This is a genomic window from Kerstersia similis (genome assembly GCF_965139615.1).
In the GTDB taxonomy this organism is placed as follows: domain Bacteria; phylum Pseudomonadota; class Gammaproteobacteria; order Burkholderiales; family Burkholderiaceae_B; genus Kerstersia; species Kerstersia similis.
Map to the genome: position 1 here is coordinate 57,672 of NZ_CBCSIQ010000011.1, position 55,806 is coordinate 113,477.

Annotated in this window: 48 protein-coding genes, 1 tRNA gene and 1 pseudogene; 31 read left to right on the forward strand and 19 right to left on the reverse strand. The window is 62.7% G+C overall.

Annotated elements, in window-relative coordinates:
• Positions 1-36: 36 nt before the first annotated feature.
• On the reverse strand, positions 37-645 hold the full coding sequence (locus ACNA1V_RS08750; protein WP_415833212.1) for a hypothetical protein: 609 nt from the start codon (positions 643-645) through the stop codon (positions 37-39).
• A 31-nt stretch (positions 646-676) separates the two neighbouring features.
• Between ACNA1V_RS08750 and rpoN the strand changes: the two genes are divergently transcribed.
• The 4 genes from rpoN to bfr all read left to right on the forward strand — a co-directional run bounded on the left by rpoN (position 677) and on the right by bfr (position 4,661).
• A complete protein-coding gene (gene rpoN / locus ACNA1V_RS08755) occupies positions 677-2,062 on the forward strand; it encodes an RNA polymerase factor sigma-54 (RefSeq protein WP_415833258.1) in 1,386 nt (461 codons plus the stop codon).
• 23 nt (positions 2,063-2,085) lie between these two features.
• On the forward strand, positions 2,086-3,282 hold the full coding sequence (locus ACNA1V_RS08760; RefSeq protein ID WP_415833213.1) for an MFS transporter: 1,197 nt from the start codon (positions 2,086-2,088) through the stop codon (positions 3,280-3,282).
• A gap of 157 nt (positions 3,283-3,439) precedes the next feature.
• Positions 3,440-3,682: a (2Fe-2S)-binding protein gene (locus tag ACNA1V_RS08765; protein WP_415833214.1), complete on the forward strand. Its 243-nt coding sequence runs from the start codon at positions 3,440-3,442 to the stop codon at positions 3,680-3,682.
• A gap of 502 nt (positions 3,683-4,184) precedes the next feature.
• Positions 4,185-4,661, forward strand: coding sequence for a bacterioferritin (bfr, locus tag ACNA1V_RS08770; protein ID WP_415833215.1), 477 nt, complete (start codon positions 4,185-4,187; stop codon positions 4,659-4,661).
• Positions 4,662-4,803: 142 nt separating this feature from the next.
• On the opposite strand, the gene ACNA1V_RS08775 is transcribed toward bfr, so the two are convergent.
• The 6 genes from ACNA1V_RS08775 to thpR all read right to left on the reverse strand — a co-directional run bounded on the left by ACNA1V_RS08775 (position 4,804) and on the right by thpR (position 10,712).
• Positions 4,804-5,448, reverse strand: a complete 645-nt coding sequence (locus ACNA1V_RS08775) for a hypothetical protein (RefSeq protein ID WP_415833216.1) — start codon at positions 5,446-5,448, stop codon at positions 4,804-4,806.
• 39 nt (positions 5,449-5,487) lie between these two features.
• On the reverse strand, positions 5,488-7,095 hold the full coding sequence (locus ACNA1V_RS08780; protein ID WP_415833217.1) for a peptide chain release factor 3: 1,608 nt from the start codon (positions 7,093-7,095) through the stop codon (positions 5,488-5,490).
• Positions 7,096-7,164: 69 nt separating this feature from the next.
• Positions 7,165-7,749, reverse strand: coding sequence for a LysE family transporter (locus ACNA1V_RS08785; protein WP_415833259.1), 585 nt, complete (start codon positions 7,747-7,749; stop codon positions 7,165-7,167).
• A gap of 100 nt (positions 7,750-7,849) precedes the next feature.
• Positions 7,850-9,226: a DEAD/DEAH box helicase gene (locus tag ACNA1V_RS08790; protein WP_415833218.1), complete on the reverse strand. Its 1,377-nt coding sequence runs from the start codon at positions 9,224-9,226 to the stop codon at positions 7,850-7,852.
• 329 nt (positions 9,227-9,555) lie between these two features.
• A complete protein-coding gene (gene hdeA, locus ACNA1V_RS08795; RefSeq protein WP_415833219.1) occupies positions 9,556-9,864 on the reverse strand; it encodes an acid-activated periplasmic chaperone HdeA in 309 nt (102 codons plus the stop codon).
• Positions 9,865-10,082: 218 nt separating this feature from the next.
• Positions 10,083-10,712, reverse strand: a complete 630-nt coding sequence (thpR, locus tag ACNA1V_RS08800) for an RNA 2',3'-cyclic phosphodiesterase (RefSeq protein WP_415833221.1) — start codon at positions 10,710-10,712, stop codon at positions 10,083-10,085.
• 197 nt (positions 10,713-10,909) lie between these two features.
• Between thpR and ACNA1V_RS08805 the strand changes: the two genes are divergently transcribed.
• The 5 genes from ACNA1V_RS08805 to ACNA1V_RS08825 all read left to right on the forward strand — a co-directional run bounded on the left by ACNA1V_RS08805 (position 10,910) and on the right by ACNA1V_RS08825 (position 13,673).
• Positions 10,910-10,985, forward strand: a tRNA-Phe gene (locus ACNA1V_RS08805).
• A 38-nt stretch (positions 10,986-11,023) separates the two neighbouring features.
• On the forward strand, positions 11,024-11,389 hold the full coding sequence (locus ACNA1V_RS08810; protein WP_415833222.1) for a YggL 50S ribosome-binding family protein: 366 nt from the start codon (positions 11,024-11,026) through the stop codon (positions 11,387-11,389).
• 253 nt (positions 11,390-11,642) lie between these two features.
• A complete protein-coding gene (locus ACNA1V_RS08815) occupies positions 11,643-12,239 on the forward strand; it encodes a TetR/AcrR family transcriptional regulator (RefSeq protein WP_415833223.1) in 597 nt (198 codons plus the stop codon).
• Positions 12,233-13,246 (forward strand): DMT family transporter, encoded by a 1,014-nt coding sequence (locus tag ACNA1V_RS08820; RefSeq protein WP_415833224.1) that lies wholly within the window; start codon positions 12,233-12,235, stop codon positions 13,244-13,246. Before ACNA1V_RS08815 ends, ACNA1V_RS08820 begins: the two co-directional genes overlap by 7 nt.
• Positions 13,247-13,334: 88 nt before the next feature.
• Complete coding sequence (locus ACNA1V_RS08825; protein WP_415833225.1) at positions 13,335-13,673, forward strand: tRNA-binding protein; 339 nt, start codon at positions 13,335-13,337, stop codon at positions 13,671-13,673.
• 103 nt (positions 13,674-13,776) lie between these two features.
• Here the strand turns inward: ACNA1V_RS08825 and ACNA1V_RS08830 are convergent, their stop codons facing one another.
• Entirely contained in the window at positions 13,777-15,456 is a 1,680-nt protein-coding gene (locus ACNA1V_RS08830) for a 2-isopropylmalate synthase (RefSeq protein WP_415833226.1), read from the reverse strand.
• A 425-nt stretch (positions 15,457-15,881) separates the two neighbouring features.
• On the opposite strand from ACNA1V_RS08830, the gene ACNA1V_RS08835 reads away from it, so the two are divergent.
• Positions 15,882-16,655: an AraC family transcriptional regulator gene (locus tag ACNA1V_RS08835; protein ID WP_415833227.1), complete on the forward strand. Its 774-nt coding sequence runs from the start codon at positions 15,882-15,884 to the stop codon at positions 16,653-16,655.
• Between the two features lie 139 nt (positions 16,656-16,794).
• Here ACNA1V_RS08835 and tynA read toward each other — a convergent pair whose 3' ends face one another.
• The 3 genes from tynA to feaR form a co-directional block, all read right to left on the reverse strand.
• Entirely contained in the window at positions 16,795-19,119 is a 2,325-nt protein-coding gene (tynA, locus tag ACNA1V_RS08840; RefSeq protein WP_415833228.1) for a primary-amine oxidase, read from the reverse strand.
• 173 nt (positions 19,120-19,292) lie between these two features.
• Complete coding sequence (locus ACNA1V_RS08845) at positions 19,293-20,777, reverse strand: aldehyde dehydrogenase family protein (protein WP_415833229.1); 1,485 nt, start codon at positions 20,775-20,777, stop codon at positions 19,293-19,295.
• Positions 20,778-20,976: 199 nt separating this feature from the next.
• On the reverse strand, positions 20,977-21,924 hold the full coding sequence (feaR, locus tag ACNA1V_RS08850; protein WP_415833230.1) for a transcriptional regulator FeaR: 948 nt from the start codon (positions 21,922-21,924) through the stop codon (positions 20,977-20,979).
• Between the two features lie 332 nt (positions 21,925-22,256).
• Here feaR and ACNA1V_RS08855 point away from each other — a divergent pair, with 332 nt between their 5' ends.
• The 10 genes from ACNA1V_RS08855 (at position 22,257) to ACNA1V_RS08900 (ending at position 31,343) form a co-directional block, all read left to right on the forward strand.
• Positions 22,257-23,159 (forward strand): transporter, encoded by a 903-nt coding sequence (locus ACNA1V_RS08855; RefSeq protein ID WP_415833231.1) that lies wholly within the window; start codon positions 22,257-22,259, stop codon positions 23,157-23,159.
• A gap of 221 nt (positions 23,160-23,380) precedes the next feature.
• On the forward strand, positions 23,381-24,280 hold the full coding sequence (locus tag ACNA1V_RS08860; RefSeq protein WP_415833232.1) for an amino acid ABC transporter substrate-binding protein: 900 nt from the start codon (positions 23,381-23,383) through the stop codon (positions 24,278-24,280).
• A gap of 157 nt (positions 24,281-24,437) precedes the next feature.
• Entirely contained in the window at positions 24,438-25,196 is a 759-nt protein-coding gene (locus tag ACNA1V_RS08865) for an amino acid ABC transporter permease (RefSeq protein WP_415833233.1), read from the forward strand.
• Between the two features lie 2 nt (positions 25,197-25,198).
• On the forward strand, positions 25,199-25,864 hold the full coding sequence (locus tag ACNA1V_RS08870; RefSeq protein WP_415833234.1) for an amino acid ABC transporter permease: 666 nt from the start codon (positions 25,199-25,201) through the stop codon (positions 25,862-25,864).
• An 18-nt stretch (positions 25,865-25,882) separates the two neighbouring features.
• Positions 25,883-26,620: an amino acid ABC transporter ATP-binding protein gene (locus tag ACNA1V_RS08875; RefSeq protein ID WP_415833235.1), complete on the forward strand. Its 738-nt coding sequence runs from the start codon at positions 25,883-25,885 to the stop codon at positions 26,618-26,620.
• A gap of 393 nt (positions 26,621-27,013) precedes the next feature.
• Complete coding sequence (gene hemA, locus ACNA1V_RS08880; protein ID WP_415833236.1) at positions 27,014-28,291, forward strand: glutamyl-tRNA reductase; 1,278 nt, start codon at positions 27,014-27,016, stop codon at positions 28,289-28,291.
• Between the two features lie 74 nt (positions 28,292-28,365).
• A complete protein-coding gene (gene prfA, locus ACNA1V_RS08885) occupies positions 28,366-29,448 on the forward strand; it encodes a peptide chain release factor 1 (RefSeq protein ID WP_415833237.1) in 1,083 nt (360 codons plus the stop codon).
• A 56-nt stretch (positions 29,449-29,504) separates the two neighbouring features.
• Positions 29,505-30,302, forward strand: coding sequence for a peptide chain release factor N(5)-glutamine methyltransferase (gene prmC / locus ACNA1V_RS08890; RefSeq protein WP_415833260.1), 798 nt, complete (start codon positions 29,505-29,507; stop codon positions 30,300-30,302).
• 133 nt (positions 30,303-30,435) lie between these two features.
• Positions 30,436-30,762, forward strand: coding sequence for a Grx4 family monothiol glutaredoxin (gene grxD / locus ACNA1V_RS08895; RefSeq protein ID WP_415833238.1), 327 nt, complete (start codon positions 30,436-30,438; stop codon positions 30,760-30,762).
• Positions 30,759-31,343: a UbiX family flavin prenyltransferase gene (locus tag ACNA1V_RS08900; protein WP_415833239.1), complete on the forward strand. Its 585-nt coding sequence runs from the start codon at positions 30,759-30,761 to the stop codon at positions 31,341-31,343. Before grxD ends, ACNA1V_RS08900 begins: the two co-directional genes overlap by 4 nt.
• Positions 31,344-31,432: 89 nt before the next feature.
• On the opposite strand, the gene glpK is transcribed toward ACNA1V_RS08900, so the two are convergent.
• Together glpK and ACNA1V_RS08910 are read right to left on the reverse strand one after the other, a co-directional pair.
• A complete protein-coding gene (glpK, locus tag ACNA1V_RS08905; RefSeq protein WP_415833240.1) occupies positions 31,433-32,947 on the reverse strand; it encodes a glycerol kinase GlpK in 1,515 nt (504 codons plus the stop codon).
• Between the two features lie 37 nt (positions 32,948-32,984).
• On the reverse strand, positions 32,985-34,352 hold the full coding sequence (locus tag ACNA1V_RS08910) for a DHA2 family efflux MFS transporter permease subunit (RefSeq protein WP_415833261.1): 1,368 nt from the start codon (positions 34,350-34,352) through the stop codon (positions 32,985-32,987).
• Positions 34,353-34,626: 274 nt separating this feature from the next.
• On the opposite strand from ACNA1V_RS08910, the gene ACNA1V_RS08915 reads away from it, so the two are divergent.
• The 8 genes and pseudogenes from ACNA1V_RS08915 to cyoE all read left to right on the forward strand — a co-directional run bounded on the left by ACNA1V_RS08915 (position 34,627) and on the right by cyoE (position 41,771).
• Positions 34,627-34,821, forward strand: a complete 195-nt coding sequence (locus ACNA1V_RS08915; RefSeq protein ID WP_415833241.1) for a DUF3460 family protein — start codon at positions 34,627-34,629, stop codon at positions 34,819-34,821.
• Between the two features lie 6 nt (positions 34,822-34,827).
• A complete protein-coding gene (locus ACNA1V_RS08920; RefSeq protein ID WP_415833242.1) occupies positions 34,828-35,724 on the forward strand; it encodes a segregation and condensation protein A in 897 nt (298 codons plus the stop codon).
• 181 nt (positions 35,725-35,905) lie between these two features.
• Positions 35,906-36,121, forward strand: a pseudogene (locus tag ACNA1V_RS08925) (response regulator transcription factor); the annotation flags it as partial.
• Between the two features lie 750 nt (positions 36,122-36,871).
• The gene (gene cyoA, locus ACNA1V_RS08930) at positions 36,872-37,861 is read left to right on the forward strand and encodes a ubiquinol oxidase subunit II (protein WP_415833243.1); all 990 of its coding nucleotides are present in this window, start codon (positions 36,872-36,874) and stop codon (positions 37,859-37,861) included.
• Between the two features lie 63 nt (positions 37,862-37,924).
• Positions 37,925-39,901, forward strand: a complete 1,977-nt coding sequence (gene cyoB / locus ACNA1V_RS08935) for a cytochrome o ubiquinol oxidase subunit I (protein WP_415833262.1) — start codon at positions 37,925-37,927, stop codon at positions 39,899-39,901.
• A 3-nt stretch (positions 39,902-39,904) separates the two neighbouring features.
• Positions 39,905-40,540 (forward strand): cytochrome o ubiquinol oxidase subunit III, encoded by a 636-nt coding sequence (gene cyoC / locus ACNA1V_RS08940; RefSeq protein WP_415833244.1) that lies wholly within the window; start codon positions 39,905-39,907, stop codon positions 40,538-40,540.
• Complete coding sequence (gene cyoD, locus ACNA1V_RS08945) at positions 40,540-40,890, forward strand: cytochrome o ubiquinol oxidase subunit IV (protein ID WP_415833245.1); 351 nt, start codon at positions 40,540-40,542, stop codon at positions 40,888-40,890. Before cyoC ends, cyoD begins: the two co-directional genes overlap by 1 nt.
• A 23-nt stretch (positions 40,891-40,913) precedes the next feature.
• Entirely contained in the window at positions 40,914-41,771 is an 858-nt protein-coding gene (gene cyoE / locus ACNA1V_RS08950) for a heme o synthase (RefSeq protein ID WP_415833246.1), read from the forward strand.
• A gap of 139 nt (positions 41,772-41,910) precedes the next feature.
• On the opposite strand, the gene ACNA1V_RS08955 is transcribed toward cyoE, so the two are convergent.
• Together ACNA1V_RS08955 and ACNA1V_RS08960 are read right to left on the reverse strand one after the other, a co-directional pair.
• Positions 41,911-43,281 (reverse strand): MFS transporter, encoded by a 1,371-nt coding sequence (locus tag ACNA1V_RS08955; RefSeq protein ID WP_415833247.1) that lies wholly within the window; start codon positions 43,279-43,281, stop codon positions 41,911-41,913.
• Between the two features lie 165 nt (positions 43,282-43,446).
• Positions 43,447-44,238 (reverse strand): copper resistance protein NlpE N-terminal domain-containing protein, encoded by a 792-nt coding sequence (locus ACNA1V_RS08960; RefSeq protein WP_415833248.1) that lies wholly within the window; start codon positions 44,236-44,238, stop codon positions 43,447-43,449.
• 128 nt (positions 44,239-44,366) lie between these two features.
• Here ACNA1V_RS08960 and ACNA1V_RS08965 point away from each other — a divergent pair, with 128 nt between their 5' ends.
• The 3 genes from ACNA1V_RS08965 to zapD all read left to right on the forward strand — a co-directional run bounded on the left by ACNA1V_RS08965 (position 44,367) and on the right by zapD (position 46,722).
• Positions 44,367-45,113 (forward strand): prepilin peptidase, encoded by a 747-nt coding sequence (locus ACNA1V_RS08965; RefSeq protein WP_415833249.1) that lies wholly within the window; start codon positions 44,367-44,369, stop codon positions 45,111-45,113.
• A complete protein-coding gene (coaE, locus tag ACNA1V_RS08970; protein WP_415833250.1) occupies positions 45,110-45,781 on the forward strand; it encodes a dephospho-CoA kinase in 672 nt (223 codons plus the stop codon). Before ACNA1V_RS08965 ends, coaE begins: the two co-directional genes overlap by 4 nt.
• 185 nt (positions 45,782-45,966) lie before the next feature.
• Positions 45,967-46,722 (forward strand): cell division protein ZapD, encoded by a 756-nt coding sequence (gene zapD, locus ACNA1V_RS08975; RefSeq protein ID WP_415833251.1) that lies wholly within the window; start codon positions 45,967-45,969, stop codon positions 46,720-46,722.
• Positions 46,723-46,828: 106 nt separating this feature from the next.
• Here zapD and ACNA1V_RS08980 read toward each other — a convergent pair whose 3' ends face one another.
• Genes ACNA1V_RS08980 through ACNA1V_RS08995 form a run of 4 tightly spaced genes read right to left on the reverse strand, consistent with a single transcriptional unit; the run spans position 46,829 to position 55,784 of the window.
• Positions 46,829-48,331: an efflux transporter outer membrane subunit gene (locus tag ACNA1V_RS08980; RefSeq protein WP_415833252.1), complete on the reverse strand. Its 1,503-nt coding sequence runs from the start codon at positions 48,329-48,331 to the stop codon at positions 46,829-46,831.
• A 33-nt stretch (positions 48,332-48,364) separates the two neighbouring features.
• Entirely contained in the window at positions 48,365-51,442 is a 3,078-nt protein-coding gene (locus tag ACNA1V_RS08985) for an efflux RND transporter permease subunit (RefSeq protein WP_415833263.1), read from the reverse strand.
• Between the two features lie 2 nt (positions 51,443-51,444).
• A complete protein-coding gene (locus ACNA1V_RS08990) occupies positions 51,445-54,573 on the reverse strand; it encodes a multidrug efflux RND transporter permease subunit (protein ID WP_415833253.1) in 3,129 nt (1,042 codons plus the stop codon).
• 5 nt (positions 54,574-54,578) lie between these two features.
• On the reverse strand, positions 54,579-55,784 hold the full coding sequence (locus ACNA1V_RS08995; protein ID WP_415833264.1) for an MdtA/MuxA family multidrug efflux RND transporter periplasmic adaptor subunit: 1,206 nt from the start codon (positions 55,782-55,784) through the stop codon (positions 54,579-54,581).
• Positions 55,785-55,806: the final 22 nt, after the last annotated feature.

The following is a 55,806-nucleotide window of genomic DNA, read 5'->3' on the forward strand; positions in this document are numbered from 1 at the left end:
CTCCGGGCGATCGTCCCGGAGAATGCCTGGCCGAATTCATTCCGCCTGCAGGCGGGGTTCCTGACGTTGTGGTTTGAATAGCGAAGCCGTATTGGCTGGGGTGGCGGAGGCCGTGCTGGCTGCAGGTTTCAGGGCTGCAGTGAGGGCGGCATTCTGTTCCCGGGCGATATGGAATTTTTCCACGCGGCCGCTGGCCAGTTCCGTAACGGTGCGTTTCAGGTCGCCCAATGCCAGTGGCATATCCCTATCTTGCCAGACCCAATCCAATACGGAGCGACCATCGTTTGACAGGTCGTGGCAGAGGGGTGCCAATTCACCGGGCGGCACGATTTGTTCCCAATGGCGGTTGATTCTTTCCCGCGCCCAGGCGCGCAGCAGGGACAAGACGCCCAGGCTCAACAGCGCAGCCAGCGTCCACCAGACATAAGGGCCGCTGCGCATGGCCATGCCTTGGGCCTCCGTGCTGAATTTGGCCAGAAATTCATAGCGTTGCGCCAGGGCATATGACAGCCCTTGCCAGCAAAGCCATAGCCAGACCAGGGCGGCAAACAGGATTATTCCTCCATCGCGCAGCAGCGCGGGCTGCGCTTTGGTACGCAGATAATTATTCAACACTTGCAGATCATATTGGCTGGGTGCAGTCATGGCGGGTCTTATGGTGCAAAATATGGTTCCCATGATACGACCCGCGCTGGAAATTCGCCAAAGTCAGCAGTTGGTGCTGACGCCACAGTTGCAACAGGCCTTGCGCCTCTTGCAACTATCGTCGCTGGATTTGCAGCAGGAAATCGCACAGGCACTGAATGAAAACCCAGTGCTGGAGCTGGAAGCGCCCGAACAGGCGCCTGCCAGTGAGGTTGGCGAGGATATTTTTTCCGGCGCGACGGGCACCCGGCATGATGGCGATGACGATTTTTTCCCGGAAGCGGCGGCTGCGCCTTCGCTGCGCGAGTATTTGCTGGGCCAGATCAGCTGTACCCGGGCGAGCCGGCGCGATATCGCACTGATGACCGTCCTGATCGACGAACTGGATGACAACGGATATCTGGCCGCCAGTTTCGAGGAAATCCTGGCCTATCTGCCGGCGTCATTGGACATCGAGCAGGGCGAGCTGGAGGCCGCGCTGGCCTTGCTGCAGAATATGGAGCCCGCAGGGATTGCCGCAAGGAATATGACGGAATGCCTGTTGTTGCAGTTGCGCCGGCCAGATCCGACGGTCTGGCCGGAAGCACGTGACCCGGGCATCGTGGCCTTGGCGCGGCAGCTGTGCAGCAGCCATCTGGAATCCTTGGCGGCTGGACGCCTGGCCCACCTGTGTGAAGCGCTGGCATGTTCACCTGCGGACATACGCCTGGCCCATGCATTGATCCGGCGCCTGGATCCTCATCCGGGGCGTGCCTGGACCGTTCCGGTCGCGGATTATGCGGTGCCGGATGTCATCGCCTACCGTAGCGGTAAAAGCTGGCGTGTGCGCCTCAACGGGGATCTGGTGCCCCGGTTGAGCGTGAATGATGCGTATGTGCAAGCCTTGGGGCAGGAACCGCGCGGCAGCTATGAGGGTTTGCAGGCCCATGTACAGCAGGCCCGCTGGTTGATTCGCCAGGTGGCGCAGCGTTTTGAAACCTTGTTGCGGGTCGCGACCGAAATCGTGGCGCGTCAGCAGGCATTTTTTGAGTCGGGTATGGTGGCCTTGCGACCCATGGTGCTGCGCGAGATTGCAGAAGCCTTGGGCCTGCACGAGTCCACGGTCTCGCGGGCGACGGCGGGCAAATATATGGCGACCCCGCACGGCACGCTGGAACTGAAACGCTTTTTCAGCACCGGGGTGCCGGCCGCGGATGGCGAGTCGGCCTCGGCGGCCTCTATCCAGGCGATGATGCGGGAAATGCTGGAGCAGGAAGACCCGCGCAAGCCCTTGTCCGATAGCCAGTTGATGAACAAGCTGGCCGAACGGGGCGTGGAGCTGGCACGCCGTACGGTGGCGAAATACCGCGAGGGCATGCGAGTGCCGACGGCCTCGCAGCGCAAGGCCATGGCCTTGTTGCGTATGGATGATGGTTAATGCCCTGGGGCGATTGCTGACACATGGACGATTCTTCTTTTAGTTTGCGCAAGATTGCACTGGCGGCCTATGGGCCGTCCGTGCTTTTTGGCGTCGGTATCGGGGCCATCACGCCGGTCATTGCGTTGAGCGTGCGCGGTTTGGGAGCCTCCTATGCCGTGGCCGGACTGGTGGCGGCGCTGATCGGGCTGGGTTCGCTGGTGAGCAACATTCCGGCTGCGTTGCTGGTCAACCGCTATGGCGAGCGGCGTGCCATGGTGGGAGCGTCGCTGCTGAGCGCCGTTGCCATGCTGATTGCGATGGTGGCGCATACGGTATGGATGTTGGCGCTCGCAACCTTGCTGGTGGGGGCGGCAGCGTCGGTGTTTCAGCTGGCTCGGCAAAGCTATCTGGTGCAGGCAGTTCCGCTGGCGATGCGCGCCCGCGCGATGTCGGTGCTGGGTGGCACGGCCCGCATAGGGGCATTCGTGGGGCCGTTCGCTGGGGCGTGCCTGATCGCCCTGATGGATCTGCCCGGTGCCTATCTGCTGGCGCTGATCGCCATGCTGGGCGCCGGGGCGCTGGCCTACAAAGTGCCGGAGCTTGAAGTCGCCGCACCGCAGGCAAGCACCGGGGACGGCAAGATATCGCTCGCGTCGATTGCGCGTTCCCATGCCGGTGTGTTCCTGACCTTGGGTTTTGGTGTTCTGCTGATCAGTGTGCTGCGTGCCACGCGCCAGGTGGTCTTGCCTTTGTGGGCAGAACAGCTGGGCTTGGATTCAGTGGCGATTTCGGTGATCTACGGGCTGGTGGCGGCGCTCGACATGGCGGTGTTCTACCACGCGGGCAAGGTCATGGATAGGCATGGCCGTGTCTGGGTGGCGGTACCTTCCGTCATTCTGATGGGCGCCAGCCTGATGTTGATGCCGTTTGCATCCGGTGTGATTTCATTCATGGCGGCAGCTTTGATGCTGGGGTTCGGCAACGGCATCAGTTCCGGCATCATCATGACCCTGGCCGCGGATGCAGCGCCTGCGCAGGGACGCCATCATTTTCTGGGGCTATGGCGGCTGGTGTCGGATGTCGGATCGAGCGCCGGGCCGCTGCTGTTATCAGCCCTGACGGGCGCCATTTCGCTGGCGGTTGGAACGTTTGTGGTCGGCACCCTGGGCTGGGCGGCAGCGGCCGTCTTCTGGCGTTGCCTGCCGCATGGCCCAGGGCCATACCGTCGTAAAACGTAAGGCCTGGATAGCGGGTGATCAGGCCGGGGCAGGCCGATGCGCCGCGCCTGCGTGGGACTGGCCCGTGCGGCGGACGGATGGCGGCTCGGGAAAACCCCGGTACATGCCGGGGCAAATCCACTTGCATAACACAGAGACTTTCCAGATAATTAGTCTCATGTACATTTGTATTTGTAACGCTGTCACTGAGCGCCAGGTTCGCGCTTGCGTCGATTCCGGCGCCGCGACGCTCGATGATCTCCAGTATGAGCTCGGCGTGGCCAGTTGTTGTGGCCGTTGCGCCGAGAGCGCTTGCTCCTACCTACCTGGCGGCGCCTGCCACACCGTGGCGACTGTCGCGTTGCCGGTCGGCGCAGCGCCGGAGATCCTGCCGGCAGCTGCCTCGCAAGTCGCAGCCTGATCATACTCGGCGTGGTCTGCTGGCATCGTGACCTGCTTTTCCTTCAGGGTGCGGGCCCATCGGCAGTGCCGCGCAGCGCTTTCTTGTCTGATTTACACAACATCGCAGATTGGCCATTCTCATTTGGCCAGCGAGTCTCTCTGCAGCCATTCCCTTCTTTTTCGGCACTTTTTTCATGAAAATCAAAAGGTTTTCATGAAAATTGCGTCTGTCAGGCCGCGCCAGGCCTGACTTGCCCGAGCGGCATTTTGCAGTTGCAGACGCATTCTCATTTGCCAGAGCTTTCCTGTCATGGGTCGCACGACGGTTTACCAGATGCGCATCTACCATGGGCTTTTCACGGCATGGATGCTAGCCTGACCGGGTTTACAGCGGTGAACCGGGCGTTGCCGGGGCGTGCTTTCCCGCACCCTGCCTGCCGGCAAGATTGCCATCCAAGGGTTTGCATCTTTCTTCATGGCATACCGCTGCCTTCCCAGAACCATAAAAGCCGGAGCCGATCATGAAAGGCGATAGACAGGTTATCAAGTATTTGAATGCGCAACTGACCAATGAGCTGACGGCCATTAATCAGTATTTCCTGCATGCGCGCATGCTGCGCCATTGGGGCCTGAACCGTTTGGGCAAGCATGAGTACGATGTTTCCATCCACGCAATGAAGCATGCCGATAAGCTCATGGAGCGGATTTTCATGCTCGATGGCTTGCCCAATCTGCAGGATTTGCACAAGTTGCGCATTGGCGAAGATGTGCCGGAAATCCTGTCCTGTGACCTGAATCTCGAACGCGATGAGCATGCGACGCTGCTGGAGGCGATTGCCTACTGTGAGTCGGTCAAGGATTATGTGACGCGCGACCTGTTCCGCCGCATTCTGGACGATACCGAAGAACACATCGACTGGCTGGAAACGCAGATGGGTCTGGTCGAGCAGGTCAGCTTGCAAAACTATCTGCAGCACCAGATGCACGAAGAGGATTGAGCGAGTCTGGGGCGGACGCGCGGCCAGCTGTCCGGCCCAGGACTGTCTAGCCTGCCTTGCTGCCATGAAAAACGCCACGGTGCCCGTTTAAGGGCTGCCGTGGCGTTTTGCCGTTGAGGGGCAGTTGGCGTGCGCTGCGGTTTCAGCGGCGCTCCGGACAGTCGCGTGTGGTGCCCCAGGCGTTATTGGGCTCGCAGTACTTGCGACGGGCGGCCCAGGCACAGCTGGGGCGTTCGAAAAAGCCCATGGTGTCGGCACAGACCTGCAGTTCGCGACGCAATGCCGCCTGCCAGTCGCCTGTGGCACTGGAATGCGAGGCACTGGGGGCCACGACCGGCGGGTAGCCGGGATCGTCAGCCAGGGCGGCGCGCAGATCCCGGATGTCGCGGATATCGGCTGCCGGTGGCGTGTCGTCCTGCCGGGTATCGGCAGGCAGCGGAGAGGCACCGCGGGTGACGAGCTGCAGGCTTTCTGGCGTGACCTTGGCGCGGGACACCATGACATTCGGGTCATTGACCGTATCGAGCAGCGAGACCATGGGCACGTTCCACTCGGCCGGGTGCGTTTCAGGCACGCCCAGCGTGCCATCCAGACGCGGCTGTGGCGGCTGTGCCACATACGGGCGTCCGTCTGCATCCAGAACGTTGTCGGCATCCTCGCCTGTGGCATGGGGCGGAGGAGCGGTTGTCGGTGCGCGCGACACCAGCCAGTCGCCCAGCTGCATGCCGGCAAGACCGGCAGCGCCAAGCACGAGGACGATGATGATCAGGATAGATCGCCAGGACATGAACGTTGCTCGTTGTTGTTGATTTCCATACGTGCGCCGTCAGGGCGTTTTACTGAAAACGTGGCCGCCATGTTCACGCATGGCGTGGAACTGGACGTCGGGATAGAGATCCTGGGCGACCCGCAAAGCCGCTCCGGATGTGGCCAGGAAGGCCGGGGCATCGACCACATCATAGGCGATATGGGCGGCATTGGCATCCATGAATTTTTGCAGCGCACGAGGATTGTCGGAGGTAATCCAGCGTGCCATGGTGTAGCGTGAAGGCATCATGCGCGCCTCGGCGCCGTACTCGGTCTTGAGCCGGTGCATGACCACTTCGAACTGCAGCTGGCCGACCGCGCCCAGCAGCATGGCGCCACCGGCTGCAATCGGTCGAAACACCTGAATCGCACCTTCCTCGCCCAGTTGCACCAGACCGGTACGCAATTGCTTCACGCGCAGCGGGTCTTTGACTTCGACTTGCTGGAACAGCTCGGGGGCAAAGAAAGGCAGGCCGGTGAAGTGCAGGGTTTCGCCTTCGGTCAGGACGTCGCCCAGCTGCAGCACGCCATGGTTGGGAATACCGATGACGTCGCCGGCATAGGCTTCTTCCACCAGATCACGGCGTTGGGACAGGAAGGACACCACGTTGTTGGGACGGATTTCCTTGTTCGTGCGGCTGACCTTCAGGCGCATGCCGCGCGTGAATTTCCCCGAGCTGACACGGATAAAGGCGATGCGGTCGCGGTGCGCAGGATCCATATTGGCCTGGACTTTGAACACCATGCCGCTGAACTTCGGTTCATCCGGGCGGACTTCCCGTTCGACCGCATGGCGCGGTCCCGGCGGCGGCGCCAGGTCCACCAGCGTATCGAGCACTTCCTGCACGCCGAAGTTGTTGATGGCAGAACCGAACAGGACAGGCGTTTGGCGGCCGTCCAGGAAGGCCTCGCGGTCGAAGGCGGGGGCCGCTTCGCGGATGAGTTCTATCTCGCCACGGGCCTTGTCGTAATTGTCGCCAAAGCGGCTGGCGACGGCCGGGTTGTCCAGTCCTTCGATGATTTCATCATCGCTGGGCAGGCGTTCCTGCCCCGGCTGGAACACGCGCATGCGGTCGTTGCGGATGTCGAACACGCCCTTGAATTGCTTGCCCATGCCGACCGGCCAGGAGAAGGGGACGGCGTCCATCCCCAGGTGCTCTTCGATTTCGGCGAGCAGATCCAGCGGTTCCTGAACTTCGCGGTCCAGCTTGTTGATGAAGGTAATGATGGGCGTGTTGCGTGCGCGACAGACTTGCAGCAGCCGAATGGTCTGGGGTTCGATACCATTGGCAGCGTCAATCACCATCAGCGCGGCGTCAACCGCGGTTAGCACCCGGTAGGTGTCTTCGGAGAAGTCCTGGTGGCCCGGTGTGTCGAGCAGGTTGATGACGTAGTCGCGATACTCGGTCTGCATGACCGATGAAGCAACGGAAATGCCGCGCTGCTTTTCGATTTCCATCCAGTCGGACGAGGCATGCCGGGACGCCTTGCGCGCCTTCACGCTACCAGCGATCTGGATGGCGCCTGTGAACAGCAGCAGCTTTTCCGTGATGGTGGTTTTGCCGGCGTCAGGGTGGGAAATGATGGCGAAGGTGCGGCGCCGGGAAACTTCGGAGGAAATCGACATGGCGGATGACAGGTTCTGCGCTGGCGGCGCAGCCCGCAAGGACCGCGCCGCCTGCACGATGATAAGGGTTTAGTGGCGGCGGAAGCCGGCAAGCACGACGCCTGCAAGGATGAACATCCCGCCGAACGTGCGGTTCAGCCAGCGAATGTGGCGCGGGCTGCGCAAGAGGCTCAATACGCGGGTGGCTAGCAGGCTGTAGCAAGACATGGCGACCAGATCGGTGAGCGCCATGGTGCCGGCAATGGCACCGTATTGCGACAGCAGCGGGCGGCTGGCATCAAGGAATTGCGGGACGACCGCAAGCAGGAATACCGTGCCCTTGGGATTGCTGGCGTTGATGAAAAAACCCCTCATCACCAGCTCGCGTATGGAAGCGCTGGCGCGCGGTTGATTGCCCGAGGCATCGACCGGCGCTGCATCCGTACGGATCTGCTTCCATCCCAGATAGATCAGGTAGGCCACGCCCAGCCATTTCACGACGGCAAAGCCCAATTCCGAGGTGGCCAGCAGCGCGCCCAGGCCGATGCCGACGATGGCGATCTGCAGCATGATGCCGAGAATCAAACCCAGCGTGCTCCACCAGGCGCGTGCGAAGCCATAGCGCAGTCCGGAGGACATGGCGCAGATGGCACCGGCACCAGGCGAAAAGGAAATCGCCCAGGACGCGGCAAAAAAAGCTAGCCAGGTGGAGAAGGTCATGGCGGTTCAGGCGCGCGGAAAGAAAGCGGAATTGTAAGCGGTCGGCCCGTCGGGGTTAAGCTTTGCCGCCCCGGTCGTTGCCAGGCCGCCGCACGCCGGCGCTGCTGCGGTTGCCGCTGCCGCCAGGACGGGCATGGCTGGCTGCGCCCGTGCCACGCGGCCGGCTGTCGCCGGAGCGCGGTCCGGATGAATTGCGGCGCGGTGCAGGGCCGCCGCGTCCGCGTCCGAGGCTGTTGCGCAGATCACGTTCTTCACGCGGATCGGCCGGCTCGGTGACGGCTGGCGGCGTCCAGTCGGGAATGGGCAGCTGTTCGATCGGGCGGCGGATCAGCTTTTCGATGGCCTTGAGCAGCTTGATTTCTTCGGTATCGACCAGCGAAATCGCGGAACCGGCAGCACCGGCACGGCCCGTACGACCGATGCGGTGAACGTAGTCCTCCGGCACATTGGGCAATTCGAAGTTGATGACTTGCGGCAGTTGGTCGATGTCCAGGCCGCGCGCGGCGATATCCGTGGCGACGAGGACGGCGACCTGGCCGTTTTTGAAGCCGTCCAGGGCACGGGTACGGGCCGACTGGCTCTTGTTGCCATGAATGGCGGCAGCGGACAGGCCATCCTTCACCAGCTTTTCTGCGAGGCGGTTGGCGCCGTGCTTGGTGCGGGTGAAGACCAGCACCTGATGCCAGCCGTTGTTGCGGATCAGGTGGCTGACGGCATCGCGTTTGTGCGCCTGGGGAATCAGGTGCACGCTCTGGTCCACGCGTTCGGCGGTGGTGTTGCGGGCGGCGACGGAAATTTCCGCCGGGTTGGCCAGTACGCCCCGGGCCAGGGTGCGGATTTCGTCGGAGAAGGTGGCGGAAAACAGCAGGTTCTGCCGCTTGGCAGGCAGCAGCGCCAGCACTTTGCGGATGTCACGGATGAAACCCATGTCGAGCATGCGGTCGGCTTCATCGAGTACGAGGATTTCCACGCCGGACAGATCGACCGTGCGCTGCGATGCGTGATCCAGCAGGCGGCCAGGTGTGGCGACCAGGATATCCAGCGGTTTTCTCAGCGCGGTGATTTGCGGGTTGATGTTGACGCCGCCGAACATCACCATGGATTTCAGTTGCGTGTATTTGCCGTAGGTTTTCACTGATTCTTCAACCTGGGCCGTGAGTTCACGGGTCGGGGTGAGGATCAGGACGCGTGGGCGGCCAGGACGGCGGCCGCCCGCAATCGGACGTTCCAGCAGCAGGTGCAGGATGGGCAGGGTAAAGCCGGCGGTCTTGCCTGTACCAGTCTGGGCGGCCGCCATCAGGTCGCCGCCTTGCAGAACTTGCGGAATGGCTTGGGCCTGGATGGGGGTGGGCTGACTGTAACCAACGTCGGCAATGGCGCGCAGCAATGGCTCCGCGAGGCCGAGGTCGGTAAAGGAAATGGGCTGAGACAAAAGAAGCTCCGGCGCCAGCCAGTTGTTCCTGAGAGCAACTCCAATCGGGGCGGGCGCAATGAACGGGAGGGAGAAACACACATGCGGGAACTGGCGGCCAGTCAGGCCGGGGCATGGGTGGACACGGCATGCGGATTGGAACTGCGTGCACGCGTAAGCGATGATTGTAGCGGACGCAGTGAGCGGGAGTCAGAATCTATGCATCGCAGTACGGGCATGACCGGCGCTGGATGTTTATCTGACATGGGCTGAAACGACAACAGGCCCTGGGGGCAGGGCCTGTCGGGGGCGCCTGCGGGTCTCAGCCTCGCTGGCGCAGCTTGGGGGGCTTACTTGGCTACTTTGCCTTGTGCCTGGACCAGCGCATCGCGCAAGGCGATTTGCGGGTTTTCATTGCAGACCTGCAGCAGTTGCGGTTGCACCTTGGCGATACCGTCGGAATCCAGCACGGCGTCTTCAACCTTGCCATCCTGGTTCACGGCAGCAGCGAAACCGACAGCGACCGGACGGTAGCTTTCGTCCAGGGCGACGTAGTCGCTGCAAAGCCACAGGGCGACGGGTTTCTCAGCGTTGGCCTGGCTGGCGAAAGGCAGGACGGCGGCACTGGCGAGAGCGATCATGCATGCGGTTTTCTTCATTTCAGACTCCGAATAGGCGTGACTGTGAAATTCATGGGCTCCGGCACTGCAGTACCGGCAAGCGTGGAGCGCGGCTGCCGGCGATATGTCGGTCACGGCGCCTGTTGGCAGCCCGTGACGGCCATACATTTCTCTATAAGCATATGGGCATTGTCTTGAATATGGGCGATAAGGAAGCTCAAGAAATGTTTGCAAATGAAACCATGACTATAAAGTGGTTATAGCTCGTGGTGCGCCATCAGGAAATAGTGAGGTCTGGCATGGGTTTGATCTGTGTCAGGCGGCAGGGATTCGGGCTGGGACGCGGTATGGCGCAGACTGGTGTAAAGGCCGATGGCCGTAAAGCGGGCGGTTGGTGGCATGAGGATTGCGGGCTGCTGCCCAGCCACTGGCGTGGCATGCCGGGGGTAGCGGCCCAGGGTGACGTGGGGGCGAAACGGACGGGCCTCGATAGGCAGGCCGAGCTGGCGCAGGACGGCATGGGTATCGGACAGCAGTGCTTGCAGTTCGGGGGCAAAAGCGTAGCAGGCAACTTCGACGCGGGGGGCGTCGGTATTGGGCCAGGTGGCGTTGTGCTGGAATGGCAAGGGCGGGAGCTTGCGCGCCAGGTGCGGCAATGCCTGGATCAGTGACTGGCCCTGTGCCGGTGTGACGGCTCCCAGGAAGGCCAGGGTCAGATGCAGGTCGTCCGGGGCGGCAGCCTGCACCGATGCAGGCAGTGGGGCGGCTGCCAGGGCGTCGCGCGTGGCGGTATCGGGTGCCAGGGCAAGGAAGCAGCGCCGCCAGGGCGCGGCGGAATCAGGGCCGAAGGCTGTCGAGGTGTCGGTGGGAAGCGGGCTAGCAGGCATGGCAGGATCTCCAGAGGGGCTTCCGTGTGTTCCGGGCGGGAAACGGGGCGAGGAGGCGGTGCAAGAAAGCGGGGCGACATGTCAGCCGGTTCGCCAATGCAGGGCGACGGCGGGCTGGAAAGCGTTAGGACTGAAAAATATATTGGACAATCTAAAAAAAATGGTGCTAGAATGCAATTCTTGCTCAAGCAAGCGTTGGCCTGGTAGCTCAGTTGGTAGAGCAGCGGATTGAAAATCCGCGTGTCGGTGGTTCGATTCCGCCCCAGGCCACCAAAGAATTCAAAAATCCCCGTATCATCGGGGATTTTTTTATGTCTGCTTCCTATTTCTCTTCCAATGCCCCGACGGGCAAGCGGCTGCGCCGCCTCAATGCCCGCCAGCGTAAAAAGCTGCACGTGGGCGAATTCCAGCAATTCATTTTCGAAGTCCGTGCTTCATTCTCCGCGAATGACGACAGCGATGCGCTGCTGGATGCATTGATCGAAATGATCGAATCGCGCGATCTGTTCTTCGGCGGCAGTGTCGGACGAGGTGTACTGGACGGCATGGTTTCCGCATGTGCCGGCTCTCCCTCCGAGGACGACAGGCAAGCCGTGTTGCAGTGGCTGCAACAACGCGGTGATGTCACGCAGGTAACGGTGGGCGAACTGGCCGATGCCTGGTACGGCTGGCATTGATGGATTGAATGACCGGTGCGGCCAGGGCTGAACCGTTGCGGCAACCGGCCACATGGCCGGCTGCGCGGTCGGGCCGTGCCGTGCACGGTGTGCTGGCCTGTCGGCGTGGAGATTCCGGCATTGGCAGCCGCCACGGCCGGGTGTGGTACACGGCGGCATGCTGGCATAGGACGCGGGGTTTTCGGATTGCCGCGTTTTTTTTATCCAAAAGTAGCTATACTGGTCTAACTACTTTTCGCTTACAGGTGATTTCATGGCAGGCACCCGCCAGGATGGCACGGCGCGCATCAGCGCCCATGATCGGCTGCTGGGCGCAGCGGCGGTTCTGTTCTATCGCGACGGCATTGCGGGCACGGGTATAGATGCCATCGTGAAGCAGGCCGGGGTGGCGAAGAAAAGCCTCTACAACAATTTCAGCTCCAAGGCCGAGCTGGTGGCTGCCTATTTGCAGGCCCGCCACGAGGAATGGCTGGCACTGTATGCAGCGCGCTTGCAGCAGGCCAGGGCGCCGGTAGAGCAGGTGCTGGCGGTGTTCGATGCGTATGTCGATCATGCCGAGTTCGCCTATGAGCGCGGTTTCCGTGGTTGCGGCCAATGGAATGCCGCAGCAGAGCTGCCAGTGGAAGACGCCAGCCGCCAAGCGATCCGGGCTTACAAGGAAGAGGTGGAAGCCCTGCTGGCCCGACATCTCACCGCGTATCTGGCAGGCGACGCCGAACGAGCAGCGCCGCTGGCCAGGCACTTGGCCTTTCTGCTGGAAGGCGCCGTGGCGCGGGCCGGGCTGGAGGGCAATAGCCAATGCCTGCACCAGGCCCGGCAAATGGCGGCCGGTTTGCTGGAGCAATGGTGAGCACGCGCTCGCGTGAGCCGCTGGCAACCATCCCGCCGGGAGACCCGGTGACGTCGCATCCGGCGGGCCGTGCGACGCCGGGCAGGGAGTACCTGATGGGCGTGTCGGCCATTCTGTTCGCCTGCGTTCTGTGGGCGACGACAGGGGTGTCCGCCACTTTTGCGCCGGAAGTGGGGGCAGCGGCCATAGGGGCAGCGGCAATGGGCATAGGTGGCCTGCTGCAGGCGCTGATTGCGGTGCGACCCATCTTGCGCCATCTGGGCGCGCTGCGCCTGCAGTGGCATTGGCTGCTGTTGGGCGCCATGGCGGTGGCGGTTTATCCGCTGGCTTTCTACGCGTCCATGCGCCTGGCTGGTGTCACGATAGGCACGGTGGTTTCCCTGGGTTCTGCGCCCTTGCTGTCGGCAGTGATTGAAATGGTGCTGGACGGTACGCGCGTGAGCATGCGCTGGGGCTGCGGCGCCGTGTTGGGTCTCTTGGGCATGGCGCTGCTGAGTCTGGCCGAAGGCAGCGGCGCCAGTGCCGTGCTGGCGCCTGATGTCACCACTGGCGTATGGCTGGGGCTGTTGGCAGGCCTGAGCTATGCCTTGTATTCCTGGGCGGCGCGACGCCTGATGCAGCGTGGCATTCCGGCCAGGGCGGCGATGGGCGCGGTATTCGGCGGGGGCGGGCTGCTGCTGATGCCGGTGCTGTTCGCGACTGGCGCCCCATTTCTTGCGTCCTGGAACAACGCGGCCGTGGGCATCTACATGGCCCTGGTCCCCATGTTCCTGGGCTATGTATGTTTTGGCTACGGCCTGGCGCGTGTGCAGGCCAGCACGGCAACAACGGTGACTTTGCTGGAGCCGGTGTTTGCTGCAGGCCTGGCCGCCGTGGTGATCGGGGAGCGCCTGCCTGCGCTGGGTTGGCTGGGTGTTGCGCTGATTCTTGCGTGCCTGGTCTGCATTACCTGGCCAGGACGGGTAAGGGCGCGGGCGCCGGCACCGGTTTCGGTGCCGGCCGGCTGAGTGCGCCAGGGCTTCTGCGGCATGGGTGTGTTGGCAGATATGTGTTCATGGGCAGTGCCGTTTTTTCAATCTGGAGCAGAGATCAATCATGGCAACCATTTCCTGGGATGACTTCACCAAGGTCGAATTGCGCGTCGGTCGCATCATCCAGGCCGAAGTCTTCGCGCAGGCGCGCAAGCCGGCTTTCAAGCTTGTGGTGGACTTCGGGCCGGAGATCGGCCAGCGCAAGTCGAGCGCGCAGATCACGGATCTGTACACGCCGGAATCGTTGCTGGGCAAGCTGGTGGTAGCCGTTGTCAATTTTCCGCCCAAGCAGATTGGGCCATTGATGTCCGAATGCCTGGTGACGGGCTTCCACAATGAAAGTGGTGCCGTCGCGCTGTGCATGCCGGATGGAACCGTGCCCTTGGGTGCAAGGCTTTGCTGAAACCCCGGCGGTTGCCGGGGAGGCTGAGTGGCAAGGACGGAGGGCTGAGCGCGCGTGCTGCCTGATACGCTCAGCCCTGCCGGTAGGGCGCTAGGCCATTGATCTAAGCCATGACAGGCAGCGCCTGCCGTACCCGGTTGTAGGCGCTGATTACTGCCAGGACAGAGGCCGTTGCGATGTTTTCATGGATACCGACGCCGAAGCGGCTGCCAGTGACATCCGGGTGCGCCATTTCAATGATGGCGACGGATTGAGCCTGTGCGCCTGTGCCCAGGCTGCGTTGCTCATAGGCGTCTATACGCAGTAGAGCGTCGAGTGCGGCGACCGTCGCGGCAATCGGGCCGTTGCCCTGTCCGGCAATCTGCCGATGCCGGGCTTGCGCGCCGGGTAAAGCCAGCTGCAGCTGAATTTCCTGGCCGGTGGCGACATCGCGCAGGGTGTGGGCAAGGTAGCGGAAATGACCGGGCTGCCACGGCATGAGATAGGTCTGGCGGAACAGGTCCCAGATCGCTTCGCTGCTGATCTCCGTTTCGCTGCTATCGGCATGGCGTTGCACGATGGCGCTGAATTCCACTTGCATGCGGCGCGGCATGGCAATGCCGTGGTCGCGTTCCAGCAGGTAGGCAATGCCGCCCTTGCCGGATTGGCTGTTGACGCGCACGATGCTGTCGTAGGTGCGTCCCAGGTCCTTGGGGTCTATCGGCAGGTAGGGGACACGCCAGATGCTGCCAGGCTGCTGGGCCGCAAAGCCTTTGGCGATGGCATCCTGGTGCGATCCCGAGAAGGCGGTGAACACGAGGTCGCCGGCGTAGGGATGGCGTGGATGGATGGGCAGCGATGTGCATTCCTCCGCGACGCGGGCGACGGCGGCGATATCGGAGAAATCCAGGCCGGGGTGGATGCCCTGTGTGTAGAGGTTGAGCGCCAAGGTGACGATATCCACGTTGCCGCTGCGTTCACCATTGCCGAACAGGCAGCCTTCCACGCGCTGCGCGCCCGCCAGCAGGGCCTGTTCCGCGCAGGCCACGCCGGTGCCGCGGTCATTGTGCGGGTGCACCGACAGCACGATGTGTTCGCGCCGGTGCAGGCGCCGGTCCATCCATTCGATCTGGTCGGCAAAGACATTGGGCGTGGAGACTTCCACGGTGGTGGGCAGGTTGATGATCATGGGCCGGCCGGGGCCAGCGTCCCAGGCAGCGATGGCGGCGTTGCAGACGGCCAGCGATACGTCCAGCTCTGCCATGCAGAACGTTTCGGGGGAATACTGCAACACCCATTCGGTTTCCGGGTGCTGCGCGGTCAGGGTCTTCAAGAGCGCGATGTGCTTTTCCACCATGACGATGATTTCGGGCACGCTCAAGCCGAACACCAGCTCGCGCCATGCCGGGGCGATGGCGTTGTAGAAATGCACGATCACGCGCGGGGCGCCGCGCACGCTTTCCACGGTGCGGCGGATCAGGTCTTCGCGCAGTTGCGTCATGACCATGGGGGTGACGTCGGCGGGAATCTGCCGCTCGTCGATCAGGCTACGCACGATGTCGTAGTCGGTTTGCGAGGCAGCCGGAAAGCCGACTTCGATTTCCTTGAACCCCAGGCGCACCAACTCATGAAACAAGCGCAGCTTGCGCTGCCGGTTCATGGGTTCGAAGAGAGCCTGATTGCCGTCGCGCAGATCCGTGGAGAGCCAGACGGGCGCCTGCGTGATGACGCGCGAGGGCCATTGCCGGTCTGGCAGATGGATGGGCGGGAAGGCCTGATATTTGGTGTCGGGTTGCTGCAGCATGGGGAGTGTCTCCGGTCGATCCTGTGTGACTGATTCCCCTGGCCTGGCTGGGCAGGCTGCGGTGTGGTCGGGGTCAGGGGGAATCAGTGCAGGTCTGGGCGCACGCAGGCGTGCTCAGACCCCGACGCAGGGTCAGGGCTAGCAGCGAGGGGCGTAGCGACAAGAAGCCGGACATGATTTTCCTTGGGAACAGGCGGTGCGAAGACGGTATGGCGCGTCAGGAATGCCTGCGATTGAAGAAAAGTGTACGATGCACGGTCATGTCTTTCTCTATTCAAAAAGACAATCTATATATGAAAAAGGACAGTTCAGGCCCTCCTTTACATGCGCTCGCTGCCAGCGCGCGGCAGAGGGGTTCAGGGGCGTCGCCTGGCGTGATGGCGGCGCAAGGAACAGTGGCGGGCCAGCCGCCGGAGTTGTGTCTCGTGGCAGGCCTGGCGCGTCCGGCGGGCATGCAGGCTTTCATGACCGGTGTGGCGATGGATTACCCTGCTGCGCATGTCACCCCCTGGCATGCCCATGAGCGTTGCCAGCTGTTGTACGCGGTGCAGGGCGTGATGGTGGTCCAGGCGGCAACAGGCCGCTGGACTGTGCCGCCAACGACGGCGGTCTGGCTGCGCCCGGGGATCGAGCATCGCTTGCTGATGCAGGGGCCGGCCAAAGTGCGCAGCGTATTTGTGGCGGCAGACGCCGTCTGCGGGCTGCCGGAGCGTGATGGCGTGCTGCATGTGTCTGCCTTGCTGCGGGAATTGATTGCCCAGGCGGCGAACCTTGGGCTGGCGCTGTGCGCTACCCGGCGCGGATGGTTGCTGGCCGAGTTGCTGCTGGAAGAATTGCGCGGGCAGCGCGAGTTGCCGTTTCACTTGCCCTGGCCGGAAGAGACGCGTCTCGCAGATGTCTGCGAGGCGGTACTGCTGGACCCGGCGCAACCGCACAAGGCGGAGGATTGGGCCGGCAGGCTGGCCATGAGCAGCAAGACGTTCCAGCGTCACTTCAGCAAAAGCACGGGCATGGGTTTTGGCCGTTGGTGCCAGCAGGCGCGCATGATGGCAGCCCTGGATGCCTTGCTGCAGGGGCAGGCCATCCTGCAAGTGGCCTTGCAGGTCGGCTACGACAGCCAAAGCGCTTTCACGCTGGCGTTCAGGCAGACCTTTGGCGTTTCCCCCGCACGCTTCCGGGAGCGCCTGCGCAGCGACTAGGGCGCCGGGATAAAAAAATGCCCCCTAGGCCGGGCAACCGGCTGTGGGGGCGAAGTTCACGGAGATCCCTGGAGGGATGGGGGTGCCCGAGGCGCCGGTGGCGCCGGGCGGGCAATGCTGGGGGCGGCGTCAGGCCGCGTTAATGACGGTGCGGCGCGTCGTCCTTTTTGGGTTCCGGCGCCAGCAGGTCCAGCGTCGGGGTTTCATCGAAGAAGTTCCACGGCTTGAGCAGCACGTTGACCCACTCGGTCGGCATGATGGGCCATTCTTCGGCGCGCGCGACGTGCGTGGTGCCGGTCGTCAGCCACACGACGTTGTCGGTGTTGACGATGTTCTCGTCATCTGCGGTGAACTGGCCCAGGCCGGTGTCCTTGTTGGAACGGTTGGGGTACTTGCCTTCCGGGAAGAATTCGTCGGGCTTGTACTTGGTGACCCACAGTTGCTTGTCCATGAAGTGCAGGCGGTTGTAGATCCATTCGTCATCGCCGAAGTTCGCGCCCTTGGCCACCGGGTGGGTGCCGCCGGCATAGGGGATGAGCTGGTAGGAAACCGGGTTGCCCATGCGGTTGAGCTTTTCGGTATTGCTCAGCAGGCGGATCGTGCCGGGGTCGAACTTCTGCGCAGCCTGTTTTTCGTTGGTGACGGTACGGGTTTCGGTCTGCATCGTGCTGGTGCGCGGCCCGCCGCGGGTATTGGGCGCAACCACCGGGTCGATTTCGGTCAGCGTGTTGTTCTCGCCGTCCACATCCATATCGAGGCGGAAGTTGTAGATATGCTGGTGCGTGGTGCCGACGATGTTGTGGTCGATCAGCGTGCCGTAGCGGGTATCTTCCTTGGCGGTCGGGTCCTGCATGGTGCGTGCCTGCACGCCCTTGACGGCTTCGATGCCGGTGGCGCCGGCGTTGATGCCGATGGTACCGTTCTGCGAGAACACCCAGTCGAAGATGTAGTCGTAGTTGCCCACGGTGCTGATCCAGCGCACCACCAGCTCGCGGCGCTCGGCGCTCACGTTGGGCTGGCCCATTTCCTGGTGCTTGTATTCCGGGCCGGCATAGCGTTCGAATACGGCGATGGCGTTGGGGATGACGGTCGGCTCGCCGGTGTAATCCGCCAGCGTGGCGTCAAGCAGCACGGCGTTTTGCGGGACATCCTTGCCGCGCTCGATGGGCGAGGTCAATGTGCCCATGCCGTACTCGCCGGAATCCAGGTAAGCCTTGAAGTACCAGCCCACATCCGGGTCGCCGTAAGGCACGATCATGCCGCCCAGCGAGCCTTCATACATGACTTTGCGCTTGGTGCCCTTGTCGTTGTAGGTGACTGTGGACAGCATCAGGCCGACGCGGGAATCCAGGCGGAAGTGGATTTCCCAGTTCTGCCAGCGCAAGGTATTGCCTGAGATGGAGTAATTCTTGCCTTCGGGTTCCAGGATTTCCAGCGGCTTGACCGGCGGACGGCTGGTGCGGTCGCGGCCATCATAGGAACGGGCCGTCATGGGGATGGGAATGACGCCTTCGTCCTCCAGTTTGACGACGGCCTTCTTTTCCAGATCGACCACGGCGACCAGGTTTTCGATGGGGTGGGCCCAGTAGTTACCGTCGCCGACATCCAGGTAGCTGACAACCTTCAGCAGGCGGTCTTCCTGCTTGAGTTGATCTTTGCCGTCGAAATAGCCTACCGTCAATGGCGTGGCGATGGCCTTGGAAACATCGGTGATGCCACGCTTGGCCAGTGCGGCAGCGTACTCGGGGCTGTTCTCGATCGCTTTCTGTACGGTTTCGAAATCGTCCAGCAGCACCATGCCGTGCGCGCCTTCGACTTCCTTCCAGCCGTGGACTTCCTTCAGCACATAATCGACCGTGCCTTCATACAGCTTCTTGCCATCCAGGATGGTGAAGGCCGCATGGCGGTTGTAGCTGACGGGCTTGCCTTCCAGTACGAAATCCCAGACCTGATCCTTGGGCGGCGTTTTCAGCGTGATCTCGGTGAAGCGCATGCCGGGTTTGAGGTGGCCGCTTGCCTTGAGCACTTCCACGGCGGTGGTGATTTCTTCTGCCGTCAGCGGATTCAAGGGGCTGGGTGTTTCTTCGATGATGAAAGTTTTGTCCAGTCCGGATTGGAAAACATCATTGATGAATTCCTCGGAGACCATGGCTTGACCGTTCTTGATCGTCACGGGAACGCTCAGTTCCAGAGGCGTGCCATTAACCAGTACCGTGTGGGAGCCTGGCTTGGCGCGCACCATGGTGCTGTTGCGCTGGATGTCATAGACGCCCGCGTAGTTGTCCCAGCGCACGGTGGCACCGAAGTCTTTCAGCGTCTGCTCCAGCGGCACCATTTTGGCCGGTGCGCCGTGGGCCAGCGCCTGGCCCGCGGGCGCCAGCAGCGCGGCGGAACTCAGGGCCAGCGCCAGCGCCGTGCGCCGGAAAATGGATGTCTGCCGTGATGGCTTGTTCGGTGTAGTCATGGTCATTCCTCTCGTATGCTCTTTTTTTGAATCAACAGCGGGCCGGCCCGCAACCGGGCCGGTGGGCAAGGCTGTGGCGAATGCCGGCTCTCCGGCGGGCATTTCGCTATTTCGGCTCCGTGTCAGGACGGCGGCGCCTGGCTGGGCCCGGGCGCCGCACGTTCTGCAGGGGCTTAATGCGCGATGCAGACGGATTTGATTTCAGTGCAGCCTTCAACGGCATGGCGCCCGAACTCGCGGCCGATGCCGGATTGCTTGTAGCCGCCGAAGGGCATGCTCGGGTCCAGCAGAACGTGGGTATTGACCCAGACCGTACCGGCTTCGATGCGCGGGATCAGGTTCATGGCGCGGCTGATGTCGCTCGTCCAGAGGCTGGCGCCCAGGCCGTAGTGGCTGTCGTTGGCCAGTTGCACGGCTTCTTCATCGGTGTCGAAGGTCAGGACGGACAGCACCGGGCCGAAGATTTCCTCGCGGGCGACCTTCATGTCCTGTGACACGCCGGACAGAATGGTGGGCTGCACGAAGAAGCCAGGGGCCTCCACCGGTTTGCCGCCGGCGGCCAGCTTGGCGCCTTCCTGGCGGGCGGACTCGATATAGCTTTCGATGGCCTGTTGCTGGCGGCGCGATACCACCGGATTGACCTGGGCACCAGGATCCAGGCCGGGCCCCAGCGTCAAGGTGCCTACTGCTGCCGACAGTGCATTGACGAATTCGTCATGGCGCGATTTGTGCACATAGATGCGCGAGGCGGCAGCGCAGACCTGGCCCTGGTTCAGCAGGCCGCCCAGCATGACGCCTTGCACGGCCTTGCCGATGTCGGCATCGCCGAACACCATCATTGGGTTCTTGCCGCCCAGTTCCAGCGTGAAGCGCGCCATGTGTTCCACGGCCGCATGGCCGACCAGCTTGCCGGTCTGGGTGGAGCCGGTGAAGGAAACCTTGGCGATGAGCGGATGCGACACCAGCGCCTGGCCGGTCGCGCCGGCGCCGGTCACGACGTTGAAAACGCCCGGCGGCACTCCGGCTTCCAGCGCCAGCTCTGCCAGGCGCAGCGCCGACAGCGGGGTTTCCGGGGACGGCTTGATGACGACGCTGCAACCTGCGGCCAGCGCGGGCATGACTTTCCAGGCAGCGATCATCAGCGGGAAGTTCCAGGGCACGATGCCGGCCACGACACCGACCGGTTCGCGGCGGGTGTAGCCGGTATAGCGCGTGCCCGGCGGCATGGCGATGGACAGATCCAGCGATTCGCCATGCAGTTTGGTGGCCCAGCCGGCCATGTAGCGCATGAATTCCGTCGTGGCGCCGGTATCCAGCGCGCGCGACAGGTTGATGGACTTGCCCTGGTTGATGGTTTCCAGTTGCGCCAGTTCTTCCGCATGGGCTTCTACCAGTGAGGTGAAGGCCAGCAGGATGCGTTCGCGGTCCGCCGGGCGCAGGCCGCTCCAGCGGCCATCGCGCAGGGCGGTATGGGCGCTGCGCACAGCCTGATCCACGGTGTCGGCATCGCTGTCGCCAGCAGTGGCGATGGTGTCGCCGGTGGCAGGGTTGTAAACCGGCAGGGTGCGGCTGGCTGCGATCGCCTTGCCTTCGATAAAGCTGCCGTGTGGGCGGGCCAGGAATGCCTGTACGGCTGCCAGCAGTTCAACTTGCGCCATGTTTTTTGTCTCCATGAGATTTATGGTGCACACGGACTTGGGCCGGTGCTATGAGACTGATATTAGGAACAATGGCGCGGGGGGGATTTGCTGTGCCTGCCTAGTTGATGTGTCAGGCTGCCAGTATGGGGTTGGGCCTGATAGGGGCAGGATAGTCTGTCTGGGGGTTGCGGACGGCCGTCGTTCCGGCCGGATGGCCTCAATCCGCAACGAGAACGCTATCGGTATGCTGGCGTCGGTATTCGCCTGGCGACATGCCGAAGCGCGCCTTGAAGGCCGTGGAAAAATGGCTGGAATCGGAAAAGCCCCAGGTGTAGCCGACGGCTGCCAGTTTCTGCGGGCAATTGGCGCTGCGCAGTGTTTCGGCGCACAGATCCAGGCGCCGATTGCGGATGTATTGGGCCACGACCAGCCCTTGGGTGGCGAACAGCCGGTACAGGCCGCGTACCGAAATGCCGATGCTTTGGGCAATGGTTTCCGGGGTCAGCGCTTCGGCGTCGATATGGCGGTCGATAAAGTCCAGTGCTCGCTGCAAGCGGTCGTTGCCATGGTGATGCGGATCTTCGGCATTGCCGATGGCTGGCCGTAGCAGATGCACGACGGCATCCAGCGCCGCCTCGCCTTCCGTGCGGCTCAGGCCGTTGCTGGTCTGGCGCAGGGTGGCCAGGATCAGGTGGCGAGCCAGGCCGGCGGCAGACGTAGAGGCCGGTACCCGTTGCGCGCAATGGACGCGGAGCGCCCGCAGATTCCGTTCGAGGGCCTGGCGCGGCAGGATCAGGGAAATCTGGCGGCAATCCGCGATGTATTTCACGCTGAACGGGTGCGAGCCATCGACCAGCGTAATGTCGCCCGGCGATAGAACCGCTTCCTTGTCGCTTTGCGCCACGCCGCAGCGACCGCGCAATTGCAGTACGGCAAAAAACTTGCTGCTGTCGTCTTCCTGCACTTCTTCCGGGGTGCGGTAGAGATGAGTGCCATCGCTGGCTTCTACCATGCTGGCCCGGACGGCACTGCTTTCATAGGCCTTCAGGCCGCCACTGAAACCACCCGATTGCAGGTCTGCGCGAAAGCGCCCGCAGGTCTGGTTGATGGCGGTAATCCAGGCGTCGAATGCCCGGTCGGGAGCGGAATGTCTGGCAGTGGCCATGCCTGTCCAAGCCTTTGCGTGCGGCAGAGGAATCGCTGGTGCCGCAATCGGTGTGATCAGTGCCGCAGGCCGGGCCGGCCAGGCGGCAGGAGGGATGGATGTAATCAAACCATGAAGCGCGAGGGGATTCATTTAGGGTTAACCCAAGAACTTGCCTGAGGGTTAACCCGTGCGCGGGGGCAGGTCGGGCGCAGCCTGTCACGCCGAAGCATGAATGTGGCACGGTCGTTATATACCGAAAAATGAAAATTAGAGGTTAATGAATAGGTGCGCGCCGCCCTTTTGTCTGGCGCTCTTCACCCCACAACAACGAGAAAATGGAGCACCGCATCATGACTGACCACAACGCCCCACACTTTGCCTGCCGCCGTACGCCGCCCGCCTGGCGCCAGCGTCTGGCAGTAGTCATGCTGGGCCTCTCCGTCACCGGTTTGAGCGGGACGGCAGCCCTGGCCGCTGGTACGCCGGACCCCGGCGATTATGTGCCAGCGCCTGCCGGTGCCACGGTATTTGCGCTGTATGCGCAGCACATGAAGTCCGACAAGGTTTATGACGGCGGCCACAAGGTCGAGGATGGTCTGGGCTTGCGGATGGATATCGGCGTGGCGCGTCTGATGCATTACGTCGATGTCGGTGGCAAAACCATGGATTTCGAGGTCATCCTGCCTTATGCGCGCCAGCGTGTCCGTTCCATGGATTACAAGGAAAGCGGGCTGGGCAATCTGCAGCTGGGCACGACTTACTGGATGCTGGAGGACAACGAAGCGGGCCGCTATGCGGCCTGGGCGGCCTACCTGACCCTGCCGACGGGCTCGCACCGCAAGGACGGTTTTGCGATCAGCGAAGACCGTTATGCCCTGGATATTGAGGCGGCCTATCTGACGCCCTTGGGCGGGCGCTGGTCGCTGGACCTGATCGGGCAGGTCGAAGCCTATACCCATGATGACGCGACCGATGTGCACCGCCGGCCCATGGCACGCGCCTTTGCACACTTGAGCTACCACTGGTCGGAGCAGACCCGGCTGGCCTTCACCGTGCGCCAGAGCTGGGGCTCGCGTGAAACCCTGTATGGCGACAGGGTGCTGGGATCCAAGAACGACACCAACCTGATGTTGACCTGGGCGCATCAGTTCACCGATACCTTCCAGCTGCAATTGCAGTATGCCGAGGATGTCCATGTGCGCAACGGCAGCCCGTTGCGTGCCTTGCAGGCACGGACGGTATTCGTCTTCTGAGTTTCTTTTTGCCGGGCGGCGCCGGAATGTTGACTGATGCGTATTTCCGGCGCTGACAAAGGACAAGAATTGTGAGAAAAACGCAGTCTTAGTAGTTTCCTGGGTGGGAAATATTGCCGGTTCTCCTTAACAATGTTGCTAGAATGGATATACAGGCATTCATGGCTGTACCCATATGTCTATATCCGTCAGTTGATGCAGTTTTGTTTCAAGGAGATGGTATGAAGAAGCATATTCTGGCCGCAGCGATCTTCGCACTGGCAGCAAGCAGCGGTATGGCACAGGCAAGCGACACGCTGGCCAAGATTCGTGACAGCGGTGCCGTAACGCTGGGCGTGCGCGAGTCCTCCGGCCTGGGCTATACCCTGGGCAATGGCAAGTACGTCGGCTTCCACACCGAAATGGCTGAAAACATCGTCGATGATCTGCGCAAGGATCTCGGGCTCGAAAAAATCGAGATCAAGTACCAGCCCATCACTTCGCAGAATCGTATCCCGCTGATTCAGAACGGCAGCGTCGATTTCGAATGCGGCTCCACCACGAACAACCGTGCCCGCCAGAAGGATGTGGACTTCGCGAACACGACCTACGTGGAAGAAGTGCGCATGGCGACCAAGGCCAACTCCGGCATCAATTCGGTGGCTGATCTCAATGGCAAGAATGTCGCCGTGACGACGGGTACGACGTCGGTGCAGACGCTGCGCCGCAACAAGCGCGCCGAAGGCATTGATTTCAAGGAAGTCATGGGCAAGGATCACGCCGACAGCTTCCTGCTGCTGGAAACCGGCCGTGCGGATGTGTTCGTGATGGATGGCTCCATCCTGGCTGCGAATATTTCCAAGTCGCGCAATCCGGCGGATTACAAGATCGTCGGCGAAGTGCTGTCGGTCGAGCCGATCGCCTGCATGCTGCGCAAGGATGACGAAAACTTCAAGGCTGCGATCAACAAGAGCATCGAACGCCAGATTGCCGATGGCACCCTGGCCGCACTGTGGGACAAATGGTTCCTGAAGCCCACGCCGCCTGCTGGCGCAGTGGTGGGTCTGCCCCTGTCGGAAGCGACCAAGCAAGCCTGGGAGCACCCGAACGACAAGCCCATGGAAGACTACGTCATCGAGTGAGCCCCGCAGCTGCGTAGTGTGCATCGTGCATATTGATCTTTTCGAAGTACAGGCGCCCCTGCAGTTGCACTGAGGGGCGCCTTTTTGCTGCAATTTCCCATGCCCGGGCCCGGTCTGCATCCGGGTGGCGGGCAACCAAGGTTGCAAAGGGGGCAGTATGAGTTGGGATTGGCAGGTTTTCTGCCAGGACAACCTGGACCAGCGGGTGGTCGAAGGCTGTTTTGGCAAGGGGGGGGACGTTACCTACCTGGACTGGATGCTATCGGCCTGGGGCTGGACGATTTCGGTATCGCTGTCGGCATTGATCTTGTCGTTGATTTTGGGCTTTCTCGTCGGGACAATACGCACCCTGCCCAATAGCCGTGTCTGGGCCCGGCTGGGCAATGCCTGGGTGGAGCTGTTCCGCAATATCCCTTTGCTGGTGCAGATTTTCCTTTGGTACCACGTGGTGCCATCGCTGATTCCTGCCATGCGCGGGGTCTCCGGGTTCGTCCTGGTGGTCTGTGCGCTGGGCGTATTCACTTCCGCGCGGATTGCCGAGCAGGTACGCGCCGGGATCCAGTCCTTGCCGCGCGGCCAGCGCTATGCGGGCATGGCGCTGGGCTTCACGACCTTCCAGACCTACCGTTATGTGCTGCTGCCCTTGGCGTTCCGGATCATTATTCCGCCGCTGACCAGCGAGTCCATGAACATCGTGAAGAATTCTTCGGTGGCTTTCGCGGTGTCTATCGCTGAACTGACCATGTTCGCGATGCAGGCGCAGGAAGAAACCTCGCGCGGGGTCGAGATCTATCTGGGCGTGACCCTGCTGTACATCATCACGGCCTTCGCTATCAATCGTGTCATGACCTTCATCGAGACGCGTCTGACCATCCCGGGCTTCGTCGCCAGCGGCGGCAATCAGGGAGGGCACTGAGCATGACTCTCGACTTTGGCTTCTATAACTGGGCGCTGATCAGCGACTACGTCCTCAAGGGTTTCTATTTCAGCATCTGGCTGACGGTCGTCGCCACCTTGGGCGGCATTGCGCTGGGGACGGTACTGGCCCTGATGCGCTTATCCGGCAAGCGTTGGCTGGCATTGCCGGCTGCCATCTATGTCAACGGTATGCGCAGCATTCCGCTGGTGATGGTCATCCTGTGGTTCTTCTTGCTGGTGCCGCTGATTGTCGGCTTCCCGGTGGGGGCGGGCACATCGGCCGTGGTGACATTCGTTGCCTTTGAAGCGGCCTATTTCAGTGAAATCATGCGCGCCGGCATCCAGGCCATTCCTCGCGGGCAGGTGCATGCGGGGCAGGCGCTGGGCATGACCTACGGCCAGAACATCCGCATCGTGGTGCTGCCGCAGGCCCTGCGCAACATGTTGCCGGTGCTGCTGACGCAAACCATCATCCTGTTCCAGGATACTTCGCTGGTATATGCCATCGGCGCCTATGACATGCTCAAAGGCTTCGAGACGGCAGGGAAGAACTTCGGCCGACCCATCGAAGCGTATATCGCGGCGGCGGTTGCCTACTTCATTATCTGCTATGCGCTGTCTTGGCTCGTCAAGCAACTGCATCGCAAGATCGCCATCATTCGTTAGTCAGAAGGGAAGCACAAGATGATTGAAATGAAGAATGTCTCGAAATGGTATGGCGAAGTCCAGGTGCTGACCGACTGCTCGACGAAGATCGAAAAAGGCGAAGTGGTGGTGGTGGCGGGACCGTCCGGTTCAGGCAAATCCACGCTGATCAAGACCATCAATGCGCTGGAGCCGTTCCAGCAGGGTGAAATCTGGGTGGATGGCACCGCCGTGCATGATCCCAAAACCAATCTGCCCAAACTGCGCAGCCGGGTCGGGATGGTATTCCAGCATTTCGAGCTGTTTCCCCACCTGTCGGTGACGGAAAACCTGACGGTGGCGCAGATGAAAGTCCTGGGTCGCAGCAAAGCCGAAGCGCATGAGCATGGCCTGAAATACCTGGATCGTGTGGGCCTGCTGGCGCACAAGAACAAATTTCCGGGGCAGTTGTCGGGCGGCCAGCAGCAGCGCGTGGCCATTGCGCGAGCACTGAGCATGGATCCGATCGTCATGTTGTTCGACGAGCCGACATCAGCGCTGGATCCGGAAATGGTGGGCGAAGTGCTGGATGTCATGGTCGGCCTGGCGCATGACGGCATGACCATGATGTGTGTGACCCACGAAATGGGTTTTGCGCGCAAGGTCAGCAGCCGGGTCATTTTCATGGATGTCGGCGGAAAAATCCTGGAAGACTGCCCGACCGACGAGTTTTTCAGCAATCCGGACGCGCGCCAGCCGCGTACCAAGGATTTCCTGCAGAAAATCCTGGCGCATTAAGCTCACCGGGGGCGAACGGCTGCTGCATCCGTCCGCCCGTCCGCGCCTGCAGCCGTGCGGCGGCCGGTCATGGTGCATGTCCTGCCGTCGTGGGCTGCCCGGTACGGTGCGCGGGCGAGGTCTGCGTACCGTGCAGCTGTTGCCGCGAGCATGGGCCGGCGCGTTCTGGTGCTGCTGGGCGGGTGATCCGTGGCGCGCCGCATGGCGGCGACAGCGCGGCCTGGGCACCCCCGAAGCAACGGCTTCGGTACAACACTGCCACCGCCCCTTGTGGATAAGTGCGCTATAATTGCTCGGAAATATCATATAACTCAATGGCTTGCGAATGATATTCACTCTCCTGGCCGCACCAGGGCAGTCCATCCACAGGCCATTGTCCGCACTTCACTGCCCATGTCCGTCGAAGTCCTCGCACTCGGTTTGAATCACAGCACGGCACCGCTCGCGGTGCGCGAGCGTGTATCGCTGTCGGAAGAAATCATCCGGCCGGCGATTGCCTGTCTGCGCAGCGCATTTGGCAAGGGCGTTCGTGAAGCGGCCATCCTCTCCACCTGTAATCGCACCGAAATCTACTGTGCTGCCGAGCGCAGCGCCGCGGCGGAACTGCCGGCCTGGCTGGCCAGCTACCAACAGCTGGATCCGCATGAGCTGTACCCCTACCTGTACCGCCACGATGGTGATGCCGCCGTGCGGCATGCTTTCCGTGTGGCCAGCGGCCTGGACTCCATGGTGCTGGGCGAACCGCAGATTCTGGGGCAGATCAAGAACGCGGTACGGGCGGCAGGCGAGGTCGGCGGCCTGGGCGTTACGCTGAACCAGTTGTTCCAGCGCACGTTTGCCGTGGCCAAGGAAGTCCGCACGCAGACGGAAATCGGTGCGCATTCGGTTTCCATGGCGGCGGCCGCCGTGCGCCTGGCGGAACGTGTCTTTGGCGATCTTTCCCAAACCCGCATGCTGTTCATCGGTGCGGGCGAAATGATCGAACTGTGCGCCACCCACTTTGCCGCTCGCCAGCCGGCCGGCATGATGGTGGCAAACCGCACGCTTGAACGTGCGGAACATCTGGCCGGGCGCTTCTCGGCCTCGACGATGAAACTGTCCGAACTATCGAACCGCCTGGCGGAATTCGATGTGGTCGTTTCCTGTACGGCAAGCTCCCTGCCCTTGCTGGGGTTGGGGATGGTCGAGCGCGCAGTGCGCATGCGTCGTCACCGCCCGATGGTGATGGTGGATCTGGCCGTGCCGCGTGATATCGAGCAGGAAGTCGGGCGTCTGGACGACGTCTATCTGTACTCGGTCGATGATCTGGGCCGCCTGGTGCAGCATGGCAGCGATGCGCGCCGTGCCGCCGTGCTGCAGGCCGAAGCCATCATTGATGCGCGGGTACACAACTTCATGCACTGGTTGTCTTCGCGTGCGGTCGTTCCGGCCATCCGCGATCTGCATGAGGCTGCCGACGTCATGCGCCAGCAGGAATTGGATCGGGCCCGCCGTGCCCTGGCGCGCGGCGAAACGCCGGAAGCCGTGCTGGAGCAACTGGCGCACGGCCTGACCCAGAAGTATCTGCATGGCCCGATGGCGGCACTCAACCAAAGTCCGCAAGACGAGCGTGAGCAGCTCATGCACTGGCTGCCGCGCCTCTTCCCCTCTGCACGCGACCGCCGCCGTTAGCGGCGCTGCCCTTGCCATTGCTGATTGCCGGCGATATTGCATCGCCGGCCCGATCCCGTTTTTGCCTGGTTTTTATGAAAGCATCCATGCGTGCACGGCTGGAACAATTGTCCCGCCGCCTGACTGAAATCGACGCCCTGCTGGCTCAGCCGGATATTGCCAGCAACCGCGATCAGTTCCGCAAGCTCTCGCAGGAGCGAGCCGAACTGGAGCCGGTCACGACTGCCTTCAACGCCTATGTCGCGGCAGAAGACGGTCGCCTGTCGGCGCAGGAGTTGCTCTCCGACCCGGAAATGAAAGCCTTGGCGCAGCAGGAGATCCAGGAGTGCCGCGAGCGCATGGAGGCCCTGGAAGGGGAGCTGCAAGTGCTGTTGCTGCCACGCGACCCGGATGACGGCCGCAGTGTTTATCTGGAAATCCGTGCCGGGACGGGTGGGGATGAAAGCGCGCTGTTCTCCGCAGACTTGCTGCGCATGTATCTGCGCTATGCCGAATCGCGCGGCTGGCGTACCTCGTTGATCTCGACCAGCGAATCCGAACTGGGCGGCTACAAGGAAGTGATCGCGCGCATAGAAGGCGAAGGCGTGTATGGGCGCTTGAAGTTCGAGTCGGGCGCGCACCGTGTGCAGCGGGTGCCGGTCACGGAAACCCAGGGCCGGGTGCATACCTCGGCCTGCACGGTCGCCATCATGCCGGAAGCGGATGAAGCGGGCGATATTGTGATCCAGCCTTCGGATTTGCGCATCGACACCTTCCGCGCCAGCGGGGCGGGTGGTCAGCACATCAACAAGACGGATTCGGCCGTGCGTATCACTCACTTGCCGACCGGGCTGGTGGTGGAATGCCAGGACGACCGCTCGCAGCACCGCAACCGCGACAAGGCCATGCAAGTGCTGGCAGCCCGCCTCAAAGACAAGGAACAGCGTGAGCGCCAGTCCAAGGAGGCGGCGCAGCGCAAGAGCCTGGTGGGCTCGGGGGATCGTTCCGAGCGCATCCGTACCTACAACTTCCCGCAGGGCCGCATGACGGATCACCGCATCAACCTGACGCTCTATAAGCTGGGGGCCATCATGGAAGGGGATCTGGATGAATTGACCGGCGCCTTGCTGGCGGAGCATCAGGCCGAGCAGCTGGCGGCGTTGGGCGAGGATCTGTAAACATGCCGGATGTGGGCGCTACGTTTGCGGCGGCAGGCGCGAATACCATCCGTGCCATGCTGGCAGGCTGCGGCCTGCCGCGGCTGGAAGGGCGCATGCTGCTGTCCGCGCTGCTGGGGCGACCGCATGCCTGGCTGGTGGCGCATGATAGCGATACCCTGCCCATGGAGATGCTTGAGCGTTTCAACACCTTGGCGCAGCGGCGACGCGATGGCGAACCCATGGCCTACTTGCTGGGGACACGGGAATTCATGGGGCATGAGTTCCAGGTGACGCCAGCGGTGCTGATTCCGCGGCCGGATACCGAAGTGCTGGTGGAGCAGGCCTTGGCGGAGTTGCAGCGTCTGGGGCCGGGCGCGCGCGTGCTGGACATGGGGACGGGTAGTGGCGCCATTGCCATTTCGCTGGCGCTGGCCGCGCCGCAGGCGCAGGTGACGGCCAGTGATGCCAGCCCGGCAGCGCTGGCGGTGGCGCAGGATAATGCCAGACGCTTGGGCGCAACAGTGGAATTCCTGGCAGGGGACTGGTTTGCTGCTTTGCAACAAAAAGCGCGGTACGATCTGATCGTGTCCAATCCGCCATACGTGGCATCCGGTGATCCGCATCTGGAGCTGGGCGATGTTCGTTATGAACCGCGCATGGCCCTGACGGACGAGGCCGACGGCCTGGCGGATATCCGGGTCATCGCGGCTGGCGCGCCGGCCTGGTTGAATCCTGGCGGGGCCTTGTGGTTGGAACATGGGTGGGATCAGGCGCCGGCAGTCAGGGAAATCCTGTCCGGTGCCGGATTCCTCCGTGTGAATAGCCATGCAGACCTTGCGGGAATAGACCGTATTTCTGGTGGTTACCTATAATTTCCTGTTTTTTCACGCCGTGCGGTACGAGGCAATGCCGCCCTGGCCCAATGCCCGCGTTATGCCAAGGCAACAATGCCCCGTTTGAGGGTAGCCGATGGTGCCGCGTGGGGTATTTTTTAGCGAGCCTGATATGAGCGACGTCCAATCTTTTATCCGCGAAACAGTGACGGGTCATCCCGTGGTGCTGTTCATGAAGGGAACCGCACAGTTTCCGCAGTGCGGTTTTTCCGGCAAGGCCATTCAGATCCTGAAGGCCTGTGGCGTCAAGAAACTGGTGACCGTCAATGTGCTGGAAGACGCCGAGGTGCGCCAGGGCATTAAGGAATACTCCAACTGGCCGACGATTCCGCAGCTGTACGTGGCGGGTGAGTTCGTTGGTGGCTCCGACATCATGGGCGAGATGCATGCCAGCGGCGAGCTCAAGACGCTGCTCGACGAGGCAGGGGCCACGCAGTGAGCCGCACGGGGCGCCGCCGCTTGGTCATAGGCATGACGGGCGCGACGGGCGCCCTGTACACGGTGCGCCTGCTGCAATTGCTGCGGGAGGTGCCTGATGTCGAAACCCATCTGGTGATTTCCGCCAGCGGGGTGCTGAATCTCAAGCATGAACTGGATATCGGCCGCAGCGAATTGCAGGCGCTGGCTGATGTGTCCTACAACATCCGCGATGTCGGGGCGACGCTCGCCAGTGGCGCCTTTGATACAGCTGGCATGATTGTTGCACCTTGCTCCATGCGCTCGCTGGCAGCGATTGCGCATGGATTGTCAGACAATCTGATCACGCGGGCGGCGGATGTCACGCTCAAAGAGCGTCGTCGCCTGTTGCTGATGGTGCGGGAAACGCCTTTCAATCTGGCGCATCTGCGCAACATGACCGCTGTGACGGAAATGGGCGGCATCGTTTTCCCGCCGCTGCCGGCGTTCTACCACCGGCCGGCGTCCATCGAAGAAATGGTGGATCACACCGTTGCACGCATGCTGGAAATGTTCGGCATCGACGTCGGCGGACCGCAATGGCAGGGTTCGCGGGAATCCTGAACGACTGGCGGGCGCGTGCCTGGCAGGGCGTCATGGCGTCATGAACAGGTATGGCCGCTGCGCCAGGCCGGCTGTTGCCGGCCCAGGGGTCAGTCGGTGCCTGCCTGCCATTGGCGGCTGACCGCGATGGCCTGGCGCCAGCGCCGCAGCTTGGCTAGCCGTTGATCCGTATCCCAGCGGGGCTCAAAGCATTTTTCCGCCTGCCAGCGGCGGGCCACATGGCTTTGATCCTGCCAGAGGCCGCAGGCCAGCGCGGCCAGCGCCGCCGCACCCAGCGCCGTGGATTCCAGTTCCCGTGGGCGTACCACCGGGATGCCGAGGAAGTCGGCCTGCATCTGCATCAGCAGATCATTGCGCGCGGCGCCGCCATCCACACGCAGTTCAGTCAGGGCGATGCCGCTATCCTGGTGCATGGCGTCCAGCACATCGGCACTTTGCAGGGCGATGGCTTCCAGTGCCGCCCGGGCAATATGGGCGCGGGTGGTGCCGCGGGTCAGGCCGACCAGCGTACCGCGAGCATAAGGGTCCCAATAGGGAGCGCCCAGACCGGTGAAGGCCGGCACCAGGTAGGTGTCGCTGCAATCCGCAACGCTGGCGGCCAGGGCTTCGATATCGCCTGCCTGGCTGAAGAGCCCCAGGCCGTCGCGCAGCCATTGCACGGCTGCACCAGCCACGAACACACTGCCTTCCAGCATATGGCTGGTGCGGCCATCGGCCAGCGTCCAGCCGATCGTGGAAATCAGCTTCTGCGTTGAAAGCCGGGGGGCATTGCCGACGTTCATCAGCATGAAGCAACCGGTGCCATAGGTATTCTTGGCCATGCCGGGTTCCAGGCAGGCCTGCCCGAAGGTAGCGGCCTGCTGGTCGCCGGCCATTCCTCCCAGGGGAATGGCGCCGCCGAAATGTTCGGCCAGCGCACGGCCCACCAGCGCGCTGCTGGGCAACACTTCGGGCAGCAGGCTGCGCGGAATGTCCAGGCAGGCCAGCAACTCGTCGCTCCAGTCCTGCGTGTGCAGGTCGAACAGCAGGGTACGCGCTGCGTTGCTGGGGTCGGTGCGGTGCAGCGCGCCGCCGGTTAATTGCCAGGTCAGCCAGGTATCCACGGTGCCGAAAGCCAGTTCGCCACGTTCTGCGGCAGCGCGGGCGCCGGGAATGTTTTCCAGCATCCAGGCCAGTTTCACGCCGGAAAAGTAGGCGTCCAGCGGCAGGCCGGTGCGCTGGCGCAGGAAGTCCTCATGCCCCGCAGCGCGCAGGCGCTCGCAGATGGCTGCTGCGCGGCGATCCTGCCAGACGATGGCGCGCCCCAGTGGCCGGCCGGTGGCACGTTCCCACAGAATCGTGGTTTCTCGCTGGTTGGTGATGCCGATGGCGGCAATATCTGCCGCGCTCAGCCTGGCATTGCGCAGGGCCGTCCGCGCGGTGTCGAGCTGGCTGCGCCAGATTTCCATGGGATCGTGTTCGACCCAGCCGGAGTGTGGATAGAACTGGCGGATTTCCTGTTGCCCCAGCCCGCAGACCTGGCCCTCGGCATCAAAGACAATGGCGCGCGAGCTCGTCGTGCCCTGATCCAGGGCGAGCAGGTAAGAGGCTTGGGCGTGAGGCATGGCGAGTCTCCTGGCGGGAACCGGCCCGCCTTGCCGGTCAGTTGCGTTTTTCCAGTTGCGCGCCGGCATCTGCTGGCAGGCGCCGGAACGAAAGCGCGGAGGCCACGCACAGCAGGCCGATGGCGACGAACCCCGCCATGATATCGGGCTGGGCGAGGTTGGTATCGCCCCGCAGGCGCATGGAAACGTTGATGGTGGCGGCCGCCACACCGACACCCAGGCTGATGCCCAGCTGTTGGGCCATGGCGGCGAAACTGCTGGCACGGCTCATGTCGGCATGGCCGACCTCTGCATAGGTCAGGGAATTGACGCCCGTGAATTGCAGTGAGCGGAAGAAGCCCCCCAGCAGCAGGACGACGATCATGACCCAGGCCGGGGTGCTGGCGGTAAAGGCTGCACAGGCCACGATGAAGAGGCCAGTCAGCAGGGCATTGGCCGACAGCACGCGACGGAAACCGTAGCGCTTGATGAGCGGGGTGGCGACCAGTTTCATCAGCAAGGCGCCGGCTGCGCCGGCAAAGGTCACCATGCCGGCTTCCATGGCTGTCCGGCCAAAACCGACTTGCAGCAGCAGCACCAGCAGGAAGGGCGAACCGCCGACGGCAAAACGGCAGAGATTGCCGCCTAGCGTGGCGATGCGGAAGGAGGGCAGGCGCATCAGCCGCAGGTCGATGATAGGGTGAGGCGCGCGTCGCGCGTGCAGCATGTAGAGCAGCCCGCAGGCAACGCCGACGGCGACCAGCAGCAGAAGCTGCAGGGGGCTCAGGCTGCCATGGCCGATGGCATCGAAGGCGCTGACCAGCGATGCGAGGCAGATGGCGCTCAGCAGAAAGCCGAGCAGATCCAGCGGTGTGCGATCCAGTGTCGGCGCTTCCTTGATGAAATGGTGCACCAGCACCAGGCCCAGGATGCCGATCGGGATATTAATCAGGAAGATCCAGTGCCAGGACGCGTAGGTCACCAGCATGCCGCCCAGCAAGGGGCCGATGACGGGGCCGATGAGCGCAGGCATGGACAGCAGCGACATGGCGTTCACCAGCCGTGACTTGGGCACGGTACGCAGCAGGATGACCCGGCCAACGGGCACCATCATGGCCCCTGCCAACCCCTGGAGTGCCCGCGCTGCGACCAGCCAGGAAATGGACGGCGCGATGGCACAGGCCGTGGAGCTGAGCGTGAACAGCAGGATGGCGCTTTGGAAAACGCGCTTGGCGCCAAAGCGGTCGGCGGCCCAGCCGCTGATGGGGACGAAGACGGCCACAGTCAACAGATAGGTGGTGATGAGTATGTTCATCCGCACCGGCGTAGTGCCGAAGGCCTTGGCCATGGCGGGCAGCGCGATAGCGACGACCGTGGCGTCGAGCATCTGCATGAACAGCGCGCAGCCGACGATATAAGGAATCATCCTGGCTTGCAGGCTGTCCGGGCTGCGAGAGAGACGGTCGGTATCTGATGGCGTCATGGACGACATTGTAAATGGGCTGGTCTTGGGAAGTGGGGTGGCGGTTGGTAGAATCAGGGGATAGGGAAATATTGCCGCTTCAGCGGGCTGGCAGCAGGGTTTCCCGCCGTGTTGGCCGTCGCATGGCGCCTGGCTGGCCTCTGTGTGCAGAGGGCCGTGCCGGTAGCATGCGCTATGTTTGCCGATTTTTCTTGAAAAGCCCGCTGCTGGAGTCACCATGAGCAAGCCAACCTGTTACGAGTCTGAAATCACCCAGTTCCTCCACCAGTACCGCGATAAGCACCCAGGCACGGAGGAGCGCCAGCTGGAAGGCCGCGCCCGTCTGTGGGACAAGCCGCAGGATCTGGAACTGCAGGATCGCCTGCGCGCTGCACGCGTGCCCCAGCGCCCCTACGTCTATCAAAACGACTGATTCCCCATGGCTACGGCGGCGCCGCAGGACATGGACGCGCTTATGAATCCTGCACAGGATTCAACGCCTGAAGTGGTGGATCACGTGGCGTTGGCGCGGCTGTACGGCGAGCCGCTGTTTTCCATTCCCCAGGATCTCTACATCCCGCCGGAAGCGCTGGAGGTGTTCCTGGAAGCCTTCGAGGGGCCCTTGGATCTGCTGCTATATCTGATACGCAAGCAGAATTTCAATGTGCTGGATATCCCGATGGCGGAAGTCACGCGCCAGTATTTGTCCTATATCGAGCAGATACGTGCGCAGAACCTTGAACTGGCAGCCGAATACCTGTTGATGGCTGCCATGCTGATAGAAATCAAGTCGCGCATGTTGCTGCCGGTGCGCAAGGCGGATACCGACGAGGAAGTCGAAGATCCGCGCGCTGAACTGGTGCGACGCTTGCTGGAATATGAACGCATGAAGCTCGCCGCGCGCGAGTTGTCGGAACTGCCGGTGCTGGGGCGTGATTTCCAGCGAGCCCAGGCCTTTCCGGATATCAGCGTGTCGCGGGCCCTGCCCGACGTCAGTGTCGAGGATCTGCGCGCTGCCTGGGCCGATATCCTCAAGCGCGCCCAGCTCAATGCCAGCCACCAGATCACGCGCGAACAGCTATCGGTGCGGGAGCACATGACGCACATCCTGCGCCGTCTCGGCGATGTGCGCTTCATGGAGTTCACGGCGCTGTTCGTCGAACGGCTGGAGATGGGCGAGCCTGCGGCAGTCATCGTGGTGCATTTTCTTGCCATGCTGGAGCTGGCGCGCGAGTCCTTGCTGGAAATTACGCAGGCCGAGCCCTATGCGCCCATCTATGTCCGCCTGACGTATGCGCCGGCACAGAACGAAGCCGGCTTGCACGACAGCTATTGAGGCTGCCGCCACGGCCTGGGGGCTGCGGCCTGCCAGGGCCGGGCGCAGCGCCGCCCTTCCGATGATGCGCCTTGCCGCGCGGTTTGTGCCGCCTGATGGGTGGATTCCGTCCTGTCAGAACTGACAGTTACCCGCCCGCAGGGGCCGGTGACAGAATGAAGCCTCTTTCAGGGAGGTGGGCATGGCGGCATGGGGTGGCGGCAGGTGGCGACAGGAAGCAGGCCGCGAGCGGGAGCGGCAGGGCCTGACGGCAAGGGAGCGGCAGGTACTGGAATACATCGCGGCAGGACGATCGAACAAGGTTGTCGCTATCGACCTGGGTATTTCCATGCGTACCGTGGAAAAGCACCGCGCCCGGATCTTCAGCAAGCTGGGCGTGCGCAATGCCGTTGAGCTGGTGCACAGCTGGTATGGTGTACAGCCGCAGCGGGTGTCTGATGCCTTGATCGCCGGAGGCGCCCTGCGGCTGGCCGAGCCGGATGCGGTGCGGGCAGGCGTGCAGCTGGCAAGCCCGACTGCCTGCTACGGTACGAGCGCCGGGGGTTGGTCTGAGAGAAGTTGTGCACAGGTTTATCCACAGCACGAGGGGCGCGATGCCGGAGGATTGCAGCCTTGCTGCTGCCGGCTGTGCGGCAGTGTTTTGCCAGCCGGTGCAGCACCATCTGGCGCGGCTGCAGCCGGCCTTGCGCCGGTCAGGTCGTATAGCGGCAATGCGGTGTTTAACCCCGGTATGCTGACAGCAAAGAAAAAACCCTAATTAAAGTAGGGGATAACGCCAAAAACCATTGCAGAGGTACAGTTTCTTTCGATTTGTTGCTATGATGCGGGCGCCGCGACGGTGACGCGGTGCGTCGGCTATTGCCTGTCGCCAGTGTGTCGTCATCGCCGGTTTTGCTCCATCGCCACTTTTGAAGCGCCTTGCCCTGCAAGCGTTCTCCGCCCTGGTTGGCGGCCCTGAGCCGCAAGCTGTCATGGGGGCGGATAGGGACTCTGACTGGGACTTCGTTTGTGGTGGCCACAGTTTCCATATAGGTCAAGTGATGCAACGAAAGGGGCCTGCCGTCAGGGTTGTGAAATGAAACAGAGACTATTAGGTATTTTCTCAGTAGCGTTAGCTGCTGTTGTGCTCGCTGCCTGCAGCGAAGCCGTGGTGCTGAACTCCAAGGGTGAGATCGGACAGCAGCAGGCCGCCCTGATTTACCAGGCTTTTGGCTTGATGCTGATTGCGGTGATTCCCGCATTGGTGTTGACAGTGCTGTTTGCCTGGAAGTACCGCGCTTCCAACACGAAGGCGATATATCGTCCCAAGTGGTCGCACTCGACGGCGATTGAAGTGGTGGTCTGGGGCATTCCCTGTCTGATCATCGCTTTCCTTGCCTACGTTACCTACATCACTTCGCACAAGCTTGATCCGTATCGCCCGATCGAATCCGACAAGCCGACGCTGCCGATCCAGGTTGTGTCGCTGGATTGGAAGTGGATGTTCATCTACCCGGAACAGAACATCGCCACGATCAACGAGATCGCCATTCCGGTTGATCGTCCCGTGCGCTTCGACATTACTTCGGCCACGGCGATGAACGCCTTCAATATTCCGCAGCTCGGCGGCATGGTGTACGCCATGGCCGGCATGCAGACCCAGTTGCACCTGATCGCCAATGAGCCGGGTACGTACTTCGGCCAATCGACGAACTACAGCGGTGCGGGTTTCTCCGGGATGCGCTTCCAGACCTACGCCGTGTCTGACGTCGAGTTCGATCAGTGGGTGGACAAGGTGCGCCAGTCGCCTGCCGTGCTGAACGACGCCAGCTACGACCAGCTGATGGTCAAGAGCCGCAATAACAAGCCGGAGTATTTCGGTTCGGTGCAGCCTGGCATGTTCCAGCAGATCCTCGACACCTACATGGGTGGCCGCATGGATCCCGATCTGGTCGAGAAGGTCAAGGCGGAAGGTACCAGCCAGCGCCAGCATCATCACCAGCCGCGTCAGGACGCACCGGCTCCCGCCGCTGCGGAGCATGCCGCCGGTGCCGAACATGGCGCTGCGGAACAGCCCGCCGCTGGTCAGGGCGAGAATGCCGCCGTCGAAGGCGCGCAGCATGATGGCCAGGCGCATGGCGCCGCCGTCCAGCACTAGTAGGGTAGCGAGGACTCAGCAATGCTAGAAAATATCTCTCCGAATGCGATCCCCACCGATCCTATTTTCGGAAAACTCACACTCAACGCCATTCCGCATGATCCCATCGCACTGTCCGCTGCTGCGGGCGCTGCGGCGGGTATCGTCGCCCTGGTACTTCTGGTGACCTTCCTGGGCCGCTGGAAGTGGCTCTGGAAAGAGTGGTTCACCACCGTCGATCACAAGAAGATCGGCATCATGTACATCCTGGTTGCCCTGGTGATGCTGATCCGCGGTTTCGCGGACGCCATCATGATGCGCAGCCAGCTGGCAGTCGCTACCGGCGGTAACGAAGGTTATCTCCACCCCGAGCACTACGACCAGATTTTCACCGCGCACGGCGTGATCATGATTTTCTTCATGGCCATGCCCTTCATGACCGGCCTGATGAACATCATCGTGCCGCTGCAGATCGGCGCGCGCGATGTGGCCTTCCCGCTGTTGAACTCGCTCAGCTTCTGGCTGTTCGTGGTCGGCGTGGCGCTGGTCAACGTGTCGCTGGGTATCGGTGAATTCGCCACGACGGGCTGGCTGGCTTACCCGCCGCTGTCGGGGATCGAAATGAGCCCGGGGGTCGGGGTCGATTACTATATCTGGAGTCTCCAGATATCAGGCCTGGGTACCTTGCTGACCGGCGTGAACTTCATCGTCACCATCCTGAAGATGCGTGCCCCTGGCATGGACCTGATGAAGATGCCGGTGTTCACCTGGACCGTCCTGTGCTCCAGCATCCTGATCGTCGCAGCCTTCCCGGTGCTGACCGCCACCCTGGCCATGCTGTCGCTGGACCGCTACCTGGGCATGCACTTCTTCACGAACGACATGGGCGGCAACCCCATGATGTACGTGAACCTGATCTGGATCTGGGGTCACCCTGAGGTCTATATTCTGGTGCTGCCAGCCTTCGGTATCTTCTCCGAAGTGGTGTCCACGTTCTCCGGCAAGCGCTTGTTCGGCTACAAGTCGATGGTCTATGCCACGATGGCCATTGCCTTCCTGTCGTTCATCGTCTGGGTGCACCACTTCTTCACGATGGGTGCGGGGGCCAACGTCAATGCCTTCTTCGGCATCATGACGATGCTGATATCAATCCCGACAGGGGTGAAGATCTTCAACTGGGTCTTTACCATGTATGGCGGTCGTGTCCGTTTCTCGGTGCCCATCATGTGGACGCTGGGCTTCCTGATCACCTTCGCCATTGGCGGTATGACCGGCGTGCTGATGTCGGTGCCTGCTGCTGACTTCGTGGTGCACAACAGTCTGTTCCTGATCGCCCACTTCCATAACACCATCATCGGTGGCGTGGTGTTCGGCTACATCGCAGGTTTCGCGTACTGGTTCCCGAAGGCAACCGGCTTCAAGCTCAACGAGTTCTGGGGCAAGGGCGCATTCTGGGGCTGGCTGATCGGTTTCTACGTGGCCTTCATGCCGCTGTACATCCTGGGCTTCATGGGCATGACTCGCCGCATGAACACGACGGACTACGAACCGTGGGTGCCGTTCCTGTGGGTGGCGTTCGCCGGTGCCGGTATCGTGCTGCTGGGTATTGCCTGCCAGTTCATCCAGGTGATCGTCAGTATCTTCCAGCGCAAGAAGCTGGCGGATGTCAACGGCGACCCATGGGATGGCCGTACGCTGGAATGGGCGACTTCCTCGCCGCCGCCGTTCTACAACTTCGCCGTCGTGCCTTATATCGACGATCTGGAGCCGGTGGTCAAGGCCAAGGAAGACGGTACGTTCCGTCAGCGTCCTGCCAAGTACGAAGATATCCACATGCCGCGCAGCACCGGTGTGGGCCTGATCATCAGCGCCTTCCTGCTGGCCATGGGCTTCGCTCTGGTCTGGCACATCTGGTGGCTGGCCATCGTCGGCTTCGTCGGCTCCATCGTTACCTTCATCGTGCGTTCCTATGATGACGACATCGACTACTGGGTCCCTGCGGCCGAGGTCGAGCGCATCGAGAACGAGTACTATCAACGACTGAAACAGCAGGCGGCCTAAGTCATGTCTAGTGATGTCCTGAAAAACAATGCGGCGCATGGCGGTCATGACGACCATGCGCACCACGACAGTGGCGAGAACACGGTTCTGGGCTTCTGGATCTACCTGATGACGGACTTGATCATCTTCGGATGCTTGTTCGCTGTCTATGCTGTGCTGGGCCGCAGTTTCGCTGATGGCCCCACCAGCAAGGAAGTCTTCAGCGGCAACCTGGACCTGATCCTGCTCAATACCGCGTTCCTGCTGGTCAGCAGCCTGAGCTCCGGCCTGGCCATGCTGGCCCGCCACAAAGGCGGCCAGAAGGCCGTCAACGGCGTGGTGTTCTGGCTGTTCATCACCTTCCTGCTGGGTGCGGGCTTCGTTGCCATCGAACTCTATGAGTTCCGCCATCTGATCTCCGAAGGCTACGGCCCGGATCGCAGCGCCTTCCTGTCGGCGTTCTTCACGCTGGTCGGTACGCACGGTCTGCACGTGACCATCGGTCTGCTCTGGATCCTGGTTCTGATGCATCAGGTCAAGACCAAGGGTGTGACGGCGACGAACTACACGCGCTTGAGCTGCTTCAGCCTGTTCTGGCACTTCCTGGACATCGTCTGGGTCTGCGTCTTTACCTTTGTTTACCTGTTTGGAGTGCTCTGATGGCTCACGACAATCATGTCGATTCCTTCGGCGCCAGCCACGGCAATACCAAGTCGTATATCCTCGGCTTCATTCTGTCCGTCATCTTCACGGCCATTCCGTTCTGGCTGGTGATGGAGCGGGTGGCAGGCAATCACATCCTGGGTAATGGTGCCCTGCTCGCGGTTCTGGGCGTATGCGCCATCCTGCAGGTGTTGGTTCAGGTGGTTTTCTTCCTGCACCTGAGCACGTCCTCCGGGCAGCTCTGGAACTCGATGGCTTTCATTTACACGGTCATCACGCTATTCATCGTTGTTGTTGGCTCCATCTGGATCATGATCCACGTGCATGACAACATGATGGTGTATTAAGCGGGCTGATTCGAAGTCGTGTAATGCTTAAGGACTACCTGCAGGTCACGAAGCCCGGGATCATCTACGGCAATCTGGTTTCTGTCGCTGGCGGTTTCCTGCTGGCCTCGCAGGGAAAGGTGGACTGGGCTTTGTTCCTGTCCACCTTGTTGGGTGTCGCACTGGTCATTGCATCAGGCTGCGTATTCAACAACTACATCGACCAGGACATAGATGCCCGGATGACGCGTACGCGCAACCGGGCATTTGTGGTGGGGCGCATTTCCGGCCCCGCCGGCCTGGCTTACGGTACGCTGCTCGGGCTGGCCGGCCTGGCGATTCTGTATTGCCTGACCAACGTTCTGGCCTTCGTTTTCGCCCTGATAGGTTTCGTGGTGTACGTGGGCGTGTATAGCCTCTGCACCAAGCGCCGCTGGGCGTCTTCCACGATTTTCGGCAGTTTTTCCGGTGCTGCGCCGCCCGTCATCGGGTATCTGGCAGTGCGTGGCCAGCTGGATGCCGGCGCCTGGTTCCTGTTGCTGATCTTCTGCCTTTGGCAAGTGCCGCATTCCTACGCCATCGGTATTTTCCGGCATGCCGATTATCGGGTGGCGGGTGTGCCGGTGCTGCCGGTGAAACTGGGGGTGGACGCCGCGCGGCGCCATATCGTCGGTTTCGTGGTGCTGTTCCTGCTATCGGTTTTCACGTTGCCGCTGGCAGGCTATGTCGGCTGGATCTATACCGTGGCAGTCGGCGGGATGTCGCTTTACTGGTTATGGGTGAGTCTGCAAGGCTGGCGCACGAAGGACATCAATGCCTGGGCGCGACGCGTGTTCTGGATCTCCATCATCATTGTCGTGGTGCTCTGCATAGCGCTGGCGGTGGATTACCAGCCGGTATGAGCGCCATGAAGGCGCGCCAGAAGTAGAAAACGCTGCTGCCCGGCCGGGCAGCAGCGTTTTTTCATAGTGCTTCCAAAAGGGGGCAAGCCCGGGTTTGCGTCTGGACACGGCCAGCCCGCAGGGGCTTGGCCAGGGGTCTTTATTCGCCTGCCAGATCCCCGAGGGCGGCGGCGGCATCGGCACGCTGGAACTGGCCGCGTTCCGTCTTGAGATAGACCACGCATTCGCCGGCAGCCAGCATGACTTCCTGCACGCCGGGCACGGCCTGCAGGCGCGCTTGCAGCGCCGGGAGGTCTGCCTCTGCCAGCGGCTGCTGCAGACGTAGCGTGGCGGCGGAAACCCGTGGCGGTTCTTTCATGCCCAGCATGAGCAGCCACCATAGAATGCCCAGGCCTGCGGTCATCATGAAAATGGCTTCCAACCCGTAGCTTTGGGCCAGGCGGCCGCCCAGGATGGCGCCCAGGGACGTTCCCAGGAATTGGCAGGTAGAGTAGGCGCCCATGGCCGTGCCTTTGGCGCCCGCAGGCGCCAGTTTGCTCAGCAGGGAAGGCAGCATGGCTTCCAGCAGGTTGAAACCGATGAAGAAACTCCACAGCAGCGCAATGACGCCATAGTGGCTGTGCAATTGCCCCATGGCTGCCGTGCTTACGGTGGTCAGCGCGATAGCCAGCAACATGATGGCGCGCACCTTGTTGCGCCGCTCGGCCAGGGTCATCAGCGGAATCAATGCCAGGATGGAGAGCATGATCACCAGCAGATAGATCCAGCCGTGGCGTGCGGCGGGCGTGCCGCTTTGTTCCAGCAGGGTGGGGACGCCCATGAAGACGGCCATCAGGGTGAAATGCAGGACAAAGACGGAAAGATTCAGGCGCAGCAGCTCCGGCCGGGCCAGGGTGCTGCCAAGCATGCCGAAATCCATGGAGACGTCGCGGTGCCGAACGGCCTGCGGGGCATCCGGGACAATGCGCCACAAGGCGAACAGGCTCAGCAGAGCCAGCCCAGCCGTGAACCAGAAAACGCCGGAAAGCCCATGATTGGCGGCAATGATGGGCGAAACCGTCATGGCAATCCCGAAAGACAGGGCGACCGATAGGCCGATCAGCGCCATGGCTGGCGTGCGCACGGATTCCCGGGTGAGATCGGCCAGCAGGGCGAGGATGACGCCGGATACCGCACCTGCGCCTTGCAGTGCGCGCCCGAGGATCAGGCCCGTCATGCTTTCGGCCTGGGCGGCGATGATGCTGCCTGCCAGGAACAAGGCCAGGCCGATGGCTATCATGAATTTCCGGCCATAGCGGTCGGAGAGCAGGCCGAAGGGAATTTGCAGCACGGCCTGGGTGATGCCGTAGATGCCCAGGGCAAGGCCGATCAGCGCCGGGGTGGCACCCGGCAGGTCGGCGGCATAAAGGCTCAGGACGGGCAGGGCAAGGAACAGCCCCAGCATGCGGATGGCGAACATGCCGGAGAGACCGGCGAGTGCGCGTTTTTCCGTGGCGAGCAAGGTGAACATGTAGCGGTGTAGCGATAAGGCAGGGAGAAAGCCGCCGCAATGTCATGCCGCGCAGGTGCGGGTCGGGCGACGGGCGGGAGGGTGGCGATGGGCGCGGCCAGCAGGCCGCGCCGGGAAGGGTTCAGGCGCTGCGTGCATGATTCAGCGCCGTGCTGCGGGTGCCGCTCAGGGGACGACGTGGCAATCCGGTGCGGTCTGGCCCAATTCACTGATCGGGTCGATTTCGGGCTGGCGCGACAGGCGATAGGTCAGTCGGCTGCCCTGGTCATGCAACTGGCGCAGGATCAGCGCATTGCCATGGCTGAAGCTGAAGCTGGCGATGGATTGGGTGCGTTCGGTGTTGTAGAGGGTCACGCGCTCGCGATTTTCCCCGGATGCACGCCAGCAACCCTGATCCGTATAGGTTTCCGGCGGATTGGAAGGCGGGTCGATGGTAATGGTGCGGCTGCGCCAGCGGCCATTGGGAGACAGGGTCAGGGTGACCTTTTGCGCCCGGCAGGAGGCATCGCCCGTAAAGCAGGGCACGGTACCGAGGTAGGTTTGCGTATCACGCAGCCAGGGCGAGCCTTCGTAGGCAGGTTCGGGCAGGACGGGAGGACCATCGCCCGGCGCGGCGACGATGTCCGGCGGCGTGTCGCCGCTTTGCGCCTGTGCTTCGGCTTCGGCTGCACTGGCGCTGGCGTTGGCTTGGGTGTTCTTCCGGATGTTGCTGCGGTCCAGCGAGATTTGCAGCTGGCTGGGCGCCCGCACGGCTTCGCGGCCGCGGAAGTCCTGGTATTGGTTGCGCGCGTCGGTCGCGCTGTTTTCCGTCCGGGGGGCGTAGGCGCTGTCGGGGTTGCTGGCACAGGCCGACAGCAGCAGCGCGCCGCCGAAGACGGCAGCGAGCGGTGTCAAGGCATGGCGGGTGCGCCGGAATGGCAGGGGCATGGTTCGCATGATGGTCAGTGAAAAGCTCAAGGTCTGACTGCAGGCTCCTGCTTGCCAGTGTCGCAAGTCTGGCGTGTGCCGCATGGGCAAAACAGGAAGGTCTCAAGTGACAATTCTACGCATTCGGCGGCGGGGATGCACTGTTATCATCCCAAACCATGTGGGAAACATGGAATCTACCCGTTTGGGCCGCGTGGCTGCTGCCGTTGGTGGCAGGCTTGGCCGTGACGCCGCTGCTCGTGCGCCTGGCGGCCTGGCTGCCGTGGCACATGCAGCATGAATGGGCATGGCACGCGCAGGATTGGCTGCAGGCGCAGCAGGGCCAGGAACCTGGCGTGCAGGATCGGTTTGCCTCGCCGCCCTTGCAGCCGCTGGCGCGCCCGGCACGGGCTGTGCTGCTCCTTGTCGCCGTGGCGCTGGCGGAGTTGTGCGCCTGGCGCTTTGGTTTGAACTGGGGCGGGCTATGCATACTGGTTTGCCTGTGGACACTGTTGCTGCTAGCCATGATCGACGCCCGCGACATGCTGTTGCCGGATACCCTGACGCAGCCTTTGCTGTGGGCCGGCTTGCTGTTCAATCTGGCCTCCGGCTGGGTGCCTTTACACCATGCATTGCTGGGGGCGGTGGCAGGCTATGGCTGTCTCTGGCTGCTGTTTCACGGTTTTCGCCTGGCCACCGGGCGTGAGGGCATGGGCCATGGGGATTTCAAGCTGTTGGCGGCACTGGGCGCGTGGGTTGGCCTGGCAGCCTTGCCGCAGCTGATCCTGATCGCCGCCGTATCCGGCCTGGCCTATGGCCTGTGGCTGATTGCAACCCGGCGGGCCGGCCTGCGAACTGCTCAGCCTTTCGGGGTGCATCTGGCCTGGGCGGGCGCGGCCGTACTGTTGTGGATGGGGGCACCATGAAAGATGCTGCACAGGTGGCAGCCGGGGTTTGGCTGCCTGACGACACTGGCGGGAACCGGCTGACACTGGGGCTTACCGGCGGCATTGGTTCTGGCAAGAGCAAGGTCGCCGCCCTGCTTGCGCAGTGGGGCGCAGGCGTGGTGGACACCGATGTGGTGGCGCACGAGCTGACCGCAGCGGATGGGGCGGCGATGCCGCTGTTGCGGGCCGAGTTCGGCGCGCAGGTCATGCGCCCGGATGGCGCCATGGATAGAGACTGGATGCGTGCGCAGGTGTTTGCCGATCCTGGCGTACGGCAGGTGCTGGAAGCGATCCTGCATCCCATGATCCGTGCCGAAACACAGCGCCAGCTGGCGCAGGTGCCCGGTTCGTACCGGGTGGCTGTTGTGCCGCTGCTGGTGGAGTCCGGGGATTGGCGTGAGCGTGTGGGCCGGGTGTGCGTGGTCGATTGTGACCCGGAGACGCAAGTCGCCAGGGTCCGTTCGCGCAGCGGGCTGACGCCCGAAACCATCAGGCGTATCATGAACGCACAGGCGACGCGCGATGAGCGCCTGGCGGTTGCGCATGATGTCATTCTGAATGACGGGATGACATCCGAAGCAGACTTGCTACAGCGCGTGCGTCGCGTCCATGAGCAATGGATGTCCAGTCTGCAGGCTGGCCGGTAGTTGGCAGGTAGTCGCCAGGCGGTGTGTTCTGCCCGAAGCATCCGGCGCCAGTCGCAGGATGTGCCACGGAAAAGAACGCTTTTTGGGACATTCTGCCGAAGACGCGGCAGCTTGGCTTATGCTTGGGATTGCGAGGGTTGAATCAGCCGGCAAGGCCGGCCCGAACAACAGGGGTGCCGAGGCGAGTGACTTTATACGAATACCCATTCAATGAACGCATACGCGCGTTCCTGCGGCTGGAATCCCTGTTCGACCGCCTGTTCTATTTTTCCCAGCCCGGTGATTCACGCCTGCATCAACAGGCCATGGGTGCCTTGTTCGAACTGATCGAAGCGACGGAACGCACTGACCTGAAAGGCGGGCTGCTGCAGGATATCGAGCGGCAGCGCCAGGCGCTGCTGGCACTGCGCGAGCACCCGGATGTCGCGCCCGAAGTGCTGGATGAAACACTGGCGGCGCTGGAGCGGGTGGCCGGGCAGCTGTTTCGCCAGCCGCGGGCCAGCCAGCTGTTGCGTGAAAACGAATGGCTGGCCAGTTTGCGAGGCCGCATGGCCGTGCTGGGCGGGACGACGCATGTGGATATGCCGTCCTATCGTGCCTGGCAGGCCAAGGACGAGGCGGCGCGTTGCGCAGATTTGCAGCATTGGATCGCACCTTTTTCCGTGATGCGCGAGGCGCTGGATCTGCTGCTGGATTTATTGCGCCGGGGCGGGGAAATCCAGGAAGAGGTGGCGCATGCGGGGGCGTACCGGCAGATGCTGCATGGCAAGGCGGGTCACCTGCTGCGTGTCTGGGTTGATAGCAGCGACGGGGTCTTTCCGGATATCAGCGCCAACAAGCACATGATCTGGGTGCGTTTCTCCACGCAGGAAGGCAGCTTGCGGCCGCAGCAGCTGCAACGCGACGTCAGGTTCAAACTGGCGTTGTGCCTGGGGGTATAGGCTGCGCGGGCAGCGTGCCGCCAATGTCGGCGGGTCCGGGTTGGCCTGCTGAACCCAACCAACCCGATTCAAGCCTACCGAACCTAGCCCGGCCCGTTTGCCGATGTCAGGATGCCTGGTCTGGCGGTGTGGCGGCGGGCTCGGGCTGCAAGGTGCTATCCGACCAGCCGCCGCCGAGTGCGGCGATCAGCTGGACGCTGGCAGCCAGCTGCTCACCTTGCAGCGCGAACAGGGTGTTGCGGGCATTGAGCTCAGTGGTCTGGGCGGTCGTCACTTCCAGGTAAGTGACAATCCCGGCCTGGTAGCGATTCATGACGAGCCTCAGGTTTTCTTCTGCCAGGGCCACCACTTTTTCCTGACGCTCGATTTCCTGTGCGCGGGTGCGCAGCGCGGCCAGGGCATCCTCGGTTTCGCGCAATGCTTCCAGCACGGTCTGGCGGTAGCGCGCGACCTGTTCGTCGTAGGCAGCCTCCGCATGTTCCAGTGTGGCCTGCCGCGCGCCGCCATCGAAAAGCGTCAGTGCCAGGGCCGGGCCCAGCGACCAGACGCGGCTGGGGGCGGTCAGCCAATGATTCAGGCTGTTGTGCTGGAATCCGCCCGAGGTGCTCAGGGTGAGATCCGGGAACCAGGCGCTGGCCGCGACGCCGATGCGGGCATTGGCAGCGGCCATATTGCGTTCCGCCACGGCAATGTCAGGGCGCCGCTCCAGCAGAGTGGCAGGCAGGGCTTCCGGCAAGGGCGGCAGCGCGGGCAAGGCTTGCCGGGGAGCAAGTTGCAGCGTAGAGGGCGCTGCGCCAGCCAGGACGGCGATGGCGTGCTCGTTCTGGGCGCGCTGCCAGGCGATGTTGTAGCGCTGGGCCCGAACCTGTTCAAGCTGGGTTTCCGCTAGGACGACATCGGCCCTGGCGCTGATGCCGGCTTCGTACTGGTTGCGTGTCAGTTCTGCGGCGCGTACATAGGCCTGTTCAGTGGCCGCCAGCAATTCTGCTTGGCGGTCCAGGGTGATCAGGCGGAAATAGGCTTGCGCAAGGTTGGATTGCAAGCCCAGGCGCACGGCGGCGACATCGGCTTCGCTGGCTTGCGCGGCAGCTTGTGCGGCTTCTTCATCGCGTTGCACGCGGCCCCAGAGGTCGGGTAGCCAGGAAATGTTCAGGCCGGTGGTGTAGTTGTCTGTGCCACCGGTGCTGCGGGTATAGCCGGCGTTGGCGCCTGCCGTTGGCAGGCCGGCGGCACGGGCGCGGCCGATCAGGGCATCGGCCTGGCGCAGGCGGGCCTCCGCTTGCAGCAGATTCTGGTTATGGCTGTCGATGCGGATCAGCAGATCTGTCAGCACCGGATCCTGGTAGCGCTGCCACCAGGCCGTGTCGCTCAGGGGCAGGCCGGGTGCGGCCGTACGCCAGCCATCGAGCTGGCGAAAGGTCGCCGGCATATCTTCCAGCGCTGCCGGGCGATGGTAATCCGGACCGTTGACGCAGCCTGCCAGAACCAGCGCCGCCAGCGCCGTCAGCCAGCGCGCGCCAGGCAAGCGGCGGTCGGCCAAGCCGGGGCGAGTTGCGGGCGGCAGGGAGGGGCAGCTGGAGGCTTGGGAGCGTGGAAGCATAGGAACCATACAGGCAGATCCGAAGAAGGCGAGCACATCATATCAGCGCCGGGCGGCGGGTGCCGGACGGCTCCGCCACTGTTTCAGGCGATCCATCAGCAAATAAACGGCGGGCGTGGTGTACAGGGTGACCAACTGGCTGATGGCCAGGCCGCCGACAATGGCAATGCCCAGCGGTTGCCGCATTTCCGCGCCGTCTCCCGAGCCCATCGCGAGCGGCAGCGCGCCCAGCAGGCCTGCCATATTGGTCATCAGGATGGGACGCAGACGCTGGCAGGCTGCGGCATAGATGGCAGGGGCCGCGGCAACGCCGCGACGTTGCGCGACGAGGGCGAAATCCACCATCAGGATGGCATTTTTCATGACCATGCCGATCAACAGGAACAGGCCCAGCAAGGCAATCAGGGTGAATTCCGTTTGCGTGGCGCGCAAGGCCAGGAATGCGCCCAGGCCGGCAGAGGGCAGGGTGGAAAGAATGGTGAGCGGGTGCAGGGCGCTTTCGTACAGGATGCCCAGCACCAGATACACGGCGATCAGTACGCCTAGCAACAACAAGGGTTGTGTATCCATGCTGCTCTGGAACATGCCGGCATTGCCTCCCAGGCGGGCCTGCACCTCATTGGGCAGCATGATTTCCCCCAGCGTACGGTCAATGGCTGCCATGGCGGTATCCAGCGACACGCCATCGGCAAGCGAGAAGCTGATGTTTTCGGCAGCAAAGGCGCCGTCATGGTTCACCCGGTCACGCACCATGCTGTAGTCGTAGCGGGCGAAGGCGCTGAGCGGTACGCGCCGGCCATCACGCGCCAGCACATGCAGCTGGTCCAGGGTTTCCGGCCTGCCGGTATAGCGCGGATCCAGTTCCATGACGATGCGGTACTGGTTCAGGGGGCTATACAGCGTGGCGACCTGACGCTGGCTGAAGGCGTTGCTGAGCGTGGCGGCGATGGCTTCCATGTCCACGCCCAGCTGGCGGGCGGCTTCGCGGTCGATTTCCAGATTGATCTGCTGGGTGCGATCGCTGTTGCTGGGTGAAATATCGACCAGCTCGGGGGTATCCATGAGCGCTTCACGCACCCGTGGTGCCCAGGTGCGCAGCAAATCCAGGTCGCCGGACAGCAGGGTCAACTCATAGTCGCCGGAGCTACCCATGGAGCGTGGCAGGTTGATGTCCTGATCCACGGCCAGGAACAGCATGCCGGACGGAATGACTGGCTGCTGGGTGCGCAGGCGGTTGACCACTTCATTGGCGGTTTCGGTGCGTTCGCCCAGGGGTTTGAGCCGTATCAGCAGCCGCCCATTGCTGACACCCGTTCCGCCGCCGCTGGTGCCGATGACATCGGCAATGGCCGGGTCGTTGACCAGCAAGTGGCGGTATTGCTCGATCTTGGGTTGCATGACATGGAAGGAGGCACCGTCGTCGCCGCGGATGAAACCCTGCAATTGGCCGGTATCCTGCTGGGGCAGAAATCCCTTGGGGGCAGCCGCGAACAGCACGACCGTCAGGGCCATGGCTCCGACCAGCACCAGCAGGGCCAGCGGCTGGTGGCGCAGGCTCCAGCGCAGGCTGATGCCGTATTGCTGCCGGACACGGGCGAACAGCCTGTCATGCCAGGCGGCCTGGCGCGGCTGCGTGCCGGAGGCGCTGCGGCCGGGCAGCAATTGTGCGCACAGGCTGGGTGTCAGGCTGAGGGACAGGAACAATGACACCAGAACCGCGGCCGCCAGGGTAATGGAAAATTCGCGGAAGAAGCGTTCGATCATGCCGCCCAGCGCGAGGATGGCGACAAATACCATGATGAGCGCCAGGTTCATGGCTAGCAGGGTAAAGCCCATTTCCCCGGCGCCGCGAATCGCCGCCGGCAGTGGCGCCATGCCGCGCTCGATGTGGCGCTGGATGTTTTCCATGACGACGATGGCATCATCGACGACCAGCCCTGCCGCCACGATCAGCGCCATGACCGAGAGGTTGTTCAGCGAGAAGCCGTAGAGATAAATGATGGCCAGGGCACCGACCAGGGAAATGGGAATGGCGACGCTGGGGATCAATGCTGCCCGCCAGCTGCCGAGAAAGCCCAGAATGACGACGACAACCAGCGCAGAGGCGATCAGCAGGGTGAGGCCGGCTTCGCGCAGGGTCGCATGGATGCCGGGCGAGCGGTCAGCAACGACGGTCAGGGTGGCGTCCGAGGGGATCAGCGCCTGCAAGGCGGGCAGCTGGGCGCGGATATCGGCGATGGTGGCCACAATATTGGCGCCGGGTTGGCGGCTGACCATCAGGATGACTGCCGGGTTGTGATTGTGAAAGCCGCTGGTATAGCGGTCTTCCACGGAATCGGTGACGGTCGCAATGTCGGCCAGGCGCAGGGCCGCGCCATCCTGGTAGCGGATCACCAGATCCTGATACTGCGCCGCTTCTTTCTGCTGGTCGGCACTTTGCACCTGCCAGCGCAGCTTATCGTTTTCGATGATGCCCCTGGGCTGCAGCGGATTGGCATTCGAGAGCGCCTGGCGGACTTCATCCAGGGCGATGCCGCTGTGCGCGAGCGCCTGGGGGTTCAGCTGTACGCGGATGGCAGGCAGGGCGGCGCCATCGACGGAAACTTCGCTCACGCCTTGTATCTGGGCGATCTTCTGCGCCAGCACCGTCGCCGCGACATCATACAGTTGCCCGGGCGACAGATTGGGCGAGCTGAGCGCCAGTACCAGGATAGGCGCCTGGGACGGGTTGATCTTGAAGTAGCTGGGCAATTGCGGCATGCCGGCCGGCAACTCACCCTGGGCGGTATTGATGGCGGCCTGTACGTCGCGGGCGGCGTCATTGATATTGCGGGACAGGTCGAACTGCAGCAGGATGCTGGTGCCACCCTGTTCGCTGCGCGAGGTCATGCTGCTGACGCCGGAAATGCTGCCGAAGGCGCGTTCCAGTGGCGCGGCAACCGTTGCTGCCATGCTTTCCGGGTCTGCGCCGGGCAGGCTGGCGCGTACCATGATGGCGGGGAAATCCACGGCGGGCAGCGGGGCGACAGGCATCAGCCGGCCCGCCAGCAGGCCCAGCAGCAGTATTGCCACGGCAATCAGAATGCTGGCAATGGGCCGTTGGACAAAAGGACGCGCCAGGTTCACGCCTGCCGGCCCCCGTCCGGCGGATCGTCAGGCAGGTGGGCCGGCTTGCGGGGCGCTGCGTTGGCGTTCGACCGCCGATGGCTGCCGGTCAGGCGATCAAAGAAGAGATAAATGACCGGGGTCGTGAAAATGGTGAGCACCTGGCTGACCATCAGGCCACCGACCATGACGACCCCCAGCGGCTGCCGCAGTTCTGCGCCAGCGCCGCTGGCGAACATCAGGGGGACGGCGCCGAACAAGGCAGCCAGGGTGGTCATCAGGATGGGGCGGAAGCGTTGCAGCGCGGCGCTGCGTATTGCCTGAGTCGGCGTCAGCCCGCTGTTGCGTTCGGCATCCAGCGCGAAATCAATCATCATGATGCCGTTTTTCTTCACCAGGCCGATCAGCAGGATGATGCCGATAATGGCGATCAGGTCGAGTTCGCCGCCTGTGAGCAGCAGCGCCAGCAGCGCGCCTACCGCTGCCGAGGGCAGGGTGGACAGGATGGTGATGGGGTGGATGGCGCTTTCGTAGAGAATGCCCAGCACGATATACATCGTGACGACGGCTGCCAGGATCAGCCACAGCGTATTGGCCAGCGATTCGGAAAACGCTTCTGCCGCACCGGCAAAGCGAGCGTCCACCGAGGCGGGCAGGCCGATTTCCTGTTGTGCCTGGTTGATGGCCGCGACCGCCGCACCCAGGGAGGCGCCGGGCGCAAGGTTGAAAGAAATGGTGGTAGCGGGAAATTGGCCGACATGGGAAATCAGCACGGGTGCCCGGCGTTCGCTGATCCGCGCGATGCTGGCCAGCGGGACGGGGGTGCCGGTAGCGCTGGCGACATAGAGGCGCCCGAGGTCGGCGGGTTCCGTGGCGAAACCGGGCAGCACGCCCAGCACGATGCGGTACTGATTGTTCTGGGTGAACAGCGTGCTGACCTGGCGCTGGGCATAGGCGTCATAGAGCGCGGCATCAATGGCGCTGATGGTGATGCCCAGGCGCGCGGCCGCATCACGGTCAATGTCGATGTAGGCCTGCAAGCCATCGTTCTGCAGGTCGGCGGAGACATCCGCCAATTGCGGCAGCTCGCGCAGCCGGTCGATCAGCCGGGGCGCCCATTCTTCCAACTCATCCAGGCTGGGAGAGGTCAGCGTCATCTGGTACTGGGTGCGGCTGATCCGGTCGTCGATGGTCAGTTCCTGGATGGGTTGGAACCAGGCCTGGATGCCCTCGACGTTGTCGGCGTAACGGGCCAGGCGATCCAGGGTGTCCTGCAGGCTGCCTTCACGTTCGGCGTAGGGCTTGAGGTTGATCTGGATGCGGCCGCTGTTGAGCGTGTTGTTGGTGCCATCCACGCCGATGAAGGAGGACAGGCTTTCCACATCCGGATCCTGCAGCAGCGCACCCGCCAGCTCCTGCTGGCGTTGCGCCATGCTGGCGAACGACACCGTTTGCGGCGCTTCCGTGATGGCCAGGACGGCGCCGCTGTCCTGTACCGGGAAAAAGCCCTTGGGTGTCCAGAGATACAGGGCAACGGTTGCCACCATGGTGCCCAGGGTGAATAGCAGCGTGGCGGTCTGGTGGCGCAGCACCCAGTCCAGGGCCTGTCCATAGCGCTGGATCAGGCCGGAAAGCCAGTCACGGCGTTCGTGGCCATGATGCGGCGCCGGTTCGGGCAGCATGCGGGCGCACATCATGGGTGTGAGGGTCAGGGAGACCAACAGCGAAATGAAAATGGCAATGGCCAGGGTAATGGCGAATTCATGGAACAGCCGGCCTACTACCCCTTGCATGAATAGCAGCGGAATCAGTACGGCAATCAGTGAAACCGTCAGGGAAACCAGCGTGAAGCCGATCTGGCGGGCGCCTTTGAGCGCGGCTTGCATAGGGGACGCGCCCTGCTCGCGGTGGCGGGCGATGTTTTCCAGCATGACGATGGCATCGTCCACCACAAAGCCCGTGGCGATGGTCAGCGCCATCAGCGTCAGGGTATTGATGGAAAAGCCCGCCAGATAGATCACGCCGAAGGTGCCGATCAGCGACAGCGGTACGGCCAGGCTGGGAATCAGCGTGGCGGCGGCATTGCGCAGGAACAGCAGCGTGACCAGCACGACCAGGACAATGGCCAGCATGAGTTCCTGCAGGACATGGCGTACGGCGGCGCGGATATTCTGGGTGCGGTCCGTCAGGACCGTGACATCCACGCTGGCCGGCAGGCCGGCGGTCAGTTGTGGCAGCAATGCCTGGATGCGATCCACGACTTCGATGACATTGGCACCAGGCTGGCGCTGGATATTGAGCAATACCGCGGGCAATTCGCCGGACCAGGCAGCCAGGCGGCTGTCTTCCGGGCCGGAGATGATCTCGGCAATGTCGCCCAGCCGCAGCGGCGCACCATCCTGCCATGTCAGGATCAGGGCGCGGTAGTCGTCGGGGCTGCGCATTTGGTCGTTGGCGCTCATCATGACGGTACGCAGCGGCCCGTCGAAGCGGCCTTTGGGCTGGTTGGCGTTGGCCGCAGCGATGGCGCTGCGGACGGCGGCCATATCAAGCCCGTAAGATGCCAGGGCCGCCGGATTGACCTGCACGCGGATGGCTGGCCGCTGGCCGCCTGCCAGGCTGACCATGCCGACACCGTTGATCTGGGCCAGTTGTTGCGCCATGCGGGTATCGACCAGATCGTAGAGATCCGGCAGAGGCATGGTGGGCGAAGTGATTGCCAGTGTCAGGATGGGCGTGTCGGCCGGATTGACCTTGCGATAGACGGGGGGCGCGGGCAGATCCCGGGGCAGCAGATTGCCGGCTGCGCTCAGCGCCGCCTGAACCTCCTGCTCCGCCACGCTCATGTCCAGATCCAGCGAGAACTTGAGCGTGATGACGGAGGCACCGCTGCCGCTGGCGGAGGACATTTGCTGCAAGCCGGGAATCTGGCCCAGGCGCCGTTCGAGCGGCGCCGTGATGGCGCTGGTGGTGATATCCGGGCCGGCACCGGGGTAATAGGTGAATACCTGGATGATGGGGTAGTCCACCTGCGGCAGGGCGGCGACTGGCAGCAGGCGCCAGGCCATCAGGCCGGAGAGCAGCATGGCGATCATCAGCAGCGTGGTCGCAACGGGCCGCTGGATGAAGGGCGATGACAGGTTCATGAGCCTTACCGGCGCGGATCCGGACGCTGTTGCCCTGCCGGTGCCCCAACCGTGCCGCCGGATTCATCGACAATACGGACGTCGCGGCCTTCGCGCAGGCGATCCAGGCCTTCCAGCACGACATCATCCCCGGCACTCAGGCCGTCGAGCACGGCAATGCGGCCATCGTCGGAAATACCCAGCTTCACGGGGCGGATATAGGCCTTGTGCGCGTCATCGACCAGATAGACGTAGGCGCCGCGCGCGCCATACTGCACGGCATCGGTCGGGATGGTCAGGGCGTCGGGCAGGGTCGCCAGGCGCAGGCGTACATTGACGAACTGGTTGGGAAACAGCGTTTCGTCGGTGTTGGCGAAATCGGCGCGCAACTTGAGGGTGCCAGTGGCGGTATCTATGCGGTTGTCCAAGGTGCCCAGCGTGCCGCGTGCCAGTAGCGTCTGGTCATTGCGATCCCAGGCTTCCACGGCCAGCGTCGTGCCGCCGTGCATGGCTTCAAGCAAGGCGGGCAAGCGGTTCTCGGGAATGGAGAACACCACGGAAATCGGCTGCATCTGGGTGATGACGGCCATGCCTGTGCTGTCGCTGGCGCGCACCAGATTTCCGGCATCGACCTGACGCAAGCCGATGCGGCCCGAGATGGGGGCGGTAATGGTGGTATAGGAAAGCTGCAGCCGGGCATTATCGACACGCGCCTGGTCGATGCGTATGGTGCCCTTGTACTGCTGCGCCAGCGCCTGCTGGCTATCCAGCTCCTGGCGGGCGATGGAGTCCTGTTTGAACAGCGTCTGGTAGCGTTGCAGTTTCAGCTCGGCATTGCGCAACTGGGCCGTGTTCTGTTGCAGCTGGCCTTCGGCTTCCGACAGCGCGATCCGGTAAGGTGCCGGGTCGATACGTGCGAGGACATCGCCTTGCTTGACGTACTGGCCTTCGCGGAAGGCGACTTCCACCAGTTCGCCATCGACACGGCTGCGCACGGTGACGGTATTGAGCGGCGTGACGGTACCGATGGCACGTATCCATTCGCTCAGGGCTTCCTGGCGCACGGGAGCCAACCGTACCGGCGCAGGCAGGTTCCAGCTGGAGAATCCGCTGGGTGGCGGTGCGGGCGGGGCAATGACATAGCGCCAGAGCACAGCAGCTGCCGCTGCCAGGATGACAACGAGCAGCAGCAGCCGGAGCAGGCGGTTGCGAGGAGGGCGCGGCGGGCTCATGGCAGGGAGGCGGGTCGTGGGC

Coding starts and splice junctions, on each gene's coding strand:
- ACNA1V_RS08750 (WP_415833212.1), bottom strand. CDS start 645: ATGACTGCACCCAGCCAATATGATCTGCAAGTGTTGAATAATTATCTG.
- rpoN (WP_415833258.1), top strand. CDS start 677: ATGATACGACCCGCGCTGGAAATTCGCCAAAGTCAGCAGTTGGTGCTG.
- ACNA1V_RS08760 (WP_415833213.1), top strand. CDS start 2,086: ATGGACGATTCTTCTTTTAGTTTGCGCAAGATTGCACTGGCGGCCTAT.
- ACNA1V_RS08765 (WP_415833214.1), top strand. CDS start 3,440: ATGTACATTTGTATTTGTAACGCTGTCACTGAGCGCCAGGTTCGCGCT.
- bfr (WP_415833215.1), top strand. CDS start 4,185: ATGAAAGGCGATAGACAGGTTATCAAGTATTTGAATGCGCAACTGACC.
- ACNA1V_RS08775 (WP_415833216.1), bottom strand. CDS start 5,448: ATGTCCTGGCGATCTATCCTGATCATCATCGTCCTCGTGCTTGGCGCT.
- ACNA1V_RS08780 (WP_415833217.1), bottom strand. CDS start 7,095: ATGTCGATTTCCTCCGAAGTTTCCCGGCGCCGCACCTTCGCCATCATT.
- hdeA (WP_415833219.1), bottom strand. CDS start 9,864: ATGAAGAAAACCGCATGCATGATCGCTCTCGCCAGTGCCGCCGTCCTG.
- thpR (WP_415833221.1), bottom strand. CDS start 10,712: ATGCCTGCTAGCCCGCTTCCCACCGACACCTCGACAGCCTTCGGCCCT.
- ACNA1V_RS08810 (WP_415833222.1), top strand. CDS start 11,024: ATGTCTGCTTCCTATTTCTCTTCCAATGCCCCGACGGGCAAGCGGCTG.
- ACNA1V_RS08815 (WP_415833223.1), top strand. CDS start 11,643: ATGGCAGGCACCCGCCAGGATGGCACGGCGCGCATCAGCGCCCATGAT.
- ACNA1V_RS08820 (WP_415833224.1), top strand. CDS start 12,233: ATGGTGAGCACGCGCTCGCGTGAGCCGCTGGCAACCATCCCGCCGGGA.
- ACNA1V_RS08825 (WP_415833225.1), top strand. CDS start 13,335: ATGGCAACCATTTCCTGGGATGACTTCACCAAGGTCGAATTGCGCGTC.
- ACNA1V_RS08830 (WP_415833226.1), bottom strand. CDS start 15,456: ATGCTGCAGCAACCCGACACCAAATATCAGGCCTTCCCGCCCATCCAT.
- tynA (WP_415833228.1), bottom strand. CDS start 19,119: ATGACTACACCGAACAAGCCATCACGGCAGACATCCATTTTCCGGCGC.
- ACNA1V_RS08845 (WP_415833229.1), bottom strand. CDS start 20,777: ATGGCGCAAGTTGAACTGCTGGCAGCCGTACAGGCATTCCTGGCCCGC.
- feaR (WP_415833230.1), bottom strand. CDS start 21,924: ATGGCCACTGCCAGACATTCCGCTCCCGACCGGGCATTCGACGCCTGG.
- ACNA1V_RS08855 (WP_415833231.1), top strand. CDS start 22,257: ATGACTGACCACAACGCCCCACACTTTGCCTGCCGCCGTACGCCGCCC.
- ACNA1V_RS08860 (WP_415833232.1), top strand. CDS start 23,381: ATGAAGAAGCATATTCTGGCCGCAGCGATCTTCGCACTGGCAGCAAGC.
- ACNA1V_RS08865 (WP_415833233.1), top strand. CDS start 24,438: ATGAGTTGGGATTGGCAGGTTTTCTGCCAGGACAACCTGGACCAGCGG.
- ACNA1V_RS08870 (WP_415833234.1), top strand. CDS start 25,199: ATGACTCTCGACTTTGGCTTCTATAACTGGGCGCTGATCAGCGACTAC.
- ACNA1V_RS08875 (WP_415833235.1), top strand. CDS start 25,883: ATGATTGAAATGAAGAATGTCTCGAAATGGTATGGCGAAGTCCAGGTG.
- hemA (WP_415833236.1), top strand. CDS start 27,014: ATGTCCGTCGAAGTCCTCGCACTCGGTTTGAATCACAGCACGGCACCG.
- prfA (WP_415833237.1), top strand. CDS start 28,366: ATGAAAGCATCCATGCGTGCACGGCTGGAACAATTGTCCCGCCGCCTG.
- prmC (WP_415833260.1), top strand. CDS start 29,505: ATGCTGGCAGGCTGCGGCCTGCCGCGGCTGGAAGGGCGCATGCTGCTG.
- grxD (WP_415833238.1), top strand. CDS start 30,436: ATGAGCGACGTCCAATCTTTTATCCGCGAAACAGTGACGGGTCATCCC.
- glpK (WP_415833240.1), bottom strand. CDS start 32,947: ATGCCTCACGCCCAAGCCTCTTACCTGCTCGCCCTGGATCAGGGCACG.
- ACNA1V_RS08910 (WP_415833261.1), bottom strand. CDS start 34,352: ATGATTCCTTATATCGTCGGCTGCGCGCTGTTCATGCAGATGCTCGAC.
- ACNA1V_RS08915 (WP_415833241.1), top strand. CDS start 34,627: ATGAGCAAGCCAACCTGTTACGAGTCTGAAATCACCCAGTTCCTCCAC.
- ACNA1V_RS08920 (WP_415833242.1), top strand. CDS start 34,828: ATGGCTACGGCGGCGCCGCAGGACATGGACGCGCTTATGAATCCTGCA.
- cyoC (WP_415833244.1), top strand. CDS start 39,905: ATGTCTAGTGATGTCCTGAAAAACAATGCGGCGCATGGCGGTCATGAC.
- cyoD (WP_415833245.1), top strand. CDS start 40,540: ATGGCTCACGACAATCATGTCGATTCCTTCGGCGCCAGCCACGGCAAT.
- cyoE (WP_415833246.1), top strand. CDS start 40,914: ATGCTTAAGGACTACCTGCAGGTCACGAAGCCCGGGATCATCTACGGC.
- ACNA1V_RS08955 (WP_415833247.1), bottom strand. CDS start 43,281: ATGTTCACCTTGCTCGCCACGGAAAAACGCGCACTCGCCGGTCTCTCC.
- ACNA1V_RS08965 (WP_415833249.1), top strand. CDS start 44,367: ATGTGGGAAACATGGAATCTACCCGTTTGGGCCGCGTGGCTGCTGCCG.
- coaE (WP_415833250.1), top strand. CDS start 45,110: ATGAAAGATGCTGCACAGGTGGCAGCCGGGGTTTGGCTGCCTGACGAC.
- ACNA1V_RS08980 (WP_415833252.1), bottom strand. CDS start 48,331: ATGGTTCCTATGCTTCCACGCTCCCAAGCCTCCAGCTGCCCCTCCCTG.
- ACNA1V_RS08990 (WP_415833253.1), bottom strand. CDS start 54,573: ATGAACCTGTCATCGCCCTTCATCCAGCGGCCCGTTGCGACCACGCTG.
- ACNA1V_RS08995 (WP_415833264.1), bottom strand. CDS start 55,784: ATGAGCCCGCCGCGCCCTCCTCGCAACCGCCTGCTCCGGCTGCTGCTG.